The sequence below is a fragment of the Cyclobacterium xiamenense genome, from assembly GCF_900109255.1.
Classification (GTDB): domain Bacteria; phylum Bacteroidota; class Bacteroidia; order Cytophagales; family Cyclobacteriaceae; genus Cyclobacterium; species Cyclobacterium xiamenense.
On record NZ_FNZH01000010.1, the window covers coordinates 57,672 to 115,342 of the forward strand.

46 protein-coding genes (2 of these 46 cut by a window edge) are annotated in these 57,671 nt (G+C 48.5%); 13 read left to right on the forward strand and 33 right to left on the reverse strand.

Going from position 1 to position 57,671, the window contains the following annotated elements; genetic code table 11:
• The 3 genes in view from BMW71_RS20685 to BMW71_RS20695 are tightly spaced (at most 28 nt apart) and all read left to right on the forward strand, a layout consistent with a single transcriptional unit that may run on beyond the window.
• On the forward strand, positions 1-115 hold the 3' end of the coding sequence (locus BMW71_RS20685) for a BNR-4 repeat-containing protein (RefSeq protein ID WP_143057716.1). 1,940 nt of this gene lie to the left of the window's left edge; only the last 115 of its 2,055 coding nucleotides appear in the window; its start codon lies beyond the left edge, outside the window; the stop codon is at positions 113-115.
• Positions 116-143: 28 nt separating this feature from the next.
• Positions 144-1,544, forward strand: coding sequence for a neutral/alkaline non-lysosomal ceramidase N-terminal domain-containing protein (locus BMW71_RS20690; protein ID WP_092178293.1), 1,401 nt, complete (start codon positions 144-146; stop codon positions 1,542-1,544).
• Positions 1,545-1,564: 20 nt separating this feature from the next.
• Positions 1,565-2,269 (forward strand): 3-keto-disaccharide hydrolase, encoded by a 705-nt coding sequence (locus BMW71_RS20695; protein WP_092178295.1) that lies wholly within the window; start codon positions 1,565-1,567, stop codon positions 2,267-2,269.
• Positions 2,270-2,425: 156 nt separating this feature from the next.
• Here BMW71_RS20695 and BMW71_RS20700 read toward each other — a convergent pair whose 3' ends face one another.
• Complete coding sequence (locus BMW71_RS20700; protein ID WP_244891254.1) at positions 2,426-4,570, reverse strand: hypothetical protein; 2,145 nt, start codon at positions 4,568-4,570, stop codon at positions 2,426-2,428.
• A 204-nt stretch (positions 4,571-4,774) separates the two neighbouring features.
• On the opposite strand from BMW71_RS20700, the gene BMW71_RS20705 reads away from it, so the two are divergent.
• On the forward strand, positions 4,775-6,583 hold the full coding sequence (locus BMW71_RS20705; protein ID WP_092178297.1) for an SGNH/GDSL hydrolase family protein: 1,809 nt from the start codon (positions 4,775-4,777) through the stop codon (positions 6,581-6,583).
• Here the strand turns inward: BMW71_RS20705 and BMW71_RS20710 are convergent.
• The 4 genes from BMW71_RS20710 to BMW71_RS20725 all read right to left on the reverse strand — a co-directional run bounded on the left by BMW71_RS20710 (position 6,580) and on the right by BMW71_RS20725 (position 10,513).
• A complete protein-coding gene (locus tag BMW71_RS20710) occupies positions 6,580-7,638 on the reverse strand; it encodes a dihydrodipicolinate synthase family protein (RefSeq protein WP_092178299.1) in 1,059 nt (352 codons plus the stop codon). The two genes, BMW71_RS20705 and BMW71_RS20710, sit on opposite strands and share 4 nt — an antisense overlap.
• Positions 7,639-7,654: 16 nt before the next feature.
• Complete coding sequence (locus BMW71_RS20715; RefSeq protein ID WP_092178301.1) at positions 7,655-8,671, reverse strand: NAD-dependent epimerase/dehydratase family protein; 1,017 nt, start codon at positions 8,669-8,671, stop codon at positions 7,655-7,657.
• An 81-nt stretch (positions 8,672-8,752) separates the two neighbouring features.
• Positions 8,753-9,949: an Nramp family divalent metal transporter gene (locus BMW71_RS20720; RefSeq protein WP_092178303.1), complete on the reverse strand. Its 1,197-nt coding sequence runs from the start codon at positions 9,947-9,949 to the stop codon at positions 8,753-8,755.
• Between the two features lie 54 nt (positions 9,950-10,003).
• Complete coding sequence (locus tag BMW71_RS20725; RefSeq protein WP_092178305.1) at positions 10,004-10,513, reverse strand: large conductance mechanosensitive channel protein MscL; 510 nt, start codon at positions 10,511-10,513, stop codon at positions 10,004-10,006.
• A 311-nt stretch (positions 10,514-10,824) separates the two neighbouring features.
• Here BMW71_RS20725 and BMW71_RS20730 point away from each other — a divergent pair, with 311 nt between their 5' ends.
• Entirely contained in the window at positions 10,825-11,364 is a 540-nt protein-coding gene (locus BMW71_RS20730; protein ID WP_092178307.1) for a redoxin domain-containing protein, read from the forward strand.
• Between the two features lie 28 nt (positions 11,365-11,392).
• Here BMW71_RS20730 and BMW71_RS20735 read toward each other — a convergent pair whose 3' ends face one another.
• Positions 11,393-11,830: a bactofilin family protein gene (locus BMW71_RS20735; protein WP_177179721.1), complete on the reverse strand. Its 438-nt coding sequence runs from the start codon at positions 11,828-11,830 to the stop codon at positions 11,393-11,395.
• A 697-nt stretch (positions 11,831-12,527) separates the two neighbouring features.
• Between BMW71_RS20735 and BMW71_RS20740 the strand changes: the two genes are divergently transcribed.
• Positions 12,528-12,956, forward strand: coding sequence for a response regulator (locus BMW71_RS20740; protein ID WP_092178311.1), 429 nt, complete (start codon positions 12,528-12,530; stop codon positions 12,954-12,956).
• A gap of 136 nt (positions 12,957-13,092) precedes the next feature.
• Positions 13,093-16,656 (forward strand): chromosome segregation protein SMC, encoded by a 3,564-nt coding sequence (smc, locus tag BMW71_RS20745; RefSeq protein ID WP_092178313.1) that lies wholly within the window; start codon positions 13,093-13,095, stop codon positions 16,654-16,656.
• Between the two features lie 66 nt (positions 16,657-16,722).
• Here smc and BMW71_RS20750 read toward each other — a convergent pair whose 3' ends face one another.
• From BMW71_RS20750 to BMW71_RS20780, 7 genes are all read right to left on the reverse strand, one after another.
• Positions 16,723-17,211, reverse strand: a complete 489-nt coding sequence (locus BMW71_RS20750) for a DUF6691 family protein (protein ID WP_092178315.1) — start codon at positions 17,209-17,211, stop codon at positions 16,723-16,725.
• Positions 17,212-17,254: 43 nt separating this feature from the next.
• Complete coding sequence (locus BMW71_RS20755; protein ID WP_092178317.1) at positions 17,255-17,836, reverse strand: YeeE/YedE family protein; 582 nt, start codon at positions 17,834-17,836, stop codon at positions 17,255-17,257.
• Positions 17,837-17,860: 24 nt separating this feature from the next.
• Complete coding sequence (locus BMW71_RS20760; protein ID WP_092178319.1) at positions 17,861-19,258, reverse strand: hypothetical protein; 1,398 nt, start codon at positions 19,256-19,258, stop codon at positions 17,861-17,863.
• 106 nt (positions 19,259-19,364) lie between these two features.
• Positions 19,365-20,786, reverse strand: coding sequence for an MBL fold metallo-hydrolase (locus BMW71_RS20765; RefSeq protein WP_092178321.1), 1,422 nt, complete (start codon positions 20,784-20,786; stop codon positions 19,365-19,367).
• Positions 20,787-20,867: 81 nt separating this feature from the next.
• Positions 20,868-21,194, reverse strand: a complete 327-nt coding sequence (locus BMW71_RS20770) for a rhodanese-like domain-containing protein (protein WP_092178323.1) — start codon at positions 21,192-21,194, stop codon at positions 20,868-20,870.
• A 331-nt stretch (positions 21,195-21,525) separates the two neighbouring features.
• Complete coding sequence (locus BMW71_RS20775; RefSeq protein ID WP_143057717.1) at positions 21,526-22,452, reverse strand: tetratricopeptide repeat protein; 927 nt, start codon at positions 22,450-22,452, stop codon at positions 21,526-21,528.
• Entirely contained in the window at positions 22,442-23,527 is a 1,086-nt protein-coding gene (locus BMW71_RS20780) for an AI-2E family transporter (protein WP_092178327.1), read from the reverse strand. Before BMW71_RS20780 ends, BMW71_RS20775 begins: the two co-directional genes overlap by 11 nt.
• 79 nt (positions 23,528-23,606) lie before the next feature.
• On the opposite strand from BMW71_RS20780, the gene BMW71_RS20785 reads away from it, so the two are divergent.
• Positions 23,607-23,804, forward strand: a complete 198-nt coding sequence (locus BMW71_RS20785) for a CsbD family protein (protein WP_092178329.1) — start codon at positions 23,607-23,609, stop codon at positions 23,802-23,804.
• A gap of 163 nt (positions 23,805-23,967) precedes the next feature.
• On the opposite strand, the gene BMW71_RS20790 is transcribed toward BMW71_RS20785, so the two are convergent.
• A complete protein-coding gene (locus BMW71_RS20790) occupies positions 23,968-24,885 on the reverse strand; it encodes a mechanosensitive ion channel family protein (RefSeq protein ID WP_177179722.1) in 918 nt (305 codons plus the stop codon).
• A 295-nt stretch (positions 24,886-25,180) separates the two neighbouring features.
• On the opposite strand from BMW71_RS20790, the gene BMW71_RS23790 reads away from it, so the two are divergent.
• Positions 25,181-26,011, forward strand: coding sequence for a hypothetical protein (locus tag BMW71_RS23790; protein WP_177179723.1), 831 nt, complete (start codon positions 25,181-25,183; stop codon positions 26,009-26,011).
• Between the two features lie 83 nt (positions 26,012-26,094).
• Positions 26,095-28,833 carry a CHAT domain-containing protein gene (locus BMW71_RS20800; RefSeq protein ID WP_177179724.1) on the forward strand — a complete coding sequence of 913 codons (2,739 nt, stop codon included), beginning with the start codon at positions 26,095-26,097 and terminating at the stop codon, positions 28,831-28,833.
• Positions 28,834-28,842: 9 nt separating this feature from the next.
• On the opposite strand, the gene BMW71_RS20805 is transcribed toward BMW71_RS20800, so the two are convergent.
• The 3 genes from BMW71_RS20805 to BMW71_RS20815 form a co-directional block, all read right to left on the reverse strand.
• The gene (locus BMW71_RS20805; RefSeq protein WP_244891255.1) at positions 28,843-29,622 is read right to left on the reverse strand and encodes a hypothetical protein; all 780 of its coding nucleotides are present in this window, start codon (positions 29,620-29,622) and stop codon (positions 28,843-28,845) included.
• 98 nt (positions 29,623-29,720) lie between these two features.
• Positions 29,721-30,509 carry a hypothetical protein gene (locus BMW71_RS20810; RefSeq protein WP_092178337.1) on the reverse strand — a complete coding sequence of 263 codons (789 nt, stop codon included), beginning with the start codon at positions 30,507-30,509 and terminating at the stop codon, positions 29,721-29,723.
• The gene (locus tag BMW71_RS20815) at positions 30,490-31,110 is read right to left on the reverse strand and encodes an RNA polymerase sigma factor (protein WP_092178339.1); all 621 of its coding nucleotides are present in this window, start codon (positions 31,108-31,110) and stop codon (positions 30,490-30,492) included. Before BMW71_RS20815 ends, BMW71_RS20810 begins: the two co-directional genes overlap by 20 nt.
• A 458-nt stretch (positions 31,111-31,568) precedes the next feature.
• Between BMW71_RS20815 and BMW71_RS20820 the strand changes: the two genes are divergently transcribed.
• Entirely contained in the window at positions 31,569-32,627 is a 1,059-nt protein-coding gene (locus BMW71_RS20820; protein ID WP_092178437.1) for a LacI family DNA-binding transcriptional regulator, read from the forward strand.
• A gap of 286 nt (positions 32,628-32,913) precedes the next feature.
• Here the strand turns inward: BMW71_RS20820 and BMW71_RS20825 are convergent, their stop codons facing one another.
• The 11 genes from BMW71_RS20825 to BMW71_RS20875 all read right to left on the reverse strand — a co-directional run bounded on the left by BMW71_RS20825 (position 32,914) and on the right by BMW71_RS20875 (position 50,283).
• Complete coding sequence (locus tag BMW71_RS20825) at positions 32,914-33,153, reverse strand: hypothetical protein (protein WP_143057719.1); 240 nt, start codon at positions 33,151-33,153, stop codon at positions 32,914-32,916.
• A gap of 78 nt (positions 33,154-33,231) precedes the next feature.
• The gene (locus tag BMW71_RS20830; protein ID WP_092178343.1) at positions 33,232-34,533 is read right to left on the reverse strand and encodes an SMP-30/gluconolactonase/LRE family protein; all 1,302 of its coding nucleotides are present in this window, start codon (positions 34,531-34,533) and stop codon (positions 33,232-33,234) included.
• A 45-nt stretch (positions 34,534-34,578) separates the two neighbouring features.
• Positions 34,579-35,982, reverse strand: coding sequence for a neutral/alkaline non-lysosomal ceramidase N-terminal domain-containing protein (locus tag BMW71_RS20835; RefSeq protein ID WP_092178345.1), 1,404 nt, complete (start codon positions 35,980-35,982; stop codon positions 34,579-34,581).
• 72 nt (positions 35,983-36,054) lie between these two features.
• The gene (locus BMW71_RS20840; protein ID WP_092178347.1) at positions 36,055-36,840 is read right to left on the reverse strand and encodes an amidohydrolase family protein; all 786 of its coding nucleotides are present in this window, start codon (positions 36,838-36,840) and stop codon (positions 36,055-36,057) included.
• Positions 36,830-37,750: an amidohydrolase family protein gene (locus BMW71_RS20845; RefSeq protein ID WP_244891256.1), complete on the reverse strand. Its 921-nt coding sequence runs from the start codon at positions 37,748-37,750 to the stop codon at positions 36,830-36,832. The genes BMW71_RS20840 and BMW71_RS20845 overlap by 11 nt, the downstream gene beginning before the upstream one ends.
• A gap of 135 nt (positions 37,751-37,885) precedes the next feature.
• A complete protein-coding gene (locus BMW71_RS20850; RefSeq protein ID WP_218145616.1) occupies positions 37,886-39,217 on the reverse strand; it encodes a DegT/DnrJ/EryC1/StrS family aminotransferase in 1,332 nt (443 codons plus the stop codon).
• Positions 39,218-39,342: 125 nt separating this feature from the next.
• On the reverse strand, positions 39,343-42,009 hold the full coding sequence (locus BMW71_RS20855; protein ID WP_143057720.1) for a heparinase II/III family protein: 2,667 nt from the start codon (positions 42,007-42,009) through the stop codon (positions 39,343-39,345).
• A gap of 272 nt (positions 42,010-42,281) precedes the next feature.
• Positions 42,282-43,682 carry a neutral/alkaline non-lysosomal ceramidase N-terminal domain-containing protein gene (locus tag BMW71_RS20860; RefSeq protein ID WP_092178441.1) on the reverse strand — a complete coding sequence of 467 codons (1,401 nt, stop codon included), beginning with the start codon at positions 43,680-43,682 and terminating at the stop codon, positions 42,282-42,284.
• Positions 43,683-43,734: 52 nt separating this feature from the next.
• Positions 43,735-45,198, reverse strand: coding sequence for a neutral/alkaline non-lysosomal ceramidase N-terminal domain-containing protein (locus tag BMW71_RS20865; RefSeq protein WP_092178353.1), 1,464 nt, complete (start codon positions 45,196-45,198; stop codon positions 43,735-43,737).
• Positions 45,199-45,329: 131 nt separating this feature from the next.
• On the reverse strand, positions 45,330-47,099 hold the full coding sequence (locus BMW71_RS20870; RefSeq protein ID WP_092178355.1) for a RagB/SusD family nutrient uptake outer membrane protein: 1,770 nt from the start codon (positions 47,097-47,099) through the stop codon (positions 45,330-45,332).
• Positions 47,100-47,112: 13 nt separating this feature from the next.
• Entirely contained in the window at positions 47,113-50,283 is a 3,171-nt protein-coding gene (locus tag BMW71_RS20875) for a SusC/RagA family TonB-linked outer membrane protein (protein WP_244891257.1), read from the reverse strand.
• Between the two features lie 240 nt (positions 50,284-50,523).
• Between BMW71_RS20875 and BMW71_RS20880 the strand changes: the two genes are divergently transcribed.
• On the forward strand, positions 50,524-52,206 hold the full coding sequence (locus BMW71_RS20880; RefSeq protein ID WP_177179725.1) for a LamG domain-containing protein: 1,683 nt from the start codon (positions 50,524-50,526) through the stop codon (positions 52,204-52,206).
• 133 nt (positions 52,207-52,339) lie between these two features.
• Here BMW71_RS20880 and BMW71_RS20885 read toward each other — a convergent pair whose 3' ends face one another.
• Positions 52,340-53,638 (reverse strand): amidohydrolase, encoded by a 1,299-nt coding sequence (locus BMW71_RS20885; protein WP_092178359.1) that lies wholly within the window; start codon positions 53,636-53,638, stop codon positions 52,340-52,342.
• 147 nt (positions 53,639-53,785) lie between these two features.
• Between BMW71_RS20885 and BMW71_RS20890 the strand changes: the two genes are divergently transcribed.
• Positions 53,786-54,193 (forward strand): c-type cytochrome, encoded by a 408-nt coding sequence (locus tag BMW71_RS20890; protein ID WP_244891258.1) that lies wholly within the window; start codon positions 53,786-53,788, stop codon positions 54,191-54,193.
• Between the two features lie 70 nt (positions 54,194-54,263).
• Here BMW71_RS20890 and BMW71_RS20895 read toward each other — a convergent pair whose 3' ends face one another.
• From BMW71_RS20895 to BMW71_RS20910, 4 genes are all read right to left on the reverse strand, one after another.
• Positions 54,264-55,628: a hypothetical protein gene (locus BMW71_RS20895; protein ID WP_092178363.1), complete on the reverse strand. Its 1,365-nt coding sequence runs from the start codon at positions 55,626-55,628 to the stop codon at positions 54,264-54,266.
• A gap of 42 nt (positions 55,629-55,670) precedes the next feature.
• Entirely contained in the window at positions 55,671-56,756 is a 1,086-nt protein-coding gene (locus tag BMW71_RS20900; protein WP_092178365.1) for a dipeptidase, read from the reverse strand.
• Positions 56,753-57,142 (reverse strand): RidA family protein, encoded by a 390-nt coding sequence (locus tag BMW71_RS20905; RefSeq protein ID WP_092178367.1) that lies wholly within the window; start codon positions 57,140-57,142, stop codon positions 56,753-56,755. Before BMW71_RS20905 ends, BMW71_RS20900 begins: the two co-directional genes overlap by 4 nt.
• A gap of 255 nt (positions 57,143-57,397) precedes the next feature.
• Positions 57,398-57,671 carry the 3' portion of an SDR family oxidoreductase gene (locus BMW71_RS20910; RefSeq protein WP_092178369.1) on the reverse strand. Its footprint extends 503 nt past the window's final position, so the window shows 274 of its 777 coding nt (coding positions 504-777); its start codon lies off the right edge, out of view — the gene reads right to left on this strand; it ends in the stop codon at positions 57,398-57,400.

Sequence of the window (57,671 nt, forward strand, 5' to 3'; positions counted from 1 at the left end):
GCGAAAAGCCGGAAAAAGTAGGGTGTTTTATACCTCGCTGGGCTATCCTACCGACTTTACCCATCCCCAATTCCTACAGCTACTGAAAAATGCCATCCGCTGGACACTAGATTAATCAGGCTATTGCCACAAACCACCAACCCATGCACCCATCATTCGCTCTATCCATTACTCCCATCACGATTTTAGGCCTGCTTTTTTTCTTTGCCGGCGCTGTGTTTTCTTGCTACGGGCAAAACGGCCCGGTATGGAAAACCGGAACCGACAAGTTCCAAATCACCCCAAAAGATCCCTTGTGGATGGCTGGCTACGCCCACAGGGATCAACCCGCGCAGGGAACCTATAGCGAGCTTTGGATAAAAGTGCTTGCATTTGAAGATCCGGAGGGAAACCAGTCGGTGCTGCTGACCTCTGATCTGCTCGGCTTTCCAAAAAAGATGTCTGAAACGATCCGCACTGCCATATTTCAAAAATATGGCTTGAGTAAATCTCAGGTGATACTCAACAGTTCACACACCCACTCCGGACCGGTGCTCGCGGCCGCTCTGTTTGATATCTACCCACTGAATGCGCAGCAACGGGCTGAGGTGGAGACCTACAGCAAGCAATTGGAAGCGGATATTGTCGAAAGTGTTGGAAAAGCACTGCAACGCATGCAAGCCTCCCGGATTTACGCAGGCAACGGCACGGCTCGGTTTCAGGTAAACCGACGGAATAACAAGGAAAGCGATATTCACTTGCTGACCGAGCTTAAAGGCCCGATAGACCATGCGGTACCGGTGATCAAAGTTACCGATTTGCAGGACCGGGTGACGGTGGTTGCCTTTGGATATGCCTGCCACCCTACGGTATTAAGCAGCTATTTTTGGTCGGCGGATTTTCCGGGGTACGCGCAGGAGGAATTAGAAAAAAATCATCCGGGAGCCATGGCGCTGTTTTTTCAGGGTGCCGCCGGAGATCAAAATCCGCTCCCAAGGCGGACCTTACCCCTGGCAAAACAATACGGCAAGGAACTGGCAGCAGCAGTAGAGCGAGTGCTGGAAGAAGAAATGCAGCCCCTGGAACCGAAGCTACGCTACGCCTACCAGGAAGTTGATCTAGCCTTGAACGATCCCATGAGTCCAAAAACGTTAGAGAAAATGGCCTCCAACGAAAGTGGATACATGAAACAATGGGCCGAACGAATGCTCTTCGAACAAAGGCAGGGTATCCGTCCAGCTGCTACCTATCCCTTTCCCATCCAAATTTGGGCATTGGGAGACCAGCTGCTATTCTCCATGGGGGGAGAGGCTACCATCGGATACGCCAACCGACTGAAAGCCCGGTACGGTATCGCTGCCTTCGTGCTGTCTTACAGCAACGACGTGATGGCCTACATTCCCACGGAAACCATCCTCCGCGAAGGGGGCTACGAGGGCTATTCCTCCCAAATGGTCTATGGGCTGCACAATACCTGGAAACCCGGGCTGGAAGAACAGATTCTAGCCTCCTTTGACCAATTGGCACAACAAATCGATCCGACGATACGTCCAACTAATCCGTAAACCATAAAAAACACCATTCTATGCTACAACGAACCAAGATCCCCCTGCTATTGCTTCTACTCTGCCTGCTACTACCGGGAGTTTCCCGGACATTAGCCCAGGCTGACGGTTACGAGGTTTTATTTGACGGGAAATCCGTAGAAAAATGGCGGGGCAAACAATCGCTCAATTTTCCTAAAAAAGGGTGGAAAATAGCAGACGGCATGCTTTTTCTGGAGTCATCCGGTGGAGGAGATATTTTGACAAAAGAAAAATTCGGTGACTTTGAACTGATTTTTGAATTCAAACTCACCGAGGGCGCCAATAGTGGCATCAAATATTTTGTCGATACCCTGTATAAGGAAACGACGGGGAAAATGATGGTAAATGGTCCGGAATACCAGATCATCGACGATTACAACTACCCAGGCATCAAAGAAGATCCCAACGGGCTCAGTTCCACGGCCGCCGCCTACTTGTTTTACCCGCCGAAAAACAAAACCCTTCACCCCCACGGAGAATGGAATACGGGCAAAATTGTGGCAAAAGGCCAGAATGTATCGCACTGGCTAAATGGTAAAAAAGTGCTCAGCTACCAGCGGGGCAGCAAGGATTTTCTTGAAAAAAAGGACGAAAACAAGTTTAAAGACGATGCCCGATACGGGGAGCTGGAAGAAGGCCACATTCTACTGACCGATCATGGAGACAAGGTGTACTTCCGCAACATACAAATCAAGAAGTTATAAGCGAGGAATGCGTTTTCCAGGCGTTATTGCCGAGAAAGCTACCTTGGATGAAAAACCGCCGCGTCTTGCCCAAAAGTACGGGTGCTCGTCCTGCACCGCATACAGGTATCTCTGCCGAAAGGTGCGGGAAGGGTGAGCCTATACGGTCGATGGTCTCTATTTGTAATCCTCTAACATCAGTTCCAGCCGGCCTTCCATGTGCCGATGTATTTTGGAATCGCCGGTCAGGTCCCAGTAGCTCTGATCGGTCAGTACCAATACCTGCGTAGCAACGATCCAGCTTTGTGTCCAGCCGCTAAGGGTACCCCAGGCTCCCCATCCCACATCGGCATTGGAAGCCCAGTATTCCCAGCGGTTGTAATCGAAAGCGCGGAACCAGGCCCCGTCCAGGTCGGCAAAACGTTCGCTTTTCACCTGTATACGGGTCAGGAAATCTGATAACCTGCCCACGGCTTCCTGGTACCGAGGATTTCCAGTTGCGTGCGCAGCCTCGTTCAAACTGAAAAAAGCAAAGTTACTCGTATACAACATGTCGGCAATGGGGTCTCCGTTTTCGAAAATCAGCGGCGCCTCATGCAGTCCATAGGCCTCGTTTGATTTGGTGCGGCCGTACCTTCCTTTGTCGTTCCCACCCAATTCTTCCCGAATAGCTCCGCTTTCTACCTGATTTTCCAGCAATTTGCTCACCACCCGATCCAGCCAGGCCCGGTGTTCCGGACGGTCCTCGATACGAACCAGCCATGCCAGCGGCAAAATCATCCGGGCCCTTTCCTGTTGGATGCCATTGGTCCACAGCCAGTCCTCCGGATAAGCATCCATGGTAATTTTTATGGCTGTTTTTGCTTTCTCCAAGAGCGGTTCGTACCCGGTTTTGTCGTACAGCCAGAGATACAGGGCCCACATCCAGGATTCAAAATGCGGGGCAGGATTGATAAAGTCCCGGTTCCAGTAATGTTTCCAGCCTTGCCGTTGCAGGTCCCGGTTTTCAATACGGTTGCTGCGAAACCCATTCTCGCCAGAGGTTCGAAAATTTGCCAGGATGGCTTCGGTCATTTCCTGATTCCAGGTATCCCGTTCCATAAAGGCCATGGCACCCAGAATTCCCAAAACGGCCCGGGCGTTATCGTCTCCATAATAGACACGGGGGTGCGTATGCGACCATCCGATCAGGCCAAATGCCGCCGAGTCTGGCTGATTTCTGGGACCGTTGCGAAGGTTTTCCCGGAAAATAAAATCGACCAGGTTTTCGGCGGTAGAAAAATGATCCGGTTCATCCAGCAGACGACCGGCCGCCGCGAGGGCAAATGCCCCTTCCCCTTGCACATCCGCTCGGATCCAGTAGCGGTATTGTTGGCTGCCATCGTAGTAAATGGTGGAGGAATGTCCCTCTAAAAGTCCTTCACTGCCATCACCGACCGGAAAGTCGCGTGGAACCGGAGGCCCCACAGGGTTGGTACCATCGGCTTGATACCTTAACCAACGTTCTTTCCAATCTTCGTGAATGTAAAATTTCCCCTTGGCAAACCATGCCACTCCCCGGTCGACGCTGTTTTCCTTGTCCGCAAGGGTAACCGCCTCGCCTTCTCCAAAAGCGGGCTTCAGGTAACGGGGCCAGCCGGCGAAGGTTAAATCCCAGGTACCGGTAAGCTGCCCGATCAGGTGCGCCCAGACTTCCTGCCAGTGTGCTTGCGGTCCGTATCGGCCTTTGGCAAAGTCGGAGAGTTTGGTCAGCGCGATGTATCCGGCGTCTTTCTTCACCAACAGGGGATGAACAGGCAAGCCAGACAGCCCATAGGGTGCCGTATCCAGGCCGGCTACCTTCGCCAAAACCAACAGCGGATCGGACGCCTCCGCCGCAATTAGGTGGCAGTCATTGATGCCCAATATGCGCAGAGCGGGAAGCTTGGTGCCAAAATGATTTCCGGCCACCACGGCCCGTTCCAGTCGGTTATGCAATACCTTTCCCTCCCCGATGAGGCCGGGTACCCGCTGCGGAAACTCGATGTAGTAGCGGATATTTTTTTCGTCCATCACCCGATAAAAATCGCCGGGAACCGGCACCTTCTCTATCGGATAGGCGTCCGCCAGCACCAGCAGGGTGGAAGCTGCCGGAATTTCTTCCATGGCGGACTGGGTATCCCGGAAAAATTCAACCTGAAACCCTTCGGATGAAAGCCATAGCACCAAGTCATTTTCCGCTTTACCTACCACATAAACGGTTTTTCCCGTGACCGTTGCGCAGGCCAATCCGATTGCCAGCAGTGCCAGCATGCATCTCTTACCCATATAGTAAACGTTCATTTCTTTACTCGGGCAAGATACGCCATAACGGGCAAATCTGAAACCTATTTCAGAACGAATAAATTGTATTATTCCTTGAAAAACTACAAATTATAAAACATTGACCAACAATTGTTTAGCTACCAAAAAGAATTGTTGACGCAGGTATAGTGAAAAAGATTGAAAATTCTTAGATTTAAAAAAATATTCTTTAAATAACATAAAATGCATTTCAAAATAATTGTCGCGTGGATCTTTTTTTTTGCAGGCGGAAATGCAGCCTTTGCAAGCGCTAAACTGGCAAAAGATTCTATACAGCGGGAAACGACCGCAAAAGAAGCATCCTGGAGCATTCTCAACAAAGGTGCTGGAAGTAATAATTCCATGGACCTATTGGCTCGGCTAGACCGAGACGTGCTTAGCGAAAATCCAGACATGGTTTTTATCATGGTGGGCATGCACGACATGATCAACCTACATAAATTTTTGGATTATGGAACCTTCAGAAAATCCTACCAAAAGCTCATTACCCGACTCAAAAATGCCGGAATCGAGACCGTCTTACTTAACCTCACGCCGGTCGATACCAATGCCATTTCCAGCCGGTATGAACTTTCCTTTTTTGACGCCCCACCGCTTACGAAAATCCGAACAGCTAATGACATTATTGCCGATTTGGCCAGGCAAAACGGGTTACCCCTGATCGATCTTTACCAGAAGTTTATCGAACGGGAGTCTCCCAATCCGGGAAAAAGCTCACTCATCATGAATGTGGCTAATTCCGGAATACCGGATGGCGTCCATCCTACCAGCGCGGGCAACCGTCTCATCGCCGAACAGATTTTTAACTTCCTCGTCGCCACGGGAAAAATAGCCAACAAAAAATGCCTGGTTTTCTTTGGCGATAGCATTACTTTTGGTCAGGGCGTGGAAGGGAGTGGCACCAGCCAGGGACAGACCTTCCCAGCCTACCTAAAAAAAATGATTCAATGGGATGAATTGGCGCCCTATTTTTCCATTCCCTACGAGTACGAGGAGCTGGAAGGTGATTTTTCTGATCCCTTTGTTTTCAACGATGGCAGCTCCGTTGAGGACCTGGCCGACTGGAAGGAACGTAGAAAAGAAATTCGGGACAAATGGCATGGGATGATGGGGAAATGGCCCGCCATGATTACCAATCCCACCTTTGAAGTATTGGAAACCGAAAATACCGAAGACTATGTGCAACGGAAAGTTCGGTTCGAATGGGTCCCTGGACAGCTGACCGAAGGGTACCTGTTGCTTCCCTACGGAGCCAAAAACAACCCTGCAGTGGTCACGGTGTACTACGAACCCGAAACGGCTATCGGGAAGGGAAAACCAAACCGTGACTTCGCCGCACAGCTTGCAAAAAGGGGATTTGTTACCCTTTCTCTGGGAACCACGGAAACTACCGAAAACGAAACGTATTCCCTGTACTACCCGCACATCGACAGCGCCAGCGTGCAGCCATTGTCCCTTTTGGCCTACGCTGCGGGCAATGCCTGGCACCTGCTCGCACAGATGCCCGAGGTGGATGAAAAGCGAATCGGCATCACCGGGCATTCCTATGGAGGAAAGTGGGCCATGTTTGCCTCCTGCCTTTTTGAAAACTTCGCAGCGGCTGCCTGGTCCGATCCGGGGATAGTTTTTGAGGAAGACAAACCAAGCGTCAACTACTGGGAACCCTGGTACCTTGGATACCATCCCAAACCCTGGCGGGAACGGGGTCTTCCTACGGAAGAAAATCCTGCGAGGGGCTTGTATCCCAAACTTCTGGAAGCCGACATGAACCTGCACGAGTTGCACGTGCTGATGGCACCCAGACCATTTCTGGTGTCTGGTGGCTCGGAGGATCCGGAAAACCGATGGGTACCGCTGAATTACAGCTTGCGGGCGAATGGTTTTTATGAAACCGAAAACCGGGTAGGCATGAGCAACCGTCCCACGCATGGACCTACCCCTGAATCCAACGAAATAATCTATTCATTTTTTGAGTATTACCTCGTGCCCTAAGACGCGTGCATGAATCGATCCAGGTTTTCCCTGACAAAGCGGTCGTCGGTTAGCCAGGGATAATCCGCACACACACGGTTGATTTCCTCCATTTGTCCCGGAGAGAGTTGCTCCGCCGGGTTGAGACACCAGGTTCCCTGCAGCAAGCCTTGCCTGCGCAACACTTCATGTATGCCCGATATACAGCCCTTAAACTGGTGACTGGGATCAAAAATCGCTGCATTGGCGTCAGTAATTTGGACACCCTGAGTAAGTAGCGCTCCCATGCCGTTTCCGTCGTTTTTTAGGCAATCTTTAATTTTTTTCAACAAGTTTACCGCTTCGGACGTCCACACCGCCCAATGCCCGAGCAATCCGCCAACGATTCGTTTTGATACCTGCTGCCCATGTACCAAAAGCGTGAACGTGGTCAGTAGGTCCGCGACAATGTTGTCATCATTCCCGGTATAGAGCGCGATTTGCTCCGGACGTCCGGATGCACAAACGGCCCGAACCACGTCCAATGTCTGGTACCGGTTAAACGGCGCCATTTTTATGGCCTTTACATGGGGGATTTGCGCAAAATCCCTCCAAAAATCATAGCTCAGCAGCCTGCCACCGGCAGAGGGTTGCAGGTAGAAACCAAAAAGAGGAATAAGCTCTGCCACCTTTTCGGCTCGCTTGATTAATTCTTTTTCGGACCAATCTCCCAATCCTCCGGCACTGAGGAGGCCCATGTCGTAGCCCAGGTCTCGGGCCAGCGAAGCTTCCTGCAGCGCTTGCTCGGTTCCCCCCACGATGCCTGCTACTTTAAGAAAGGGCCGGTGTAGGGCGGCTTGCTCCACCTCTTCCATGGCCATTTTCAAAACCGGTCGTAACAAGCCGTATTTTTTATCGCGAATTTCAAATTGTGTGCTATGTACGCCGACAGCAATGCCTCCTGCTCCGGAAGCGATGTAGTAGCGGGTCAGTGCCCGTTGGTGTGGTTCGTCCAGTTTTCGCTGTGCGGTTAAGGCAAGGGGATGCGCAGGAATAACCGTCCCCTCCTGCAGGTGTTTTTCTAGCAATGCATTCATCTGATACCGTTGTTCATTAAAATTTTCCTTCTCGTTCCTGAAAATGGGTGGGTTTGTCCAGCGTTGGTCCGCCGCTTAGAATCCATTCGGCTGTCAATTCAATCATCTCAAGCAGGGAAACACGCGGGTATCCAAACATCCGGTGACTGCGGGAAGCGTTGCTGAGCAGTGCAAACGGCTCCGGCTCGTTCACAAATTGGGGGCGGGTATTCATCAATTCGCCAAATTTTTCGGCCACCTGTTGAATGCTAACGGTCTCCGGTCCGGTCACGTTTAGCAATTTGGGTGGACAGCTCGTATGTAGCAGGGACCGGATGGCGGCTTCGTTTGCATCTCCCTGCCAGATCACATTCATATGGCCCGTTCGCAGATCAATGGCTTTCCCTTCCTGCACCATTTTGCCAATTTCAAGAAGGTTGCCATACCGCATGTCGATCGCATAGTTCAACCGGTAAATGAGCATGGGTATCTGGTACCGATGGCTAAAGTACTGAAAAATCCGTTCCCGGCCCAAGCAAGATTGGGCATAATCTCCCAGTGGATCCGGTGGCGTATCTTCCGTCGCACCCCCGGAGGCACACGGCACAAAGGGGTAGACGTTACCGCTGGAAAAAACCACCATACGGGATTTTCGGAACTTTTCCGAGACCCTGCCGGGAAGGTACGCATTCATCGCCCAGGTGGTGGACGCGTCTGCAGAAGTGCCGAATTTTTTTCCTGCGAGGTAAATCAGGTTTTCGGCAAACGGCAGGTCCTGCAAGGCCGCATCATCCAGCAGGTCTGCCTGAATGCAACGCACGCCTTCGTTTTCCAGTTCGTTTTTCATACGTTGGTCCGAAAAGCGCGATACGCCAATTACCTCCTTTTGGATACCAGCCTCCTGAATGGCCCGGACCAAGAGTCTTGCCAAACTTGGACCCATTTTTCCGGCCACGCCCAGCAACAAAATATCTCCTTCGATCTTACCGATATCCTTCACCAATTCCGGGGAAGGCCTGCTTAGTTTTTCTTCGAGTTCTGCAATGGTTTTCATACATGTATCGTTTCCGTTAGTTTGACTGCACCCAGCGCTGTGGCAGCAAAGGGCCCACAATAGTGGTAAAATGAAGGAGATTTATTGAAGAAACAAAACGTAGGCGTTGCTAATCGCAAGCGTTAAAAGGACCAATAAACCCACCAACCCCAAGATCTGCGACCCAACTTTATTCTTCAAGCTTCCCATTATTTTTTTGTCGTTTCCAATCAGAAAGATTCCCAGGCCAATAAATGGAACCGCAAAAATGGTAATTCCCTGAGCAAATACGATCAGTTCGAGTGGCAATCTACCAAATATCAGTGCTACAGCGGCGCCGATTACCACAATCAACGTGATCAGGAGTTTCACCGGAATGCTATTGAGGTCCCTTCCCAGGGAAAGGGCATCTGCTAGCAAGGTACCCCCGATGGTGGCATTGCCCAATAAGGACGAAAAAGATGCTCCAAATAAGCCGATCATGAATACCATGAAGGAAAACTTCCCATACACCGGCTCCAATGCCATGCCCATATCTGCAGCCGAGGCCACGGTAATTCCTTGCGGATATAAAATGGTGGCTGCACTCAAAAGGATCAGGGAAGAAATCAGGCCCAAAATTACAATCCCCGTAAAGCTCTCTCGCAGCGCATCTCCCTTCTGGGATTTCTTCCAGCCCTTTTCCTGAACCAGGTACGATTGATAGAAAGCACCCGCTATGGAAAAACTCGACGCCACCAGCGCAATCACCAATATAAAGGATCCAGTAGGGATCGTTGGATCCAATCCGGAGTATACATCGGCAAAAGAAGGAGGCGCCAAAACCAGGGTAAACAGAAACGAGACCACCATGATGGTCACCATCAAAATCATGACCTTCTCCAGAATTCGGTAAAAGGACTTGAAAAAAAGTAACGAGATGGCTAGTAGTGAAATAAGTACGATCCAAACCGCATTGGAACTACCCAGTGATTCCGAAAGCGCCAGGCCCGCCCCTACTGTATTTCCTGCCTGAAAAGAGGCCGTTACAAAGAAAATTCCCAAGCCGGCAACCCAGGCGGCCAGATTGCCCCATTTCTGGCGGAATAATCCGATCAGCGAATCAGCAGAGGCCATGCCGATCCTGGCGCCCATTCCGGTAAATGTGATCATCAGCACCACCGCAACCACGATGACCCACAACAGCTCAAATCCGTATACCGCCCCCAATTTGGAAGTGATGGTCAGGCTGCCCGGTCCGAATACCAGGGCGGCAGTAATCAGGCCTGGCCCCAACGATTTTAACCATCGGGCTAACACGAGGCGAGGACCGGTTTTGCAGAAGTCAATAGGAGGAAAATCCGCATGGATGGATCAAAAATGTTTCCTGTTGAAAATTTCCGTCAAAATAACGGCATCCCGGGCTGAAGAGGTGTTTTTAAGTAACCTGGCGTATTTGCTGGTTCCGGGAAATTCCTCCGCCACATCTACGACTTCGCCAAGGATCTTTTTACCATCTTTCAGGTCTACCTGGTCATCCAACTTCACCAAAGGTTGTTTGATGTCCCTGTACGGGTTTTTGTAAGCGCCCTCCGCCTCTTGCTGTTGTGCGACGTATGTTGTTTCCCTTTGCTCCGCGACTTCGGTGGCAGAAGAAGCGGTATTTACTGGTTCAGGTTCGGATGTACCCTCCAAATCCCGTTCTCTTTGCCCCTGTTCGTTTCTGATTTCACGCAATAAGTCTTCAAAGCTGGTTTTTTTCTGGGGTGGGCCTTCGGGTTTTTCTGGGTTTGCCTCCGGGCTGCCCGGTTTCTTCTGTATGAACGAAGTATAGATGAAATAAATGACGATGGCAATGATGTAAAATATAGTACCTGAATCCATAGGTTTTCACTTTCTTCAAAGGTTGAATGTACAAAATATATTCGTTTCCCGGTACACTTTTTTAATGGGAAGCTCCTTTTATGAAGAAGCCACTTCGAAAGGTTCCCCGTATCAGGCTGATCTGCCAGGGAAGCGCTCAGCCGTGGGCAGCCCAATGGACCCGTTCAAACTCGTCATTAATGGGGTGATTCTATGATTTTAATCAGTGTTTGAAAGGAAAGTACTAATTTTAATAAATATAGTAATAGTTTTTTCGTATATTCCTACTACAAAAAAATACTACTGTAAGAAGTTATAAACCCTCCACTGCAATGAAAACAGAAAGTCAAACCCCATCCCGGCTTGAGATGAACCTTGCTTTTCCGGATCTCTTGGTCAAAACCCATCATGGAAACGTTCATCTCCGATCCCTCATACAGAACAAGCGCGTCATTATCGTCACCAATCCTTCTGAGATGATCCCTATTGCGGAGGAAAATCGGAAAGAATTGGTACAGTCACTAAAAAAAATTAAAAAACTGAATTTTCACCTCATCGGATTCAATAGAAATACGTTCGACGAGCATCTACGCGCTATCAACTGGATCAATTCCTATTTGACTGACGATTTGGTCTTCCCAGTGTTCTACCAACCTAAAAACGATGTGAAAACCTGTCTTGAAAGGGATTTAGGTAAGGAAATAACGCTACGGAACCCGGTTTACTTCCTTGACAAAACCGGATGCACCCGGGTAGTTCTGGAAGGCTTTCGGGCCACAAACGATACGTTGGACCGTATTGTTGAGCAAGCCTCCCGACTGGTGCTGTCCGAACAGCCATTGCAACTTGGTCAATCGCTAAGGGACAATTAATCCCTTGGCGATCGAGCACCTGGCTGAATCAGTTTTCCATACTGATTTTAGCCAGTTCGGGCTGCTGCAATACCTGCTCTTTCCGTTTGTGAAGATCCAATTTTTTCGTCTTGGACGGAATCGCTTCCGTTTCCGGAGTTTCTTTGTATTTTTTGATGCAGGCCTCTATTTCTGCTCCGGATTCGATTTTGATTTTGTTCGTTAGTACCGTACCGTGGACAACTCCTGTTTCCCCAATAACGGTGATGTCCGTGGCGATGACCTCTCCGACCACTTCTCCCATAATCGATACCTGGCTTCCTTTCACATTACCGATAACCTGCCCGGTTTTGCCAATAATGATGCGTTTGGTCGTTGTCAGGTTTCCCTGGATAATTCCCTCTACCCGCACGTCGTTGTTGGAATCTATGTCACCATTCATCCTGAATCCGGGAGCAAAAAAAGAAGTTGTACTTGGCTCAGCCATGGACTGGCTTGATTTTTTTTCTGAGGTCCACATGGTTTAATTTTTTAATTTGATAAACAGTAAATCCGAAATCCATCGAGATACAGGTTTAAATATTACAAGTATCTCTTTCAATTGTATAAACATAGAGATAAAAAAAACATGGTGCAACAAAAATTTTTACAAAGCATTTAAAAGTAATTAAAGTAATTATTTCCGTATATATTACCGTTAATTAAATTATCGGCACAATTTACGATTATTAATTTTTTAATTATAACGCGTCGAATTTGATCCATTAATTTAATTTAGCATTTTTTAATGATTTTATTTTACCAAATCAATAGTTCAAGATTGAAAGACAAATTCGGTCGAACCAACGGCATTTAACTAGAATTCAACTGCTTTTTGGAGCTTCGAATTCAGAAAGATAGCGTGGTAGATTCCGCCTTGGATCAACTCTATTTAATCCCATTTGAACGACAAAAAACGATGGATTTACCGACCTGATCCCAATTTATTGGATAAGAAGGAATAGGTTTTTTACTACTAAATATTCCAAATATTTTATTAAATAAGTATCGGGTTAGTTTTATGAATCTGTACCTTATTTTTTTAATTACCGTTTTGATTATCTTGATTTAAGTGATAAATTCGAATGACAGAGATTTAACGGACATTCCGATAAATTTCCAGGTCAACTAAACTAAGCTAGGGAATGAAACAAAAACTTGAAACGATCATCGTGGATGACGATATTTTGACCTTGCATTACATCAAAAAGATTGTCAAGACCTCTCCCATAGGTGGGCCCATCCACACATCAGAAAACGGCAAACTTGCCTTCGATGTACTGGAGAGTAGAAATGCGGATTTTGATAGCATTTTGGTTTTTCTGGACATCAACATGCCTGTAATGGATGGATGGTCTTTTTTGGAAATGCTTCAGGAGAAGGACTACAAAGACAAAATACAAGTAGTCATGGTGACCTCTTCTACCGACCCGGCAGACAAGGCAAAGTCAAACAAATATCCGCAAGTGATTGGGTATCTGGAAAAGCCGGTTTATCCACAAGTGTTTACAGAGATATACGACTTATTTGATAAAAACATTGTCCTGACAAAAAATAAAAGAAACCTCAATTAATGGATTAATCTCCTGTCACTACAGGTCCAGCCAGTCTACCGAAGGGAAGACTGGCTTTTTTGATGCATAACAAACCCGGTCTTCCTTGCTATTTGGTTCGTTTGGGTTAAATTTGTTTGGCATAAACTCTAGCTACATGCAGCTTTCCAAATTAGAAATCAGGGGATTCAAAAGTTTCGGTGACAAGGTACTGATTCATTTCGACAAGGGCATTACCGGGATCGTAGGGCCCAATGGCTGCGGTAAATCCAATGTGGTAGATGCGATCCGCTGGGTATTGGGGGAGCAGAAAACGCGCATGCTCCGCTCAGACAAAATGGAAAATGTCATTTTTAACGGGACAAAAAACCGGAAACCGCTAAACATGGCAGAGGTCTCCCTTACTTTTGAAAATACAAAAAACCTTCTTCCAACCGAATATACCCATGTGACCATTACCCGGAGGTACTACCGATCCGGGGATAGCGAGTACCTGTTAAATGGGATCACGTGTAGGCTAAAGGACATCACCAACCTGTTTATGGATACAGGTATCAATTCGAACAGTTATGCCATCATCGAGTTGAAGATGATCGACGAGCTTCTCAATGACAAGAACAATTCCCGGAGGGAATTATTCGAAGAGGCAGCCGGCATATCCAAATTCAAAACCCGTAAAAAAGAAACGCTTCGCAAACTGGAAGACACTGATGCCGACCTGGACCGGGTGGAAGATTTACTGTATGAAATAGATAAAAACCTGAAGTCACTGGAGAAACAGGCCCGGCAGGCGGCGCGTTACTTTGAAATAAAAAAAGCATATAAGGCCTCCAGTATTGCACTGGCTAAGAAAGGCGTTTTGCAGCACCGCGATAACCTAATCGGACTGAACCGGAAACTCGAAGAGGAGAGCGATCATAAAATTCAGTTGAATGCGGCCATGGGCGCCAAAGAAGCCGCTCTCGAACGTTTGAAAGCTGACATGGTCAACAAAGAGAAATTGTTAGCAAGTAGGCAAAAAACGTTAAATGAGCACGTGCTGAAAATTCGGCAATTTGAAAGTGATAAAAAAATTAAAAACGAACGGCTGCGCTTCCTTCAGGACAAATCCCAGGAATTACGGGCACAAATCGACGAAGATAAAAAGAGTAACGAACGGGCTGGCTTCAGCATACGCTCCCTGGAACAGGAAAAGACAATTGCCGAAAAACTAATTGCCGAGAAGGAGCAACTGGTACAGGAGCTGAAAACAGTGTACGAGGACAAAAAGACCCAACATGGCGCTGCGCAGAAAAAGCAAAAGCAGTTGCAAACGACGTATGCCAGCAAACGAGACGCCGTCTACCAGCTTTCTAAAAGCCAGGAGATCAAACAAATTCAAGTATCTACCCTAAAACAGGAACTGGAAAAGACCGCTACGGATGACAGCAGTCAGGTGGAGAGTCTGGCCGGGTTTAAGGAAAAATTGGAACAAATCCAGGAACGTCTGGAGGTAGAAAAACGAGAGCTACTTCGCCTGAAGGCAGAAGAAGCCGACCACCAACAAAAACTAGAGCAGGCCACGCACACCCTGGAATTGATCCGGGAAGAGTTGACGCAGGTTAACCGGAAGCTGGATGCTAAAAACAACGAATTCCAGCTTACCAAATCACTGGTAGACAACCTGGAAGGATATCCGGAGGCCATCAAGTTTCTGAAAAAAAATAGCAAATGGGGGAAAAATACCCCCTTGCTCTCGGATGTATTGACCACCGACGAAAAATACCGGGTAACCATCGAAAACTTCCTGGAAAACTACATGAATTATTATGTGGTGGACAGCGAAAAAGAGGCGATCGATGCCGTTAAACTCTTGAGTGACGCGGGTAAGGGCAAGGCACATTTTTTTGTATTGGATCGGTTCGAGAAATTTCGCCCTACCCAGAATAAACTGTTTTCGGACGCGGTACCTGCCACCGAAATCATCGAATACGACAGCAAATATGCGCGACTGGTAGGCTACTTGCTAGACGATGTCTACATTTTCAAGGGAGACATCCACCAGGTACCCAAAACACAGGAGGCTATCTTTATCACCGAAAGCGGGAAGTTTATCGACCGGCGGTTTACCATTTCGGGCGGATCGGTCGGGCTCTTCGAAGGAAAAAGGATCGGTCGGGCTAAAAATCTCGAAAAACTGGAAAAAGAGATCAAGTTCCACCAAAAAACCATCACGGAGATAAAAGCCAATCTGGACAGAAAATCTGCCGACCTTTCGGCGCTGAAAGCCATCACCTTCAAAACGAAACTGGAAGAACAGCAGTCCGTGGTCAACGAGCTAAACCAGGAGCTCGTCTCTGTTCGTACAAAGAAAGAACAACTGGCAGAAATGCTGACGTCGAATGCCGACAAGAAGGAGGATATCCAGGAAAAAATCCAGCAGCTGACAGAAGAACTGGACGCAATAGGCCCACTTTTGGGCACAGAAAAGGAGGCATTCGCATCCTTGGAGGCGGACATTCGCGAGGTTAACGAGCAGTTGCAGGAGGCATCCGATGAGCTTTCCCGCCGGTCTTCGGAATACAACGAGCAAAACATACAATTCCACCAACAGCTGAATAAGTTGCAGAGCATTGAGCAGGAAATTGGGTTCAAGCAAAGTACCTTCGAGAATAGCCGTGAGCGCATCGAAAAAGCACAGCGGGAACTTACCCAGACGGATCTGGAAATAAAATCCCTGATTGACAATAACGAAATAAAGGATGAAGAACTGATCGAGCTCTACACCGAGAAAGAGCAGATTGAGTTGGGGGTCAGTGAGGCAGAGAAGGGCTATTATGCGCTTCGGGGAGAAATCGACCAGGCCGAAAAAGCCATCCGCGAAATCCAGCAAAAAAAAGAGCAGGTAGACGCCCTGATCATGGAATTCAGACAGGCGGCCAATGAAATCAACCTCAAATTAAATGGATTGAAGGAACGCCTCAGTGTAGAATTCGAACTCGATTTGGATCAGCTAATTCAGGAAGACCCCGAAGAATCGGAAGCTTTTGCTACCAAAGACGAAGCCAGTCTTCGGGAAGAGGTACAACAAGCAAAAAACAAGCTGGAAAAAATGGGCCCCATTAACCCCATGGCAATGGAAGCATTTGACGAGATCAAAAAGCGGCATGAATTCATTACCGAACAGAAAGAAGATTTGCTAAAAGCAAAAGAATCGCTCATTACGACCATTAACGAAATTGATCAGGTAGCGAAAGAAACCTTCCTGGATGCTTTTGAAAAAATTAAGGGGAATTTTATCAAGGTATTTCGTTCGCTCTTCACAGAAGAGGATGACTGTGACCTAAAACTAACCGATCCGGACATGCCCTTGGAAAGCAGCATCGAAATCATCGCCAAGCCTAAAGGAAAACGGCCCTTATCCATCAACCAACTATCCGGAGGAGAGAAAACACTTACCGCCACCTCCCTGCTCTTTTCCATTTACCTGCTAAAACCAGCCCCCTTTTGCATATTTGATGAGGTAGATGCACCCCTGGACGATGCCAATATCGATAAGTTTAACCAGATCATTCAGACCTTTTCCAACGAATCCCAATTTATCATCGTTACCCACAACAAACGCACCATGGCAAGTACGGATATCATCTACGGTATAACCATGATCGAAGCCGGTGTGTCGCGGGTGGTACCCGTAGACTTGAGGGAATTGGTGGAGGAGGAAGGCGGGGAAACCCCCTAAAAAAAAGCCGGACCAGCGTACGTATGTACTTCCGGTCCGGCCTGCTTACCTGCAAGTGGATTGTTTCTAATTGGGTAGCTTGTCGGCGAATTTTCCGTACACCCAGGTACCGGCAATGGCACTAAGCAGGGTTACGACAATTACCGAGTAGCCAAATCCTATCTGGGCAAACAAGGGCCCTGGACAGGCACCGGTAAGTGCCCAACCCAGGCCAAAAATAAAACCTCCAATAACCTGTCCCTTCCGAAATTCCTTATTGGCAATTTTTATGGGTTCTCCAGCCAGGGTCTTTATTCCCAACCGCTTGATTACCTGTATGGATAGTACCCCCACCAGGATAGCCGAGCCAATTACCCCGTACATGAAGAAGGATTGCAGCCGAAACATCTCTTGAATCCGAAACCAGGAGATTACCTCTGCCTTTACAAATACAATTCCGAATAAAATGCCCACAATCAGGTATTTCAACAGCTTCCAGCCTGATTCCTGGTCCTTCCGCATGTTCGGTGCTTCGCATTCTACGGGGTTGCTTTCAATTATCTCTTTAACTTTCATTGTCTGTTTTGTTTGAAATGATGTCTTTTGTTACCCTGCGCTATTAAAACCCGACCCATTGCATGATATAGGGCAAAATCAGGTGGGTCATTGCAAACCCGCCAAGCATGAAGAACATGGTCGCTACCATGGAAGGCCATTGTAGGTTACTTATCCCCATTATGGCATGCCCGGAAGTACATCCACCGGCGTACCGGGTTCCGAATCCTACCAGAAATCCCCCTATAACAAAGAAGAAAAGACCCTTCAACGTAAATAAATTACTCCAGGAAAAGATATCTGCCGGTAAAAGGCTTCTAAAATCTGTGATCCCCAATTGGGCCAAATCCTGCTGGGTGCTCTCCGCTACCACAATTGCCTCCGGATTGGACAGGAAAAGCGAAGCTATTCCTCCTCCCAAAAACACCCCCAAAACGAACACCAGGTTCCAGTTTTCCTTTTTCCAATCGTACTGGAAAAAAGGAATTTTTGCCGGAATACAGGCTGCGCATGCATGCCGCAGGGAAGAAGATATCCCAAAGGACTTATTCCCAATAATCAATAAAACCGGTACGGTAAGTCCTATCAAAGGGCCCGCCACATACCAAGGCCAGGGCTGCTTGATCCATTCAATCATTTGTTCCATTTTTCTATCGTTTTTTCCTTTTTGTTAAAATCTATAATCTAGAATTACATTAATGTTCCATAAGTCCACCCGATTAATTCTACTAGCTTCTGCTACACGTTCCGGGGCAGTCGCTGTCTTGTTTACCAGCAGAAATTTTACGTCCATTCCCTCCAGGTATCCTTTAAGGGGAAAATCCAGCCCCGCTGAGACATGAAAGTAAGAGGGAACGCCGTATTTATTCATTCGGTAGTCGTTTGTCTCCGGTGCGGCTACCCTGCTTAGGCCCAAATTCCCACGAAAAGGTTTATCTTCTGGAAACCAATCGTATTTTAACGCCAAGGCTGTCAAACCTCCATTTCCTTCAAATCGTTCGCGCGGAAGACTGGCATAAAACTGCTCTCGCCCCCATTCTCTGGGAAACAAGAACCTTCCACTCGCTGCGATTCGCAATACGTTTACCGACACTCCCTGCTGCCTGTCGGAAATACCCAGTTTCATGCCGAAGCCGTGGCTACGTTCTCCTGGGAGCATGTAGGCTTTTGCCGGATCACCATTCCCTCCCGCTTCGAGAGCGGTTTGGTAAAACCCCTGCAGGCCCAGGTCAAGGTTCAGTTTACCCCGCGGAAGGGTCTTATCCCATTGCGCAAATTGCAACCCAAACACATTTTCTGCGAAATAACTCCAGAGTTTCAGGCGTCCTAGCTTTTCACTGCTGTTTGAAATACCCAGCAAACCAATACCCTTTGATTCGATATTCCCCCTGTATTTCGATGCTTCCCCCCACACGTTTCTACCAAACGGATATACACCAAAGGATTCTCCGACGCCGTACCAATCCACGGTACCTCTCATGGTAACGTGATCAAACCAGGCCAGGGTATACTTCCAGTTGCCCGGGTTATACCGCAGCGTTAATCCGCTAAAGATGTTCGGTCGCATTCGGTTGTCCTGCTCGTTAAGCAAAGGAGTCGTTATTTTCTGCCGTCCGAAGGTGAAACGTATATCTCCATTCAGATAACTCAGGTACAAGTCTTCGAGCCGGTCCAGATCCTTGGTGTTTTCAAAATCGTTCATGTCATACAACAGAATTTCGTACCGGTTTAGATTCCCGGTGAGGGGATCCGCTAACTGCAAATTTTGCGCATACATCTGAAAGACGAAGAAACCACTGAACCCTACATGAAATCCTTTAAAGGACGGACTGTAATAGCCCATACCGGCACCCAATGCCCAGGTAGAATAGTCTGTTAAATCCCCCTTGTTGATCGTTTGCATGTAAACGCTCCGCACATGAAAGTCAAATTCCCCACTTTTTACGAAGGAGGCCAGATTCCGCTTTTCGGAATCCCTTGCAACGGTATCCGTTACTTCCTGCCCACGGGCAGCATTTCCGAACAAAAGGAACGTCGCTGCCACAAAACCAACTGTAAACCAATTCATTTTTTTTCAGATTTTTTGTGACCCTTGTCACCTTTGGTGGCTTCCTACGAAAATGGCAGGGACCAGGTCCCTGCCATCACAACCAAAACATCAACCAAAAATGGGCTTACAATAAGGTGGTTGGGCAAACGTAGTCGCTGACCGGAAATTTTCCAGATGCCTTGATCGCGTCAAAACCGCCTTGAATATCCACCAGATTGTCGTAGCCTCTCGCCTTCAACACCGAATTAAAGATCATGGAGCGATACCCTCCTGCACAATGCACATAGTACGTTTGGTCCTTTTTGATCATCGCCATGTTTTCATTGATGTAGTCGAGTGGTACATTACCGGCACCTATTACATGTTCACTTTGGTGCTCGCTGGCTTTCCTCACATCCAGCACATTCAGGACTGGATTTGCTGATTTCAACTCGGCCAACTCCTCCACAGAAACCACCGGAATACGATCGGTGTCGTTTCCTGCTTCCTGCCAGGCTGCGAAACCGCCTTTGAGGTAACCCAGTGCATGATCGTATCCCACACGAGCCAATCGCGTGATCACCTCTTCTTCTCTTCCTTCGTCTGCTACCACCAGAATTTCTTGCTTCACATCCGGTATCAGGGTACCTACCCATACGGCAAAACTTCCGTCGATTCCGATATTTATCGAATTCGGAATAAATCCCTTCGCAAAAACCTCGGGGGCACGGGTATCCAGTACTACCGCACCCGTTTCATTGGCAGCCGCTTCAAACGCCGCTGGTGACAAAGCCTGCTGTCCCCTATCCAGTACCTCATCAATGCTATCATACCCCTGGATATTCATCAACACGTTCTGCGGAAAATAGGCCGGAGGAGGCGTCAACCCCGTAAGAACTTCTTTGATGAAGGCTTCCTTGCTCATCTCCTGCAAGGCATAATTCGTTTTCTTTTGGTTTCCAAGGGTATCGCTCGTCTCCTTACTCATGTTTTTCCCACAAGCACTTCCCGCCCCGTGCGCAGGGTAAACGATCAGATGGTCGGCCAATGGCATGATCTTTTCACGCAGGGAATCGTATAAATGAGCCGCAAGTTTTTCCTGGGTAAGGTCCTTGATCACCTTTTGTGCAAGGTCCGGTCTTCCTACATCGCCGATAAAGAGGGTATCACCTGTAAATAGCGCTACTTCTTTACCTGCTTCATCGGAAAGCAAGAAAACCGAGCTCTCCATGGTGTGGCCGGGTGTGTGAATCACTCGGATGGTGGCCCCTCCTACGCGAAATTCCTGATTGTCTTTGGCTACGATTGCGTCAAAACCCATTGGCATCTCGGTAGGACCGAAAACGATTTTGGCACCTGTTTTTGCCGATAAGTCCTGATGACCGGAAACAAAATCCGCATGAAAATGCGTCTCAAAGATGTATTTAATGGTAGCCCCATTTCGCTCTGCTTTCTCTATATAAGGCTGTACTTCCCGAAGCGGATCTACGATGGCTGCTTCACCATTGGATTCGATGTAATAGGCCCCTTGGGCAAGACAACCGGTATAAATTTGTTCTACTTTCATGGCATTTATAGATTAATGATGGATTATTCAAAGGTACGGGTGGTGCCCCAAGTACTGTAGGACTTCGGTCACATAGGTGATTTAATAGGGCCAGGAAACAATGCCTCCCGCGAGGTTGTACACGTTTTCGAAACCCAATCCGGCCATGGTAGCACACGCATGGCCACTTCGGTTACCACTCCGGCAATACAGGTAGTATGCTTTGTCCTTTGGGAGATTTTGCACCTGTTTTTTGAAGTCGGGAGACATCATGTCCAGATTTCTGGCTCCAGCCAGTTTTCCGCCGTGAAATTCACCTGCGGTCCGAACATCAATTACTACTGCATTTTTTTGTTTCATTCCTTGATAAAATTCTTCGGCACTGAGATCGCTGTACGCTTTTGCTTTTTTATGGAATAAGTTAAACATCTTCTTCTTTTGTTAAATTACCTAACAAAAGTAGGGAAAGGGAAAGGGAGAAAAAGTAATTTTTGTCACATTGAAGCGAGGCGCAATCCAACTGAAACCGGAAATTGTTTCTAGCCTACCAACCACCTGCCTCACCCACGGTAGGGGGCGGGCACGTTGTGTTGGTTCGTCCTAGGTATGGGTGAATGGTTCGGTTTCCATTCAGGCAAAAGGCCTGCCTCTTGCAGGGAATCCGCCAGCCGCTTTACAAAAAAAAGCTTCCAGGAGCCATATATGGCGCCGTACCAAAAAAGGCCTATCCGAATAGCCCGTGGGGACCGAAAGCGGATCGCTATTCGCCGGAAGGCAGGTACTCCTCCACCAAAGGCATCGACGGATCTTTCTCCGACACTTCGCCAAGAAATCGTTCTGCCAGTTCCATCTCTCCTTTTTTATAGTAGTAAATACCTTTATTGCGCAGCGCATACAGGTTGCGGCTGTTTTGCTTTAGGCTGAAATTGATGTCCTTCAAACCTTCCTCCAGATCACCCAGGTAAAGGCGGTATAAACCCCTGTTGTTGTAATAAAACGCCTGATCTTTTTCCAGCGATATGGCCTCCTCCACGCTATCCAACGCCTTTTGGTAGGCACCCTGCTCAAAATGAATCAGCGACTGCAGGTTGTAAATCATGCTGTGGCCCGGGTCCAGTCCCTTCGCCCGGGTTAAATCCTCGGTCGCCTTATCCCATTCGCCCAGGTGGTAATTTACGGTGGCCAGGTTGATATAAAGCTCCACGTTTTCTGGATTCAGCACGCGTGCCTGCTCGAACGCCTGTTTTGCTTCCTGATACCGCTTCAAGGCCGTAAGGCTAAGACCGCTTACAAAATGGGCTTGGGCATCTGCTTTGTTCTGCGCTACCAACGCATTGCTGCTTTCTAAGGCTTTGTAGTTTTCTCCAAAATCCAGATAAGCCATGACGCGTTGAAGCTGGGCGTCTCGGTAGGTTTCATCCAGTTCGATCGCCTTATCAAAATCAGCTATGGCTTCTGCATAGCGCAGCTGCCCGTGCTTGGCCAGTCCCCGATTATAATACGCTTCCTTAAAAAAAGGATCGATGGCCAGGGCCTCATCGTAATAGGAAATAGCCCCCTTGATGTTCCCTTCCGCCATTTCATTGTTTCCTTTCAATAAGAACCTCCCCTTTTTGTCCGCCTCGGAGGCACAGGAGAGGGAAAGCATGGTGACTACCGCCAGAAAAAATGGCCAGTTAACGTTCATTTTTTTCACTTTTGAATACCGGTTTGATCTCTTCTTCTCCAAACAAATACGCAAAGGGTTTGGTGCTATTTTTCAATTCAAAAATCCGTTTTAAAATCGCAAGCGTCGGAATAATGAGAATCATCCCAATGACTCCCCAGATCGCCCCACCTATCAGCAAGCCTAAAAACGTTACCAAGGCATTCAAATTGACATTTCCTCCGACGATTTTCGGTGTAAGTAAATTACTTTCGATCAGCTGAATAACGGTAAACGTCATCACCACCATTAAGGGATAAATCAACCCGTCCATGGTCAGAAAAGCAAAAATAAAGGGAAGTATTGCGCCCAGAAATGGCCCCAGGTAAGGGATAATATTTAACAAGGCTGCAAAAAGCCCAAAAAAAACAGCGTGCTCGACCCCGATGCTGTATAACGCCACTGTATTGAGAACTGCTAAAATCCCCATCACCTTCACCATGCCGATGATGTAATATTGCACTACTTTTCGCAAGTCCCTTATCGTTGATTTGACCTGCTCTTCTTCCTCTGATACAAAAAATTTGGCTATAAAATTTGCCAGGTGGTCCCGGTAGATAAGCATAAAAAATATAAAAACCGGCAATAGCACCACTCCCGAAAGCGAACCGATCGTCGAAAGTAAAAAATTAGAAACGGTTTCACTGTTTGATTCCAGTAACTCGTACAATTGAGTCTTATCGACACCGTTTTCAATGCCCAAATTGGCGCCAAAAACATCCGTTGCCATTTGGTCCAGATCGGCGAGGTATTGATTCAATCGCCCCGAAACATCCTCAAAATCCCTTGAAAAACTCCTGACCTGCAAGATTACCAGTAAGATCAATCCAACCAGTACGGCAAGTGAAGTCAACAATGCCACTACTGCTGCCAATGGACGGGGAAATCGCTTGGTTTCCATCCAATTACAGGCCGGAATTAAAAGCATGGCAATGTATCCGCCAAGCATGATCGGAATCAGTAAGCTTCTGCCGATGATCAGAATGTAAATGATTACGATCAATAAAAGCAATATGGTAAGCGCTTTTAAGTGGCCCGGCAGTTTTATTTTTGTCATAGAGCAAGAGGTTTGGAACAGTTATTGTACTAATCGTATACAAATTAGAAAATAATTTTTCATTAAAACCAATAGTCACATGTCAAATCAATTGAAACTTAAAGGAAATTGGAACGAGCTAAAGGGCAAACTTAAGGCCAAATATGGAGAGCTCACCGACGACGACCTCACGTACGCCGAAGGTCAGGAGGACCAATTAATCGGTAAACTCCAGCAAAAAACGGGTGTAGCAAAAGAAGAGCTGAAGGAAATGATCTTCGCGGAAGAAGATAAATAAACCACTGATTTCTACAATCGTAGGTTAAAGACGGGTCCACCATCAATTGGGGACCCGTTTTTTTTTGCTTGATCCTTTGTGGTCGTAATCACTTCTCCCTTTTACAAGACATGTGCGGCGAGTCAACGGATCCCACTGCGGGTTACCGACCGCATCGTTTGAATCAGTCCGATTTATTGCGAAAGGAAACCTGGGCATTGGTCAATTGTTCGGAGAATTTTTCTCCTCCCTTGATGCCAAAATCCAGCGTACGAATGGGGAAAGGGATGGTAATCCCGTGTTCATCGAACGCTTTTTTGATATTCTTAATCGCCTGATTTTTTGCAACAATATAGGCCCGGTTTTCACGGGTGTATTCCAGCCAAATATTGACCGAGAAATCTATGGAACTATCGCCAAACCCCTTCCAAAAAAGGGAAACATCCTCCCCCTCTATTTTTCCGGGCACATCACTGACGGCCTCCAAGGCTACTCTCTCTACCAGCTCCAAATCCTCTCCATAGCTTACCCCACAATCTATCCGTATTCTTCTTCTACCTGCTTCCGTATAATTAATGAAATTTTCTTGAAAAAGAAATCGGTTTGGAACGTACACCATCGGACCATCAAATGTTTTTACCTTGGTCACCCGCAAGTTTACGTCCACCACATTACCCATGATGCCGTCGTGGGTTTCGATCACATCCCCGATGGCATAGGGCTGCTGAAACGTAATGTAAATACCGGACATAAAATTGGCCGCCGTGTCCTGAAAGGCAAATCCCAGAGCCAGGCCAAGTATCCCAAGTCCGGCAAGAATGGACGTGACTGTACCGGTAAGGTTTAAGATAGACAGTGCCAGCATTAGTCCTCCTACCATTATTCCAAGGAAGATCAGGCGGCTCAAAAAACGGCTAATCGTTTCATCCAGATGTACATTGATCAGCTGCTTCTTAGAAAAACGCTCGACGAAACGGGCGAAGAAAAGAAAAACCATAAAAACTAAAATAGCCAGGACAAGATTCGGTAAATAGGCTACCAAAGCAGTGAGCCATTTTTCCAGCTTATCCAGTACTGTTTCAAGTAATTTGGGGGTATTCATTGCATCCATCTGTTTTAGGTGTAGCTTTTCGTTCAAAAAAATATAGCCTAACCAAAAAAAGGCAGCTTCTCATCCATTGTATTTGACTCACACAAAAGAAATGGCTACAATTATTACACCAAAATGATCTTTTTTATGAGATTTCTGGTTACATGATTCGATTCCGATGCGACATACAAGAAAATTACCCATGGTTTCTCACAGCTATTTCGTCTATTTTCTTTTGCTCCTTTGCTTAATCTGGATATCTTGTGATCCCGAGCAGACAGAGGCCGATCTTCGAAACGGTCCTGCTATGGAAGATTGTACGGGCTTCGCCTATCCGGATACGCTTTTCTTTATTACAGAAACCGGGGATAATTTTGTCAATCCGGTAGGTATGGAAGGATCGGGGACTTTTTCGGTGTTTCCAGAAGGGTTGGTCATTGATCCCCAAACCGGCACCATCGATATCAATGCCAGCGAAACCGGATTGAAATACCAGGTTAGCTTTAGCCAGGGTGAAACTACCTGTGAGTTTTTTGTAAGCATAGGCGGTATCAATTACCTGGATGGTATCTATGTGGTGGACCAGGGCGCTGCGACGGTAGTACCTGTTTTTAATGGAACTCCTTCTGCGCTGCCCGTATGTGAGGATGAAAACGATGATGACGATGACGATGACGATGACGATGATGATAGTGATGACGATGATAGCGATGACGACGAGTGTGCGTTTGACGAAGTGGGTCCCGGCGGAGAACGCCTGGCGGATCAAGGGCTGATCGTAGAGAATCAAACCGGGATAATTGACCTCCAACAAAGCCTTGAAAATAATTTCTTTGGAGTCCAACCAGTAAACGGCACCGAAAAAGACGTTACCCTCTACTACCGGCTCAGCGATGGCAGCATGCGCGCGTTGAATTCGTTGGGAATAAAATTCTTTTATTTCGAAACCATGGACGATGTGCCCCAGGATCTCATCAACGAAATCCAGGAAAAACAAGGGCAAATCCTATCAGCCAAACCTTCTGCATCAACCATGCGTTTTAACTTTAGCACACCCAGAACAACCCGCCGATTTTCGCCCGAAACACGAAGACCTAGGCCGCCTTACCTGGTCGTTGTTTCGCGCCTCGCGCGGTAATTGCGGCGACAAATGGCTTTATGGATAAAACCCGGTGCATACACTATCTATCATTTTTTTTCCTGCTTCTACCTGTTGCAGGAATGGGACAGGAAAGCGATTGGTTGGAGAAATACGAGGCAGCTGTTGCCTATTTTTATGCCGAAGTCCCGGACGCAAAAACCGACAGTAGCGCCATGCACCTGTTCCAGGGAATCATTGAAGCCCAGGCAGACGGGATGGTACCAGACACCGTTTTGCTAGACGCTTACGAAAAGCTAGGCACGCTTTTCCTAATCCAAAACGCGCCGGAAAAAAGCATACAAACCCTTAAAAAGGGAATTCTAACTGCCAGGAAAAACAACCTATTGGACTCGTTGCTCTTCCATTCCTATTTGTTTATGGGGGAAAACTTCTTTTTAATGAATCAGGCGGATAGCAGTATTTTTTACCTGAACCGCGCGGAAGCAGCCTTACGCACCAAAGCCGATAAAAACGAAACGGGGAGGCTCTACAACTCTCTAGGCGTTATCTACTACGAATCGGGTAATTACACCCAGGCTGTCAATTACTTCTCCAAGGCAAAGTCAGCCCTGCTGGAGGACCGGTCTCTGGATAATTCTACCGCCACAGAATACGCCTTATTTAGCCTGCTCAGCAACGAAGCAGCCGCATGGACCAACCTAAACGCCTTTACCAAAGCGGCCGATCTATACACGCAGGCATTGGAGCTAACCATTGACAGGGATGAAATCATGCGCAAGCTGGCCGCACTATATGTAGAAAAAAATGCGCCGGACACCGCACTTTATTACCTGCAACAGACCGAGCAACAAGCGGCCGCCGGTAATCGACTCCACCAGAATATCCTGGCTGATATTTACTTGTTGACAAATCAGCCCGATAAAGTGATCGATTTGCTGCAAGATGCGGCAACAAAAGAAATGAACCCCGGAACGAACACGCCAACTGCGAACAATTACCGAAACGGGGAATCATTCCAATTACTGGGAAAAGCATGGCATCAAAAAAAACAGTACAAGAAAGCGCTTCAATCATTCCACCTTGCCCTCCTAAGTTTTGATGAAAGCTTCCAGCAAACGGATGTGTTTCAGAACCCTACGCCGGGAAATGTAAACTGGGGAATGACCGACCTCTTTGAGACCCTTTTACTCAAAGCAGAGACCGCGGGTTTATTGGCAAAGGAAACCCAGGAAGTTTCGCTGCATCGGCTGTCCTTTCACACCTACCAAACGGCTTTCGATTTGGTGTTTTACATGAATAATTTGTACGACAATGAAGAAGCACGGATATTTTTGGGCGAGGCCGTACGCAAAGGCTACGAATCGGCAGTAGCTGCCGCCATAGACCGTTACAAACAAACCAACGATCCCAATGATTTAATTCAAGGCTTCAGCTGGGCAGAAGAAAGCAAAGCCACCGCACTGGAGCTCGCACGTAACGAGGCCCGAATAAAAGAAAAGGCCGGCATTCCACCCGAACTTCTTCAACAAGAAAAGAACCTAAAATTTCAGCTGACCCGTGCCAATAGGCAGTTGATGGAAAACTATTCTCCCAAACGGGCCGAAGAACTCGAGGCCGCCGTACGAGATAGCAAGCTGGCGCTAAGTCGGCTGTACGCTTCCTATAACGATTTTACCGTGTATTTTTCCGAAAAGATAGCTGCCGAGCGCATTGAATTTTCCGTGCTTCAGTCCCACGTGAATTCGAACAATCTAGCCGTTCTTTCCTACTTCTTCGCGGCGGACGATATTTTTTGTTTTACCCTGACTCCGCAGGGATTGAAACTAGCCGAGAGCAGCGAAAAAGCGACCGTCACCTCGACCATCCGAACACTCCAATCCTCTGTACTCAATTCCAGAGGAAATAGCCGAAAAGACCTGGAATCGGCAGCTACCAAAGCGTTCCAACAAGTGATTGCCGCAGCTTACAGGGAGATCGAAGACTACCGCGATTGGATCATCCTGCCGGATCAGATTCTCGTTCACGTTCCTTTTGACATGATGCTGGATCCGGCAGGACAATTTCTGGTCGAAAACCATGCCCTCTCGTACCTCTATTCTGGCAAATTCCTTCACGAGGATTCAGAAAAACCGGCCGGAGGTCAAACCTTGGGCTTTGCTCCCTTCACCGGTCAGGATTCCATGCCCCATCCTGCTTTCGAACCACTACCCTATTCCGGATCCGAAATTGATGTCCTGGCGGGTCTGGCTTTCACCGGCCAATCTGCTACCAAAACGGAATTTCTAAAACATTCCGAAAGCGCTTCGCTGATCCATCTGGCTACCCACGCGTTTTCCTCATCCAAACCCGGCACGGATCCCTTCATCGTTTTTTCGCCCGCTGAAACCGACCACCTGCTGTATGCAGAAGAATTGTATCAATTAAACCTTCAAAACACGTCATTGGTATTTCTAAGCGCCTGCCAAACGCACACCGGCACCTTGATCGCCAGCGAAGGCTTGATTAGTTTGTCCCGGGCCTTTTCGTACGCCGGATGTTCCAACCTCGTTAGCAGTATCTGGAAAGCCAATGACAAAACTACCGCTTATATTAGCCAGGAGTTTTATCGTTGGGTGGATCGGGGATACAGCTTTCCAGTTGCGCTGCAGCGGGCCAAAAATGCCCTGAGAAATGATCCCGAAATGGCTCAATTTCATCATCCGTACTATTGGGCTAATTTGGTATTTATTGGTAACCGCACCGAACCGTCTCCCGCATGGATCCGGTTTTGGTACCTTTCGCTTTTGCCGGCTCCTATCATCCTCGCTTGGTGGTTGTCGAAAAAAAGCCCGGGAAAACCCGGACTTTTTAACAGGTAACCAAGCAAATCAATCAATCTCAATTTCAATTTCCGCGTCTACCGCGATCTTATCGCTTATTCTTCTATAAATAGAGACGTTACTTGTTCGACTGATGACCATTACGCCCGTTTCATCCAAATCGGCATCGTCCAGTTCCGCGCCACTGATCGTGGAAAACCAACGGGAAGGAATAAGCTCGAAGAGAATAAGTGGATTATTAACCCGATCGACCCGAAAACCACCATTTTCTGCCTCAATTTCCACTTCAAAATCGATTTCGTCACCAAAATATTCATACCTAAATGGAACTTCCTCATTGTCACCATTTGTGTAGGTGCCGTTTAATTGAATGGAAGGCTCGTTTTGATAGTCAATCAGATCTATTTCCATTTCAATTTCCTTATAAATGCCTTCCGGAATCTGAATAAAGAAATCCGCATCGCTGTCAAATTGGTCAAATGTAACCTTTTTGATTTCGTCAAACTTGATTTCGTATTCCCACTCGTCTCCATCCTCGTCGTCATCGTCATCGAAGGACCCGGCAGCAGGCAAACCTTCCGTATCGAAATCTCCTTCCAGCTCCAATTCAAGTTCCCGGATCTGAATAAATCCATCTGTAAATTGTAGCCCGGTCGCAGTCGTTCTGGCATTGGCGGCCGTAGCCGAATTGCCCTGCAATTTAAAAAGCATCCCCATGGTTCCGTCCCCAGTTCCCGGTACCATATCCTCATCGGGAGTGCAACTGGTTGTGACGAAAAACAGCGTTAAAACGATTGCCGAAATCAGGTTTTTTTGTTTGTGCATCATTTGTTTATGTTGTTTAGTTTCCCTTTGGTTGCAGCTAAGTAGAAAGATGTAACCATCCCGGAAGAAAAAAATCTAAAAAATTTTGTAGCATTCAACTACTAGCGTAGTGTTTGCAAGCGAACACTCAATACTTCCGCCCAGGAAAAGCTGGAGTGGTATTTGTGCTGATCGTCATCATTTATTTTTTTGATTTGCCTTAGTGCGTCTTCATATGCCTCCTGTTTCAAATACGCAAGTGCCATGTAAAAGTCTGCTTCGTCTTGAAAATTATCGGTCTCGTTACGGGCATTCTCTGCTTCCAACGTTTGTAGGTAACGCAACGCCTCCGACGGCTGATTTAGTTCCAAAGCGGCCGCACCCAATAGCAAAAGTTCCATCGAGCTATATGCTTCCGGTTCACTCCCCTCGATTGCCTGAAACATGTTCTTAAAATCTCCTTTCAAATAAAGCGATTCGAGCAAATTTTCCTGCTCGGCAACTCCCCGGTCCGCCGTGATTTCATAGGAAAGGTAGTTTGCTTCGAAAAGTTGATTGCCGTCATTTTGCAGCAGGAAAAACCCATAACCCAGGGTACCCAACAAGGCTACACTGGCTGCGATCCTCCCCCAAAAATGCAAGGGACGTACCTTGTTTTCGAGTTTGGGAGTGGAAATGGACGTAAAATCCTTGTTTTCAATGCGCTGTTTCAAAAAATCGTGCTGAATCTCCTTGATAGACGTTTCATATCCGTTGGATTTTATGGCACGGAGCGTGTAGCGATACAGGTTCACCCGATCGCGAAGCGACGGGTCACGTTCCAGTTCCTTCTCGAACAACTCTTTTTCGTCGGACGTGAGGTTTCCGTCCAGGTATTCTACCAAATAAGGATCATCGTATTTCTTTTCCATTTTCCAATGCGTTTTTTACCAGTTGGTAAAGTTGGGGATTGCCTTCGATGCGATCAATTAATTGTTTCATGCACTTGTATTTTGTATTCCTTGCCACTTGCTCGTTTGTATACCCCTCCGCTTCGCTGATCTCTTTCATCGACATGCTTTCGTAATAAAATAAGTGCAACAAACGCTTACACTTGCTCCCAAGGCGTTCAAAGAGGGACAAAACCAATTGGTAGCCTTCCATTTCCTCCATCGTTTTACTGATATCCTTCACTTCCCTTTCCTGTTCACTCGTATACGCCCGGTCCCGGTTAGCCCTACTCTTTTGTTTTCTTAGCGTGGTCAGCCAGATGTTGCGGTTGATACCATACAATACCGAATTGATACTGGAATCTCCCCGAAATTTTCCGGTTTGCACCATGTTGAGAAATACCAACATGGTCTCCTGTATGGTATCTGCGGCATCCGCTGCTGTTCCGCTATTCTGAACGATGTAATTCTCCATAACGGCGTAATAACCTTGATATAGCTGCAGAATGGCTTCGTTTACCTGATTGGATCCAGCAAGTGCGTCAAGTAGTTCCTGGTCCGTCCAAACCGTACCTTTTTTCATAAGTATCCGTTTCTTAGTGGTACCAAATGTAACCAATGTAACCAAATTTGAGAAAAAAATTAGGTTGCCCGTGGCATCGGGATTCCATTGGGTAAAAAAACGCCCTTTTTACCGCGCATAACCCCTCCGCGCACGCCATTCCAATCCTGTTTTCCAGACCATTCCCCTTTGAAACCATGGCAAGACCTTGCGTACGTATGGCAGTAAAAAAAATGGACTATAAAAATAATATACCGAACTTCTGACAATGCCTGCATGGACTGTAGTGGTAAAAATCTGAACATCGAACCACCCGTCCTCGATTGAAATAGGGAAACGGGATAAGACCCACCGATAAAATCGATCAAATCCTCAAACGGAAGACTTTAAATATATTTTCCTAAATTAGCCAAGTTACACTAAATTTTACTATTAGACCGCTAAAACAGCCAGTTACTTTATTGGGTTATACCTTAGGAATGAAAAAATATCAAAAGTTATCCGGCGTTAAAGAGATTGCCAGATTAGCAGATGTGTCTATAGGTACCGTCGACCGGGTCATCCATAACCGAACGGGTGTATCCGCAAAGACCAAATCGAAAATAGAGAACATCATCAAGCAGCTTAACTACCAGCCTAATATCTTAGCCAGCCGACTGGCTTCAGGAAAGGTTTATCGGCTTGCTGTACTGATCCCGAGAGGATCCGAAAGAACCGACTTCTGGGATACCCCCCTCAAGGGCATCAAACGGGCGGAGGAAGAAATCAGGCAATACGGTATCTCTGTAGCCACCTTTTTCTTTGACCTGAATGACAAAAGCACCTTTATCGCGTCGACCGAAAAAATTAGGCAGCAAAAACGCTTCGACGGGGTCCTGATGGCCCCCTCCTTCGTCAAAGAATCCATTTCATTCACACGGTACTGCCAGGAGCATTCCATACCGTTTGTCTTTATCGATAGCAATATTGAGGTAAATGGGAGCCTTTCTTACATAGGTCCTCCCCTTTTTCAAAGCGGATTCCTGGGAGCTCGCCTCTGTACCTTTGGTATGAAAAACACGAAAAAGATTTTGTTTATCACCATTTCCAAGGAAAAGAACCGGTACAATTACTCCAAAATCGAAGAAGGATTTAAAAACTATTTTTTCGAAAATGACGTAGACCACCAACTGATCAAACTGACGATCACAGACACGGAAAAAAAATCTGTGTTTCGGAACCTCGAAAAGGCTTTCGTGAAGCATCCGGATATTGAGGTCATTTTTGTAACCAATTCCCGGGTGTTTTCGGTAGCGCAGTTTCTGGAATCAAAAAAACACAAAAAGATTCATCTCGTTGGTTATGATTTTTCCAAAGAAAACCAAAATTACCTAAAAAACGGATTGATCGATTTCCTCATATGCCACAAGCCGGAGGAACAGGGATACCGGGGACTTATGAGTCTGTACCATCACCTGGCCCTTAACCTTCCGGTGGATCAAGTGTATTTCATGCCTATCGATATTGTCACCAAGGAAAACCAGGATTTCTATCGGTAACGGAGTAATGCTCCTAGCTGTCCATGACCGGTAGATATAGCACCCCAGTTTTTTTTGAATCCATTTACCTGTCACCGATCCATTCCTGCCGAGTGATTTCATAAGCCGCAGGTAGCAATAAAAATGTACACGTACCTGTATCGATAGACACGAATGTATGGCTTCACCTGCTTGAAAGATCAGTGGCAGAATCGGACCAAATGGCCATTCCCACCGGAACCTGAATACGGCAGGGCTTATCGGGTCTTTCAGCAAACGCGTTGCGTGTCGGAACACATTTTTCTAATCATGCGCCGGCGTAAATGATCAGTAACAAACCGGTAATAAAGCAGGCAAACAAGGCCGAAAGCCATACATTAATTTTCGTAGAGGCTCCTTCAAATTCTTTCCCAATAAAAACTCCCCAAAGGGCTGCCCTATCAAACAAGACCCGGGTTCCCGCTGCATCGAAGGTAGGGATATACGCATGCAGGTCAACCGAATAATCCCAAAAATTTGCGAAGGTACCGCCATGCCTTCCTTCCACCGGCATATCGGCTTTGGGGCCCTTCCCCGGCATATTGGCCCTGACCTCGGCATCGCCTGTAGCTGTATTTCTCCCGGGTTACCCCTGCAACGGATCTTTAATTTTAATCAAGTCCTGAATGATTGTCCCCGCTTGATCAAACCTCGCCAGGGTATAAATATAACCATCCTTTCCGATGGCGATGGAATTGACATAAGTCGGGATGGCTCCATCTGCGTACAGAATCGGTCCGTGATCGATGTACTGCCGATCCGGTATCCGAAACGTGACCAAATGAAGGTTTTCGAGACCCTTCGCTGCGCCCTTTGAAATTGATTCAACACCTTCGACCCGTTTTCCATTTTTATAGATGGGTCCTCCGGTCAGGTAGTAAATGGTGTCGTTGTCGATGCAGTGGTCGAAACCCAGGTAACCGTAACTGAACTGGTCAAACATTCCGCTTTTTCGGGAAGGTTCGGAGACGATCCGTTCCACAAGCTCCACGGTTTTTTTTCTGGGATCAAAGCGGAACAGGTAGCCGGAATTTCCATGCACACCATAGGCAACTTGCTCGGACTCGTGCCAGAAAATCTTTCGCCAGTTATACGCCATACTACCCGGTCGGGTCGGATCGTATTGCCCAAAATAATCCAAACGCAGGTGTACTTCCTCCTGCAGCAGTTTTTTCTGCTCGGGATCGTATCGAAAGATAGCTCCATCTGCGGTGGAAAAATAAACGCTGCCGCATCGGGGATCTACAAACAAAGAACGGCATAGGGTCCTGAAATCCTTCCCGGGAGTTCCCGCTTCTCCAAGGAAGGAAACCGGCCCCAGGTCCTGCAGGGTCTTCGCTTCGGTATCGTAGTGGAAGAAACGCCCCGTAGGCCAGGTGATGCCATAAATCTGAGCGCGGTCCAGATCCATGGTCATGGACAAGATTCCTTCGCCCCCAGGTAACACTAGCAAATCCTCCACCTCCCGGCTGGCCAGATCGTAGGACAAAAGATGTCCTCCGGGATAGGTGGAAACGCCATTTGGCGGATTCTCCGGCATCCGCTCGATACCGTCGACCAGTTCATAAAAACCGACATGCGTACCGAAATACAGCTTCCCTTGTCTCTCGTAAAACGAAACATGGCTTTTTCCCTGGGGAACGGCGTTCTTGGAGCCTTCGCCGCATAGTTCAGTCAAGTCTCCGATATACACGATTCGATCCTCGCACGGCTTGTATTCATAGAATCGGCCTCCTGTTTCCAGGGATTCGGAGGAAAGAATGTAGTAAATACTGCCATCGCTTGCACTGGAAATGGCATTGTAGGTGTCGTGCGCCAGTTTAAAACCAGAAAAGTATTTTTTTGCCTCCAACTGTTGGCCCGTATTTTTTGTCGTGTCAATTGCCATTTTTAATGCGTCCTATCCATGAAAAAAGAGGTTTAAATTAAGGGTCTAATTGGGTAACAGACCGGATTGCACCTTTGGAACGCCAACCTGCTCTGCTAGGCGAAGAAATTCATGCAGAATCTCAATTTCAAGGGTAGCCGCCCAGGTACTCGGCATCCCGTAGACCATTTGGGAAGAAGCCCCCTCGTAGCCTCCTTCCCGAAGGATGGTAGTGGAGGGGATGTAGCCCATTACATCATTTGAGTAGCCCATGACCACCAGGTCCTGCCCAAAAACCTTTTTAAGCTCCAGCGCATAGGCCACTACGGTTTCCCCTCCCAAGGTCATGATCGGCTGATCTCCCAGGGTCCACACCTGAACGGGAAAAGGATACGCAGTCAAAACCGGCAGTCCTTGCTCGCGCTCATCCTTCATGCGGGTCGCCCACCGCTTCTGATAACCCGAAGCGGTGGAAATAAATGCCGTCAGCGTTTCCATGCTTGGCGGAGTGGACAGGGCCAAATCGATCTCCGAATACGCCGTTTGGATACGTGCCTCCAGGGGTCGCATCCCCTCGCTCAACACCCGTTCCACGGCGGCAGCCAGGCTTTTTCCGTATTGTTTCGCGAGAAAAACCGTCCTTCGCGGGAGGGGATTTTGGTCGGCCCCTGCTCCCTGGAAAAATAGGGCCACGGCGCCCGGATAATTTTTTTCCAGTTCCAACTGGGCAAAACCCGGATAATCGCCAGAAATCGCATAGCCGCTTAACACCGTCGGATGACAGGCATAACCAAATGCAATGGCCAGGATCTCTCCCGCCACATTGGCTACCTTGATTACCGGTACCGCATAGTCGTTAGGTCCCCGCAACTCGGTTTGCTGCAGCAAGCTGTTTTCTGCGTTGTTTCTCCGGTTTACCTGAAACCGGGTAACGCCATTTTCGACGAACAAATGCGCCGGTTGAAGCGAATCCAGCGCTTCCTCCACCAACCGCAACGTCTCGGTAACCAGCTCCTCAGAATACGTGCTTACCCGTATCTTTTGTGCTTCGTCCAGGGGATAAATATCGGAGAGGGAATTTTCCAGTACCGGACCGGAGTGGGTATGGGAACTGTTGATAATGATCTGGGATTTTTCAAGCCCGTATCGTTCTTTCAACCCAGATCGGATGCGATCCGATAGGCCTTTTGGCATGCCAAGCAGGTCCGATGTGATCAGCACTACTTGCTTACCGGAAGCATCTTCCAAGGCGAGTGCCTTGATCCAAATGGGATGAAGCATGCCTTCCGATGGATGATCCCTTCCGCCATAACCAGCCAGCCATATCGGATCCTTCGGCGTGATGTCTATTTTGGACACACCGGCCTTCCATTGCATGGAATCCAGGTCTTTTCCTACAAGGGCATGTGCGGTCTTCATACCGAGTAACGCCATGGAGAATATCAATACTAAAGATGTTATTGTTTTCATGAGTTGATTTGGTTTAATCTACTTTCCTTTATTTCGATGCCTGACTGAAGCGGTGCATTAGATTCCATTTTTTTAAAGCCTCATAAACCTCATAATATTACCTGACATTAGATCCTGCCGGATCGCAGGACTTGCCTCTTCTTCCCGGAGAGCAGCAATCCTTAAGGCCCCGGTTCTGTAATCCAGAATGGGCGAATGGCTGCCAAAGCCGAATTTATCTTTTCCAAAGGTGCTCATCAATCCTCCCAGATCGACTATATTCCTCCCGGAGGTATCCATGAAAACGTTAGCCCTCTTGATCAAGGACAAGCCTTCCTGTTCCATGGCGGTACTATTGGCAATATTTAAAATCATAAATTGGCCATCCGGAACCGCTTTGATGATGGGCAAAATATCCTTCAATGTCCATTCGTCGGTGATGTCCAACCAGGAACTCGGCCGGCTGTCCACCATTCGCAAAGTGAGACCGACAGGCACCCCCCTATCGCGCGCTCTTTTAACCAACTCGACACAATGAGGATTGGTCAATTCATACCGGTGGTATTTGGGAAATAGTCGAATTCCTTTCATTCCTAATTTCGAAAGACTTTCTTCCATATCTCTTCTCCAACCCGAATAAATCGGATTGATGACGGCGAAAGGAAGTAATCTTTCCTTCCACCGGCCGTTCGAACGGATCTCAGCATGCAGTTCCTGGTTGGCAGCTTGTGTGTTTTTATAAAAAACACCATTCATGTTGGTCACCAGGGAAATGTCCACCCCAAACTTTTCCATTCGTTCAACGGCGGATTTACAGGAATTATTCGTTACCTGACGAAAGGGCCAATGACCCACGTATGCGTTGCTGTCAATCCACATTTTTTCCTGATTTTTTTAAAATCGAGTTATAATTATCAAAAAATATCTTTTTTCGCTGATTTTCATTTAATTCAGCTGCCAAAACATGGCCTACACCTTGATAAAAACTGTTATCGCATCCAAATAATAAGCGGTCTTCACCCAACTGCTCCAATGCAAAAGGAATGATGTCTGCCTCATTGTTGCTACCAGAAAGGTCCACGTATACATTGCTATACGGTTTTACAGCCTTGCAAGCATCCAACCAATCTCCTCCCCCTCCTAAATGAGCTAGTTGAAACATGGCTTCGGGAAACCGTTTCGCAGCGATAACAAAATCCTCGGGGGTAGAAACATTTTTAGGCTCTCTGGCATCTAAAACTACCCGTGATCTGCCGATTCCCATATGCATCAAAATGATCATCTTTAAATCAATGAACTTCTCAATTATGGGGTAAAATAAAGGGTCGCTTAATTTAACGTGATTGTATAGCTTCAATCCCACCATCCCATGATCCATACACCGATCGATTTCATGCATCGATTCTTGCAGGTAGGTCGGATTCAGCGTGGCCTGTCCAATGAAACGATCAGGAAATTTTGACACCGCATCTAGTATCAGGTTGTTGCATCGAACGAATTCTTCCGGCAATCCCTTGCTTCCCGGAGACATGGGTCTGGAAATAACCAGCTTTTCGATTCCTAGTCGATCTGCAAAATCAATCTGAATTTCAGGGCTGTCGGGGGTAAAGTATACATGTGCATGGGAGTCAATTTTTCGGTACTTTAGCACTTCATCCATCAAATCCGTGGCTTCATCCAGGGTCTCGCCTGTACCTGAAAAATCAATCAAATTACTACCTAAGGCAAGGCCGGAAGCAGTGGCCGCGGCGTGGGAAAAGAATTTTCTTCGGGTAATATTTTTAGACATAACCGTTTTTATTTAACGCAAGAAAAGAGTTCAATCCTCCTGGACAGTTGTTTTGAAAAGCAAAGCCAGACATTGTCTTTCGATTCATTATCCTCTTACGTGCCAAACGAAAACTTCCTTTCAGGCAATAGTCATTCACTTCTTATCACCCTTTTCGGGGGATCCGGATTTAGCCAATTCTCCGGCGTGGTTTCTTATTTTTACCAGAGCCTGCGCGATTTGCTCCATATCATTTTTGGTTCCGAGTAACATGGATTGCGTAAACCATACTGCCTGCTCGCAAAGTAAATCGTTCTGGGGACAACTAGTGGTTTCAACCCATTCCTGCATGGCTTTTTCACCATATAGCTTCAAATAGTGCCTGTTTTTTGCCAAGCGCTGCACGTAATCTTCTTTATTCATACTTCGATACCCGCCGGAACAGGGAACACCTTCCGCAGCCAGCGCTTGCAAAAACCTCGATCGCGGCATGTCAGCAAATTCACGCTTGTCGTAACGGAACATGTAGAGATGATAGGCACTTTCGGTTACACCCGGATACATTTTTGCTGGATAAATCCCGGGTATTTCACGTAACAACTCCGTAAGATACGTTGCGTTAAGCGAACGTGTCCTGGCCTGACTCGACAACATGTCCATTTGTGTCGTCAATAAATTACCCTGAAACTCTGTCATCCTCAGATTCGACCCCCTTGTGGATCGATAGGTACTTGAATCCGAATCGGTTCCGCGGCTCTGATTTTGGAAATTAAACGCGTTCCTTGCGAACGCATCATCATTGGATAGAACCGCCCCGCCTTCTCCTGAATTTAGGTTTTTACTCGATTGAAAACTGAATGCGCCGGCCATTCCAATCGTCCCCACTTTTTGTCCCTTCCACTCAGCCAAATGTGCCTGACAAGCATCCTCGATGACTGGAATATCGTGTCTGCCTGCAATTTCCATGACCGTGTCCATATCCGCCGGAGATCCTCCAATGTGGACGGGCATAATAAGTCTTGTATTTCGAGATATTGCCTGCTCGATTTTAGTGGCGTCAATTTGAAAACTCTCTAAATCGGTGTCTACAAATCGTGGTAACGCGTAATTCAACACAACAACGTTATAGGTGGCAATGAATGTGTATACCGGAATGATTACTTCATCCCCTGGACCAATATCCAACACTCCCAAAGAAGTGTACAGGGCGTTTGTCCCGCTGGAAACCCCTAAGCAGTGTTTGGCACCAGTCAATTCCTTGAATTTATTTTCAAAAGTAGCCACCGAATTTCCACTTAATCTACCCCATTTTTTGCTTCGCAAAACGTCAACCAGCCCCTGCTCATCACTCCTTCCAGCAACAGGCCAACTCGGAAACTGACCCGGGTGTGCCTTGGGCCCGCCCAAGAGAGCCGGCTTCTTATTTTCACTTGGGAGATACGCAAAAGCAGGTCCTCCGAGGGTAACTCCGGCACTAGCCAAAGTCATGGCGCTTAGAAATTTTCTTCGGTCTAGGTGGCAATTCATAGTTTCTATCGGTTTTAGTATCCTTTTGACGAAAATAGTCCATTGTGTTCCTCTCAACGTGACCAAATCTCCGGTTTACCCTGCACTTAGTCAATGGATTCCATCCAGACCAGTTGATCATTTCGAACCGATGCGGCGGCAAAATGGCCAGTGAGGACTTGAATCCCCTTCGCCGTCTCAAATGCTAATGTACCGGAATCATCACAGGACATGATATAATCCCTGCCCTCAAGGGTATCGATGGCGATGATGCCCGATCCTTCCAGGCAGGTTACATTTTTTACGAAGGGTAGGTTTCCTTCAAAGCCCTCAAAAACTGACATAAACGTCTTGAGGCCTTTCCCTTTTGTCCTTCGGACAATATAGGGGATGGTCGCACCAATATCTACATTCTTCCAGTCCCGCTGTCCCCAACCGGTGGCGAGGAATACCCTCTCTCCGAGCTGCCCCACCGACCAGGCCGCGGCCGTTAAATCGGCCCCAGCTTTCCATTTGGTAACCCATACGTGATTTCCCTCTGCGGTTTTCACCGCTGAAAAGTCGTAAATGGAGGATTCTTTCCAAGAACTCGTCGGTATGCCATTTATTGCGTGAATCTCTCCTGTAGCATGAAACACGTAATCCTGAATTTCCCCACCCGCTACCCGGAAAAAATCTACCGCATAGTTATGACCGTTTCCGTGATCTACCAATACAGAAGTACGCTTGTAGGTGCTTGCTTCGACATATGCCGAGGAAGCCATCTCCATTATCTTTATTTTTTCAAAGGCGTTGTAATGCACTAGTTTACCTCCCCTACCCGCTTTGATCTGGTCTTTTTCGTTCAGGACTACTGTGTTATGTGCCAGGGTCCGTATGTTTTGAGATTTCTTGGGATGGTCCCATAAATACCCGAGGTCCGAGAGCAATTCTTTTCCCTTTTTCCAGTAGTAAAGGTTTAGGCTGTCTTGTTCATGGTGAATTCCCCAATGGCTTGCACTTAGCAGCAGTAAACTTTCTCTGCCGTCCTTCCCGGACCGCAAATGCCCTATCCGAAGGTGAGGAGGGCACCAATCCGGTAAATTCAACGCGTCATCGGCCCTTCGCTCAAGACCAGGGATACGGTAGTAAAGGGAAAAAGAAGAAGATCCGTTGGGTTTGGTAAGATCATACGGCAAGGTGAGAACAGGATCTACCGTAGTGGGATTGAACGAATTGTTAAATAAAGGCGATCCGCTATGGAGAGAGAGCGTTGGTGTACACAATGCTTTCAAAAGGGATCGGTAGGAAGCCTTCTCCGGGTAGTTGGCTACCATTAGCTCTACATAAGCCACGTCAAGTCCTGTGGTGGTAAATGAATCAGCATAGGGCGGGTAAGCTAAATCCCCCTGCAAGCCATTGAAAAAAGCCTCCCAAACACGGTGATAGTTGGTGTCACGATAAAGGTTTAGATCATCCATGCGCGTTCCTTCATTATCCCTGAAACCTGCTGGATCCGAATAGCCAAGGGAAGCCTGGGCCATATCCCAAATCCCCCCCAAGGTCATCAGGCCGTAGAAAGGCGATTCGCTAGTGGCACCGTCAGGTAAAAACCATTCATCTACCGTCTTTTTGAATCCCTCCAATCCAAACCTGAACAAGCCCGGATGTCCCAAACACCTTCCCACCAAAGCCACCGCAGTCCGGTTGCTTACCGATTTGTTATTCAATCCTTTGTCTCCGACCAACAGAAGCGTACTTTCCAGTAATAAATCCCTTTCAATAGCTATTTTTTCAGCGGTGGAATACACAGGGCTACCATCCGGATAGCCTGCGTTGCAGGTAAGATCATAGGCAGCGACTGTTTTTCGTATAAAATCTGATTCCAAACCTACACCGCTCGCCCTTCCGGCACTCCAATATCCGGTCCAAAGACTGTGGTCAGGCTTATTCGGGGGAGGACACAATTCAGGCGTCGGCAGATTATTGATGGTCATGGCCGCTATCTTCGGATTGATGTCTGCATATTCACCGTATCCTACATGAACCAGCCAATTCGGATAGCAATGCGCAAGGCGAAGCAAGATTCTACGACAAGCCAACGCATATTCCAGATTTCCAAGGAGCTGAAAACCCTCCGCCAGCGTCTTGCTAAACCCTGCTATCCATTGAACCTTCCGGGATCGTATATTCGCACTGAAAGCAGGTCTGCCTTCTTTATACCCAAAAACCGGAAACGGTTCTCCCCCGTAGAATTTGATCGTTTGTGGTTTGCCCCAGTTGGTATTTAAGACAATGTTCTCGGGATATTGACTGTTTGGAAAAATCTCGCCACATTCGGTACAGGTTATCTGTTGGGGCAAGGCCACATCCCAATGCCACAAACCATGGGGATGGACCGGCATTCCTTTCTCTCTGCATGAAGGACAAGGCGTCCACAGTGGGTCCCCCGGTGTGGTCTCTTCGATCATCATTTCCAAAAAATCATCCGTAATCAGTCCTACGTGATTCTCTATAACATCCTGAATCCTTGTACCGTGTGCCTTCGCCCAATCATACTTTCGGATGTTTTCCTTTGCATTGGCGACATTTTGCTCCTTAATGGTCAGACAGGGGTGTTGAACCGAAGTCCTGTATTTCTTCCAGTCGGACCAATCTAAAAGAGGATCGGCAGGGGAGGAATGCGGTATCCTGGACATTCGCTCAGAAAACAGTGGCTCGCCAAGATACATCCCCATGCTCCATACCGAAGCCTGCTTTAAAAATTCTCGTCGATTTTTGGGCACTTTTGTCATGGGATACAACTAATTCATTTAACCGATCATCCGATCCCTGTCGGACTACTACTCAATCCCGATCACTACAGGGTTAATTTCAGTGAAATAAGCGGTATTACTGGTTATTTTCATGCAAAGCAAATCCAAAAGCCTGTTGGGTAGCTATGCCTTGGTAAACTCCTTTTACCCAGAATCTCCTGAATGAGATAGCGGCCATCGGTTGATTGGAACGACCAAAAACAAATCGAACCGGCAAGGATCGAATTCCCCACCCATAGCCGGGTGGACACCTATTGAATCAAAGGATACTCCTTCGCCTTTATCCCGATGTTTACTGCCAACTTTACTGCCTCCGACAGGATCCGTTCTTCAATATCGAAGGCCCAGGGAGTGGTAAAGATGGGCGAGCGCGTCCCCTCGTAGCCCCCTTCCTTTAACACGGTCTTGGTAGGGATATAGGCCATGACATCGTTGGAATACCCCATAACAAAGGTATCCGGGCCAAACAACTGTTTCAATGCCAGGGCGTATCCGACCAACAATTCCCCGCCAAAAGAGAAAAGGGCCTGGTCTCCCAATTTCCAAACCTGGACCGGATAGGGATAGGACGTGATCAACGATTCGCCCTTATCCAGTTTGGCGATTAAGACTTTCGCATTTTGCTTCAGGTATTCGGGATACCCGGAGCTTTCACTCGTAATGTCTAGCAATTCCTCCCGGCTGGGGGAAGGTTTGGCAAACGTCAGCTCAATTTCAGTATAAGCCGTGGCCAATTCACTTTCCAATGGTCTCATTTCTTCCTGTAGCACCCGATCAACTGCAGCAGCCAATTCCTTACCGTATTGGTGGGCCAGGGGAACCGTCCGTCGGGGCAGGGGGTTCTGGTCGGCACCTGCGCCCTGAAAGAAGAGCGCGGTGGTTCCAGGATACTGCTTTTCCAATTCCATCTGGGCAAAGCCGGCATAATCTCCTGAAATGTAATAGTCCGCCAATACAGTCGGATGACAGGCATAACCGAAAACCAGGCCCACCATTTCATCCTTCTGGTTCGCTATTTTCAATACCGGTACGGCGTAGTCATTGGGGCCATTCAATTCCGCCTGATGTAGCAGGCTGGCCTCCTTATTATTTCTCCGATTTACCTGAAAACGGGTCACACCGTTTTCAGCGTACAGGTGAACCGGTTCCAGCGATTGTAGGGTCTGGCCTACCAAGGCAACGATTTTTTCCTCCAGATCTTCCGCATACCTTTTGATTTTATCCAATTGAACCGGATCCAGTTGGAATTGATACCTGGCGTAATCGGTTTCGGGTCCGGTATGGGTATGGGAACTATTCAGGATCACCTGTTGCCTGGACAATCCGTACTCCCCCATTAGCCGATCACGTATTCTACCGGACAGTTCCTGCCGTATACCTACTAGGTCGGTGGTGACAAGTACCGCCAGATTTCCGGAACGATCTTCCAATACCAGGGCTTTTGCCCAGATATCGTGCCGTATACCTTCCGAAGGGTGGTCCCGGGCAGCATATCCCGCCATCCACATGGATTCCTGCGGTGTAATGGACACGGAAGACACCGCGGCCTTCCAACCGGAAGGGGACTGCTGTGAAAAAGCAGGCTGGCAGATCCCGAAAAATCCGAGTGCCCAGATAAAGTAAAGGGTTAAGCGATCAGTCGTTGATTTCATAGTGCTGGGTTTTTCGTTGGTTTTCGAATGCATTCGCTGCAAAGGATCGGCCTCAACCGGTATCCTGTGTTTGCTTCACAGTTTTCGCGACGGCTCCGGCAATCCGGTCTTCGATATCTCCGCTCCATCTCCAAGCCGGGTGGCCGTATTCATCGAGATGCGGACCGCCCTCGTAGCCCCCTTCCTCCCATACACGTCTGGAGGGGATGTAGGCGGCCATGTAATTGGCATACCCGCACACCCAAGTCCGTTGGGGAAACTCCTGCTTAAACCGGAGTGAATAATCCACCACCGCCTCTCCTCCCATTCCGATAAACAGCAACTCTTTTCCCATCTTCCAGGCTTGCACCGGAAAGGGATAGCGATTGGAAAACTTTTCTCCGGCTTCAATTTTTTTTATCATTCGGTTCGCCCATCGCGCCTGCAAGGGGCGACTACCGCTGGCTATGGGTTTCAATTTCTCCAAATCAACCAGTTCCTCGTAGGCCAAATCCACGTAGCTAAAGGCGGGCGATAGGACGGGCGAAATGGACTGCATGTTCGTTCGCAGGACTTCTTCCACGGCAGTGGACAGCATTTCTCCGTATTTTTTGCATAGCTCCACCTTTCTTCGCGGTAGCGGATTCTGATCCCCTCCACATGCATTGAAAAACATGGCGGCGGTGCCTGGGTAGTTTTCTTCCAAATTGATTTGGGCAAATCCGGGGTAGTCGCCACACCAGGTAGTAAAATCCAGGGTGGTAGGGTGGCATGCATAGCCGAACAAAACAGCCAAGTAGTGTCCTCCCGGTGCTTTTGCTGCCAAAACCGGCACGTAATGGTCTACCGCTCCTTTCAGTGGGAGGCCTTTGGCGAGCATTTCCGGAACTTCCGCCTCCTTATTGTCTCTCCTATTTACCGCAAAGCTACAGGTTCCTTCTCCATGTAGTAGCGCGCAATCCTGCCAGTTGGCCAGGGCTTCCGCTACTGCAGCCACCACTTTCTTTTCCATCCAGGCGGTGTATTCGATCACCTGCGCACGCTGCTTTTCATCGCTGGGATAATAATCCACCAAATCATCTTCCAGACAAGGCCCGCAATGGTTGTGGGAAAAGGCTAGCATGAACTCCGAACGGGCCAATCCAAATTCTTGCTGTACCACTCGGAACAGCCTTTCGTAAATGGTTTTAGACATACCCATATGGTCGGTGGTAACCAGAACCACACGCCGGCCAACTGCGTCTTTTAACGCGATCACCTTTGCCCAAAGATCGTGTATTTTTCCGTCGGCCACTCGTTTTCTGCCATAGCCAGCCAGCCAAACACCGTTGGTAGGGGTAATGACCGCCTTCCCGATGCCTATTTGCCATCCGGCATCATGGGATGTGTTTGATTTACCCGAAAGTCCAAAAGCATTTTCCCCTCGGTTCCAGGCCGTTTTTTCGCTTGGAAAAACGCGAACCGATGCCAGTCCAAATGCGCTTGTTGAAAGGGATTGGATAAATTTTCTTCGGTCGATGGTCCGGTTTTTTTTCATGTTTGCTTGATGAACTGGTCTGGGTTGACAGCAGGCATTCGCTGCGGCCAGACCCGATGAATCCCCCACTACCTGCCGATCGAACCGACGCGTTTGCAGTGGGGGATATCCATTCGGATGCCTGGTTTTTTCTACTCAATCACTTCCAGCGGAGGCACATTATTGGCAGCACCCGTATATCCCAGGTTCTGGTTGATTCTTCCCAGGGTATTGGAATTGACCATGTCGTCGTCGATGGGCCACTGAAAATGGTACGGCATGATTCGGGGCCGCTGACCCAGGAGGATGATTTCATCGGTACGGTCATAGAAGTTATTCAAGGTTCTTACTCGATCGTAATACCAGTTCTTTTCGTGGAGGCTTTCCAGGCTGTATCCACCCTCGTTTCTGGCAGCCATGATGTAAGACACCCGGTTCAATTCGTTTTGCCGGGGCTCTTCGGCAAATAACTCCCGGGCCCTTTCGTCAAATATGAAATCGATGGTCACCTCACTGGCGCCGATTGCGGGAGCATTGGCCCGTTGCCGGACCGTATTGATATCCGTGGCGGCACTGGCCAAATCGCCTTTCCAATAATACGCTTCGGCTCTCAGGAGATAAGTCTCTGCCAGTCGAAAGATGTACCAGTCCCCGTTACTTCCCATGGGAATGCTGGTTTGATCTGGCGCGTTCGGGGAATAGGTTTTGTAAAAAGGAGACGGGTACACCCTGGCCCAATATTCGGAAGGAATATCCATGTTTTCGGGGTCGAATGGTTCCATGTATTGAGAGGAAGCAGGATTGTTGTAATACAGTTCCTCTCGGTCAAACCAGTTAATATCGGCCCTTCGCAAATCGGGGGTGGTGGTATAATCAAAACCGGCCTCTTCCCAAATCTCGTAACTGTGCCAATCACTTAAGGCCACATCCGGATTGCCCCTTCCTAGCGAATCGTACAGGGGGCCCCGATCAATGGTTCCCCGGTTGCCGTCTTTGTCTTTACCGATCGAGGAATGCCACCAGGAACAGTTGTACACCCGCATGGTAAACAAGCCGGGGGTCCGTGCCGTTGGTGGTGCTTCCCACCTGTCTACGAAAGCCAAAATCGTCTCGGTATTTTGCCCGCTATTCTTATTCGCATGTCGGTGAAGATCCCAGATTACGTTTTTAGAAGGGTCATCTGCCTCCACGCCAAATCGGTCGGTCATCAGGGCATAGGGGCCATTGATAACCCTGTCTGCCGAAGCGATGGCCTTGTCGAATTCCATATTGGCCAGGTAAATCTTGGTAAGCAAGTGATCGCCCGCTCCCTTGGTCGGTATCCCTGGTGCAGCCGAAACCGGCAAATGCTGCACCGCAAACTCCATGTCTGACTGAATCTGATCCAGAATTGCCCACCTACTGTGGGTCTGAAAATCAAGCCGGACTCCCCGCACCTCTTCTTTTAAGAAGGGCAAATCCCCATAGTTTCCGATCAACCGGTAGTACCAGTAGGAACGGTGCCAATAGGCTTCTGCGAGGACTTCGTTTCGATCCTCCGGATCGGCCCATTCCAGATCATCAATCCGTGTGATGGCCACATTGGCATTCTTCACCATTTCAAAGATATCGTTGATCTGGGTGACGAACTGTTGGTACCGGTCGGAATTGGGTGTAAGGGCTGTAAAGTCCATTTGTAGCCAGGGAACACCGGCTTCAGACGCCGCCCATTGGTGGGCCATGAAGTTTTTTTGTGCGGTTTGTTCCCGGGTAAGGTCCTTGCGCATCGTTACCAAAAGCGCTTCAAAACCAGCCCGGTCTACGAATACGTTTTCGGTGGTAAAAAAGGACAGGGGCTGGGGCTCGAGAAAATCCTCGTTACAAGCTGTGGTCGTAAAAAACAGCAGCGTTAATATAAGGTATGCATTGATATATCGTTTCATCTCTTCGGCAATTTTACAGTGATAAATTAAATCCAACGGTGACTATTTGTGGCATGGGCAATAGTCCGGACTCAGGATCCCAGCCCGGCCAACTGGAAAAAGTAGCCAGGTTTCGGACCGACCCAAAGATGCGTAAATTTTGCATGCCGTATCGCTGTGAAATTGGGGTGGGTAAATTGTAGGATAGCGAAACGTCCTGAATCCGCACGAAGGAAGAGGATTTGTACGGCATCACGCCGCCACCAAAGGGAGAATCGTTCACGCTCAACCGCGGATAATCGTTGGTGCGGTTGTCAGGCGTCCAATACGGGTAATTGGCGGTACTCCTTCTGTCAAAGGTAGACCATCCGGCTACAGAGGGTGAAAACGGCCGCATATGCCCGAGGTCTGCCCGGATAAAAACCGAAGCGGTGAAATTTCGGAGAAAGGTGATGTCATTCCGGAAGCCAATCCGGTGCCTTGGTTGGCTGAATCCAATGAATTTTTTATCCTGCAGCGCTTCGTACACGCCATTTCCATCCACATCCTCTGCTTTGATGTCTCCGGGGCTAAGGTTATACTCGGCAGCTTGCTGGGCCTCTTCTGTCTGCCAGGTGCCCAAAATATTGTAGTCCCAGACCACATCGATGGGCTGACCGATAAACCATTCGTTTTCAAAATCCGGAATTTCCCCGACGATGGATTGTCCCTGAAGGGTATACTCTCCGGTATCCCCGAAAAGCGAGATGATTTCGTTTCGGTTCATGGAATAGTTGACATTGGTCCTCCAGCTGAAATTAGGCCGGTTGACGGCTACCGCTCCCACCGTGGCTTCAAAGCCCCTATTGGCCAGCTCGCCAATATTGGTGGTCACGTTTTCAAAACCTGTAACCCGTGGAAGCGAACGGTCCACCAGGAGATTCACCGTGCTCATGTCGTAATAATCCAGCGTCAGGTTGATGCGGTTAGCTAAAATACCGATGTCAAAGCCCAGGTTGTAGGATTCGGTTTCTTCCCAGGAGAGTCCCGGATTGGAAAGGGTCGACGTGAAAATCCCCATTTGCACCTGCGAGCCGTTGAAATATTGGTTGCTGCCCATTTGGGCAAACGCAGAATACGGACCTATGTCCCGGTTTCCGTTGACACCCCAGGACAGGCGCATCTTAAGCTGATCGATCAGACTGGAATTGTAAAATGCCTCGTCGGAAATTTGCCAGGCGAAGGCGAGGGCCGGAAATATGGCCCGGGGATTCTCCCGTCCAAATGCACTGAAACCGTCTCTGCGCAGGGAGCCCGTGAATAGGTATTTTCCCATGAGGGTGTAATTGATCCGACCCATTAAGCCGTCACCGGTATAGGTGATGTCATCTGTTCCTATGGTGGGGTCTCCGCCAAATTGCATCCCGTGGTAGCCCAAAACCGAGCTGGGGAGGAAGGTTTGGTTGGCCATACTGGAACTGTATATCCTGTTTTTCTCCAGGTTGTACAGGAAGGTAACATCGAAACTGTGGATACCGAATTCCCTGTTCCATTTCAACAGGTTGTCCACCATCCACTCGTATGTATTGGATTCAAAGCGGGTTGCCCTGCCTCCGGCAAAGGTTTGCCCACCTGTAATGGTCTCTGGAGACCAATAATTGTAATCCCTTACGCTTTCAAGCCTTGGTTGGTAGGAAGACCGGAAAGTGATCCCAAACGGAAGCTTGAACTCGGTATAGAGTGCGGAAAAAAAGCTGTTCCGCTTGTGGAAACGATCCTGACCCAGGTAATTGATCAATGGATTTTGTCCACCAATATAGCCATGAGGAAACCACTTGACGGATCCATCTTCTTCGTACATTTGTGCATAGGGACCGGTTTGGTACATGCCCGTGAGATTGGCTTGCACCACACTTTCGTCCCGGGAAGAAAACTGGGAATTCAGCCCCACCTTCATCCAATCGGTCAGCTCAAAATCCAGGTTTACCCGGGAGCGTATCGTGGAAAACTTGTCCCCCACAATGATGCCTTCGTTATCCAGGTACCCGAGGGACCAGTAGTATTTCACTTTATCCGTTCCTCCACCTACACTAAGGTCGTATTCCTGCCGCAAGCCGGGCTTCATTACTTCGTCTCGCCAATTGATGGTTTCCCCTGCCAGGTATGCCTCTACCTCGTCTGGGAAGAAATTCAACCGCGATAGCCACTCTCTGGTGTCATCCGGGTTTGGATTGTTGTTGGAGGCCCGCCACTGCTCGAGCGTAACACCCTCGGGCAATTCTTCGGGACTGAACCAAAAATAATCAGGCTGGGCCTGCCCCAGTGTCCGGAAATAGTCTCTCCTGAAATCCAGGTAACCCTGCGGACCACGGACGGCGAACGCATCACTGGTCGGTCCTGCGACTCCCAACTTCGTGGTGAAATTAATCGTTGGTTTGCCAGCGGTGCCCCGCGTGGTGGTCACCAAAATTACCCCGGATGCCGCCCGTGCCCCGAAAACGGCTGCGGAACTGGCATCTTTGAGTATATCCACGGATTCAATATCGTTGGGATTGATGTCCCGGAGGCTTCCGTTGAAAATCACCCCATCCAAAACAACCAAGGGTTCCGTCCCTGCGCTCAGTGAGGTAGGGCCCCGTACTTCCAGGGAACTACCGCCTGCAGCTGAGGTCCCCTGATTGGCATTGAATCCCGCAACGGTTCCCGCCAACATGTCCGTAAGCTGTACGTTACTTTGATTTTTAAAGCTCTCCGGGTCTACACGTACCACCGAGCCGGTAAGGTCGCTTTTCTTCACCGTACCGTACCCGACTACCACCACTTCCTCCAACTGGGTCTGGTCTGCAACCAGGTCCACATTGACGGTGGTTCGATTACCTACCCGTATTTCCTGGGTCAAATACCCCACAAAAGAATACACCAATTCGGCATCTTCATTCGGCACACGGATGGAATAGGAACCATCGATGTCGGTAACGGTACCAGTGGACGTCCCCTTGATCAAAATGTTGACGCCCGGTAAGCTTTCCCGGGAAGAATTATCAAAAACCTGCCCGGTGATCTGCGTCCCCTGCTGGGCGCTGGCAAAATTGCCCGAAAACCAACAAAAAATCGTTGCAATCAGGGAAAGTGTTAAAATTTTTGGAGGAATGAAGAATTTCCTCTTTTTACTGGAGTCTGGCAACCGTTTCGCCCGATTGCCCAGCATTGCGTAATGTTGTTTCATGATGTAGTGTGTTAAAGGATGAACAAAAAGTTACTTTAGGTTTAAGGCTATTCGTTACGTGTACGTTACCTTAAAAATAAAATTTTATTCAACAAGATCAAAATGTTTTACATCTATTATTTGGTGAAAAATTGCAGTAGTAAGTTTCAAGGAAATCTCCCTCGTAAAATTTTCGCAGGATACGGGATTCTTGGTTATATTGGTACCTCCAGATGGAAACCTAGCCTGGAAAACGTAGCGATGAATCGACATATTTACCAAATCTCACCCTTTCTGTTACTTCTTTTCTTGACCTGGGCCTGCAGCGAGCGAGATTCCCGTTCGTTAACTAACGGGCAATTCGCCCACTGGAAATTTGCCGGTGATGCCCGGGACCATTCGGGGGCCAATCGGCATGCCCTTGTTCGCGGCGAAATGAATTTTAATGCCCAGGGGCCAACCGGGCAATCGGGTACCGCTGTGGAATTTACTGGCAAAAAGGCATGGCTGGAACTTGCCTCGGATGAAGCGCCCCGACTAGGGACCGGAGATTTTTCCATTTCGGTTTGGATAAATCTGCGAAAAAATGATCGGGACGTATCGGGCGATCTCCTGAGCCAATTTGATTCCGTTAACCAAACGGGCTTTCACCTGAGTACGAAGACGCAGGCGGTCACCACCAGTCTTGCCAATTTCAGTCAGGTTCACTTTGGGATAAATGCCAATCAGGCTTCCGATTGGAAGGACTACGGCAGCCCGGACAGTACCCTGGGGGCATTTTCATTGACAAGCTTTGAAGGCTCGCTCTATGCAGGCCTGTCCCACCCGGAAAAAGATAAGTCCGGAAACGTATTCCGCCTGGATTCCCTCAATCGGTGGATAGACTGCGGCTCACCTGATGGGTCCAACAGCGTCATGGCCCTGGCTATCTTTAACGACGAACTGTACGCCGGTACCGGAAAATACCGGTTCGCGGGGTCCTCCCTTCCCGAGTCCGAAAACCTGACCAAAGGAGGTAGAATCATGCGGTATGCAAAAAACGGGCAATGGATCCCTGCGGGCGAATTGCCCGATACGGAGGCCATCGGCGGTCTGGTTGTATATAAAGGTGACCTGTATGCAAGTTCGCTGTACCAGCCCGCCGGTTTTTTTAGGCTGGAGGAAGGTACCACCTGGGTAGACTGCGGCACCCCAGACGGAAAACGTGTCGTGGCTTTGGCTGTATACGATGGCTACATTTACGCAAGCAGTTACGATAGCGGAAACGTATACCGCTACGACGGGCAGTCGTGGACCGATTGTGGCCAACTCGGAGACAACACACAGACCTATTCGTTTGTGGTGTACCACGGGAAATTGTATGTGGGCACCTGGCCCAGCGGAAGGGTATACCGCTTTGATGGCCTCAACAACTGGGCGGATGTGGGCCGGCTGGGAACCGAACTGGAAGTAATGGGCATGTTGGTACACAATGGCACCTTGCTGGCAGGCACGCTTCCGCTCGCTGAGGTGTATGCCTATGCCGGGGATACCACCTGGAAAAAGCTAACCCGTCTCGATCATACGCCCAACGTGCGGTACCGCAGGGCCTGGACCATGGCCGAAAACCAGGGTACCTTGTACTGCAGCACACTTCCCTCGGGAAAAATATTCGGTTTTGAACTAGGCAAAAATGTCCTGAGTCCAAGCCCCCTATCGGGCGGTTGGCACCACCTGGCAGCGGTAAAATCAAAAAACAAGCTCGCTCTTTTCCTGGACGGCGGGCTAGTTGCCAGCTCGGAAATTGACCCTACCGACGTGTATGACCTGGATGCCGACGTACCTTTAAAGATCGGCTTTGGTGCAAACAATTATTTTAACGGAAAGATGGCCAGTCTGCGCCTGTACCAACGGGCACTGAATCCCCAGGAAATTGTTTTTTTAGCCGATCCCGACAACCTGTAAGCACCCTTTTGCACCCTGGGAATGGCGGCAATGACCGAACAAGGGTGGCTTTCAGCAGCGCCACCTCGTCGCTCCGGGTCCGATGATATTCCATTGCCCGGTATGAATCCAAGTGTACTGCCCTTCCGATCAATCAATTCATTTCCAGGTAATCCACCGCCAACTGGCTCAAGACTTTGACACCTAATACAAAACCACTCTCGTCCAGGTAAAAATCGGGAGTATGGTGAGAAGGAGCGGTCTCCGGATCGCCATCGGCCGGCATGCCGCCCAGAAAAATAAATAAGCCTGGTTTTTCTTTCTGAAAGAAGCTGAAGTCTTCTGCCCCGGTGACCGGATCGTGTAGCCAGACATTTTCACTTCCTGCCACTTTCTCCAGTGTCGGCCGCATCTTTTCCGTAAGTTCCGGGTCGTTGTGTGTCACCGGGTACATCTTTTTTATGGAGACCTCTGCCGCTGCTCCCGCACTTTCCGCTATATTTCCCGCTATTTCCCGAATTCGCCGGTGAATCAACGATTGCTGGGGCTCGCTGTAGGTACGAATGGTGCCGATCATTTCCACTTCCTCCGGAATGATGTTGTGTCGGACCCCACCATGGATCGCACCGATGGTGACAATCGCCGGAATCTCGATAATCTTAACGTTTCGGCTAACAATGGTTTGCAAGCCCATGACAATCTGGGAGGAAGTCACAATTGGATCTACGGAGGACCAGGGATAAGCCCCGTGCGCCTGTCGGCCTTTTACACGTATTTCCAGGTTGTCTACTGCCGCCATTGCGGGACCGGGCTTGTATTTTATAACCCCAACAGGGGTTTGGGAATTGATATGCAGCCCAAATACCGCTGCCACATCCTCCATCACGCCTTCTTCCACCATTTGCTTCGCTCCCCAGGTGCTGGCCGTTTTGTCCTCCAATCCCTCTTCTGCCGGTTGAAAAATAAATTTAACCGTCCCTTTCAAATCCTTTTTCATGGAAGCCAGTACCTCAGCTGCCCCCATCAGAATGGCCACGTGCGAGTCGTGCCCACAGGCATGCATGACGCCAGTCTCCTGCCCATTATAGGTCGTTCGCACCTGCGAGCGAAAAGGCAACTCATTTCGTTCCGTGACGGGTAAGGCATCCATGTCTGCCCGCAAAGCGACGGTAGGTCCGGGTTTCCCTCCTTTCAATATGCCCACCACGCCTGTGACAGCGACACCTTCCGTTACCTCCATTCCCAGGCTCCGCAGGTGATCCGCGACAATACCGGCGGTGCGTGTCTCTTTGTTACCGAGCTCCGGATGGGCATGAAAGTCCCTTCGCCAGGACAGTACCTTGTCTTCCACCTCTGCTGCCCGGTCCACGATTTGGGAATCCAGATTACCCTGAGCGAAGGCAGTCATTACCCCCAAATAAACGCTGAAACTAAGTACGATGTATTTTTTCATGGTCTTTCCTTTGAATTCAAATGTAAAAAGTTTTGGCCGTTCCCTTCGATTTCTGGCTGTCTTTTTTCCCTAATAAAATACGGATAAATTTATCTTTTTTTAGTAGTTTTGGGCATGCATTTGCTTTCAGTCCTTTTAGGTAAACTATTGCTTTGGCTGCTAGTAGTTGGTTGGCTTGTTGCCTGCGGCAGAAAAGAACCAGCCGCCACTTCGAACACGGTGGATCGAAGAAAGGAATACATCCGGAAAATCCCGGGTGAAAACGAACCCGTTCCGGAAGAGGTCGTGTCCAGAGGTGAAGTCCTAATCGCCTATTCGGACTGTTACGATTGTCACCGGGAAGAAAAGAAATCAAAAGGGCCGGCTTTTTCGGACATTGCAGAGCGGTACCCGATTCAACCGGCATACCGCGACCTATTGGCGAGAAAAATTATTAGCGGCGGCTTTGGTTCCTGGGGAAATCCCGTCATGAGTCCCCATCCGGATGTGAGCATGGAAGATGCCCAAACCATGGTGTACTACATTCTTTCCTTGAAATACCGTCCGGTACACTAGCGGTTGTCCTGGTCCTGCTGGAGACGAAGGTCGTTTCGATTTTTTTATCGAAAGCCGCTCTTTTTTCAACCTATCTATCTGAAATCCAGTTTATTAGTTTCATCCGAAGTACCTCTTCGGCCTCGCCGTCCAGGTTACTGATCCGGCAACGCCAGGTTTCATAGCCTCCCCGTTCCAATTCGCGTGCCGGCGGCAGGTAGCCCAGATTGCCGTTTGCCAACCCGATGGTAAAATAGGGCCGGCCACCTTTCGCCCGCTTAATCTGCAGCCCTGTTTCAGCAAATACCTCCCCTGCCAGGGCTCCGATCCTGCCCGAGCCAATCGAGAAGAGTTGGACCGGGCAGGTTGCCACTTTAGCGAACTGCGCCAAAAGAACCTGCTCCCTCGCATATAAAAACGGCAGCCCTTCCGGGTTTGGAATCAGCCGTTCAAAATCGGCCGCTGCCACCAGTTCCTTTGCCTGTTGGATTGCAGCGTTATCAGGCAATCGGCGGTTTACTGGGACTGCTTCGTACCGATAGCTGAGCTCCGGATCGGATTCCCATCGCAAGGTGTCAATCTGAGCGCGCACCTTGGCTGCCAGTGCTTCCCCGATGTACCTGCTTTTGGAAAAGTGCGTTTCCGGGTATTGTTTTTCGTTACGGAAGTCCCATATATTGACGTCTCCACTGGTACCATTGGAAAGCATGCCCACAAAAGATTCGTCTGCTCCCAGCTGCTGCCGAAGGGCTTCGCTGAATGCACCGAAATAATCGGCGGTGATGGTACCGTTATCCCAGTCTCCCACGTAATGCAGGGAGTAATTGGCCAAAAGACCGATCCAATCTCCCTGGATTCCCTGTACGGCCAGGAACCCGAGTTCCGGATCCGGCTCGGCAACGGGCCCGATTACCTGCTTTTCAGCCCCAAATGGGTTGGTTTTGACGGCATCCCTCCCTCCGGTAACCGGATTGCCTGGGTAGTAATCCTCCTGCATCCAAAACCGCCGGCACAGTACGTGTTCGGGAGCATGTGCCGAGCCGAAAGCCAGCCGGGCTGCTTTTTTGCGCTCAGATGCTAATTCTACGGCCCCGGCGATCCTAGACGGCAGTAGCCGCCGATAGCTCCTATCTGCGGGTACCAAATGCACTTCCTCTACCGAACCGGCTGCATGGGTGTGGGTGCTGCTAACCAGTATTGCACCCGGAGGTATACCCAGCTGCTGCTGGATCAGCGCTTTGGCTTCATCAATCAGTTCCTGGCCCATCACGCAAATGTCCACCACCACGAAAACAAGCACCTCCCGGGCTGTTTCCAGCCAGAGTGCTTTGGCATACAGCGGATCGTGAATGGACTGGGCATAATGCGTGACAAAATCACCGTTGATAATGGTCCCCAACGGAGGAGTGATTTCCAAACGGGCTGCGCCGGCGACTAGTTGGGAAGATGCGTTCATAGATAATTGGGTTTAGCAGATCAGCTGGCGATGGCTTGCGGCTTATTCCGGAAGGGCTTCTCCTAAAAACCGAAGCCAATTGCCATGAAATAGGTTGTCTATGTCCTGGGAACGATAGCCTCTTTTGTCCAGAATTTCCTCGTATTTCTGCAAATCAGCGATAGAATTGAGATCCCAGGGAGACTGCTCGGTACCGAAAATCCCATCCAGATCGCTACCGATACCCACGTGCAGGCTATTACCGGCCAATTGGCAAATATGGTCCCAGTGATCCACCAGTTTTTCGAGACGGATATCCAGCTGCCAGGGATCCGAGACGGTATCGATAAAGCGAATGTCCAGGGCCCAGCAGTCCAACATGCCTCCAATGACCGCCCCTCTGCTGATCAGTTTTTTTAGCTGGGCATCGGTAAGTTGCCGTTGGTTCGGGACAAATTTCCGTACGTTGTGGTGACTCGCCCAGATGGGGCCGGCGTAGGCATCCATGGCCTGTTCAAAGCCTGTATCGGTCAAATGCGTCACGTCGAGTATCAGGCGATACCGTTCCATGGCCTGCAGGAGTTCCTTTCCGAGTGCAGTGAGCGGACCTTCGGTTTTGGTACCTGGCGCATACCTACCCGGACCAAAATGGGAAAGTCCAAGCGCCCGCAGTCCATAGGCATACGCTTTCTCGAGATAAGACACGCTGACCAACGAATCTGCTCCTTCCAGGTTGAGCAGGTAGCCGATGGGTTTGTCTTCGTCAGGAAGCGACTCATCCTGCCACAAGGCGACCAATTGGTGCAACTCCGATCGATTGGTAATCTGCTTCATTTCCCCCAAGAGCTCCATTTCCCGGTACCAGGCCAGTTGTGCCTGTGTCATGGCCCAGGCTTGCTGGGGAGATTTCCAGCCCGGCAGCGGAGAATCGGGAGGGGAATACCGGGCCAATTGGGTGGCTACTACCAGCCCGATTCTGCCTTTTCGCAATTCGGGTAGACAGACGGTTCCCCTTCCCCGGTCTGGCTTATCGGACATGTGCATCTCTGCTTTCCTGATTTCGGACAAGGGTAAGCGCAAATCCCGGTTCCATTCGATGGCGTTCATGGCCAGGTCCAAATGGGCATCCACGATGAATCGTTTTTTCATGAGGCCTCGGGTATGCTGGCAATGCAGTCAATTTCTACCTTTAGCCCTTCTGCCAGCACCGACTGTACCGTGATGCGCGCTGGCTTGATTGCGTTAAAATAGCTGGCATAGACCGTATTGTAACGATCAAAATCGCGAATATCGGCCAGATGTACCGTGCACTTTACGATCCGATCCATGCTTCCACCGGCGGCTTCCACAATTGCTTTGATGTTATCCAGCGTTTGCCGGGTCTCTTCCTCAATGGTACCCAATTTAAAGGTAGATGTTTCAAAATCTACCGAAGCCTGACCGGAGACATACAGCATACCACCCGTGAGGATGGCATCCGAATAGGCGCCGGTGTCAAAGTTTTCTGCTCTTTTTGGATGGTTAATCTTTTTCATCAATTTTTCTTTTTAGTACGTAGTTTGCTTTTATTAACTTGGTCCAGCTGCCGTTAACGAGCAAGTTTTGAGCGGTGATGTAACGGGGGACGGACGGAAAAAAACAAAAAGCTTTGTTCGAAAGATCGGCGCAACGAAAATTACCGACGCGCTAACGCAAGCCCTCCACCACCGGGCCCAGTTAGCTGGCACCACCAATAAATCCAATTTGCTTGCCAGCTATAAAACATTGCTTTTTTCACATGCTTCCGGTTATCAGGCATTCAAGCCTCCATCCATCAGAATATTTTCCCCGTTAATGTAGGCCCCTGCGTCCGAAGCCAGAAGTACTGCCAGGCCCTTTATATCGTCGTTGGCAGCCATGCGTCCCAGAGGAACTTTCTTGCAATAATTCCGCACGAATGCCGCCGGTTGATGGTTGAATAGCCCGCCCGGCGAAATACAATTGAATCGAATGTGTTTTCCGGTATGCATTTTGGCCAGGAATCGTGTCAGGTTGATCAGTCCGGCGTTGTGGAAAAAATAGTCC

Bases quoted from the DNA above. Each gene is read 5' to 3' on its own strand.
- BMW71_RS20700 (WP_244891254.1), bottom strand. From the start codon at position 4,570: ATGAACGTTTACTATATGGGTAAGAGATGCATGCTGGCACTGCTGGCA.
- BMW71_RS20710 (WP_092178299.1), bottom strand. From the start codon at position 7,638: ATGAATGCATTGCTAGAAAAACACCTGCAGGAGGGGACGGTTATTCCT.
- BMW71_RS20750 (WP_092178315.1), bottom strand. From the start codon at position 17,211: ATGAAAGTTAAAGAGATAATTGAAAGCAACCCCGTAGAATGCGAAGCA.
- BMW71_RS20725 (WP_092178305.1), bottom strand. From the start codon at position 10,513: ATGGATTCAGGTACTATATTTTACATCATTGCCATCGTCATTTATTTC.
- BMW71_RS20875 (WP_244891257.1), bottom strand. From the start codon at position 50,283: ATGAAACAACATTACGCAATGCTGGGCAATCGGGCGAAACGGTTGCCA.
- BMW71_RS20735 (WP_177179721.1), bottom strand. From the start codon at position 11,830: ATGGCTGAGCCAAGTACAACTTCTTTTTTTGCTCCCGGATTCAGGATG.
- BMW71_RS20805 (WP_244891255.1), bottom strand. From the start codon at position 29,622: ATGATGCACAAACAAAAAAACCTGATTTCGGCAATCGTTTTAACGCTG.
- BMW71_RS20905 (WP_092178367.1), bottom strand. From the start codon at position 57,142: ATGAAAAAGATTAACCATCCAAAAAGAGCAGAAAACTTTGACACCGGC.
- BMW71_RS20840 (WP_092178347.1), bottom strand. From the start codon at position 36,840: ATGTGGATTGACAGCAACGCATACGTGGGTCATTGGCCCTTTCGTCAG.
- BMW71_RS20850 (WP_218145616.1), bottom strand. From the start codon at position 39,217: ATGACTTTGGCTAGTGCCGGAGTTACCCTCGGAGGACCTGCTTTTGCG.
- BMW71_RS20695 (WP_092178295.1), top strand. From the start codon at position 1,565: ATGCTACAACGAACCAAGATCCCCCTGCTATTGCTTCTACTCTGCCTG.
- BMW71_RS20895 (WP_092178363.1), bottom strand. From the start codon at position 55,628: ATGAACGCATCTTCCCAACTAGTCGCCGGCGCAGCCCGTTTGGAAATC.
- BMW71_RS20785 (WP_092178329.1), top strand. From the start codon at position 23,607: ATGTCAAATCAATTGAAACTTAAAGGAAATTGGAACGAGCTAAAGGGC.
- BMW71_RS20765 (WP_092178321.1), bottom strand. From the start codon at position 20,786: ATGAAAGTAGAACAAATTTATACCGGTTGTCTTGCCCAAGGGGCCTAT.
- BMW71_RS20755 (WP_092178317.1), bottom strand. From the start codon at position 17,836: ATGGAACAAATGATTGAATGGATCAAGCAGCCCTGGCCTTGGTATGTG.
- BMW71_RS20900 (WP_092178365.1), bottom strand. From the start codon at position 56,756: ATGAAAAAACGATTCATCGTGGATGCCCATTTGGACCTGGCCATGAAC.
- BMW71_RS20790 (WP_177179722.1), bottom strand. From the start codon at position 24,885: ATGAATACCCCCAAATTACTTGAAACAGTACTGGATAAGCTGGAAAAA.
- BMW71_RS20880 (WP_177179725.1), top strand. From the start codon at position 50,524: ATGAATCGACATATTTACCAAATCTCACCCTTTCTGTTACTTCTTTTC.
- BMW71_RS20815 (WP_092178339.1), bottom strand. From the start codon at position 31,110: ATGAAAAAAGGTACGGTTTGGACGGACCAGGAACTACTTGACGCACTT.
- BMW71_RS20845 (WP_244891256.1), bottom strand. From the start codon at position 37,750: ATGTCTAAAAATATTACCCGAAGAAAATTCTTTTCCCACGCCGCGGCC.
- BMW71_RS20860 (WP_092178441.1), bottom strand. From the start codon at position 43,682: ATGAAATCAACGACTGATCGCTTAACCCTTTACTTTATCTGGGCACTC.
- BMW71_RS20835 (WP_092178345.1), bottom strand. From the start codon at position 35,982: ATGAAAACAATAACATCTTTAGTATTGATATTCTCCATGGCGTTACTC.
- smc (WP_092178313.1), top strand. From the start codon at position 13,093: ATGCAGCTTTCCAAATTAGAAATCAGGGGATTCAAAAGTTTCGGTGAC.
- BMW71_RS20740 (WP_092178311.1), top strand. From the start codon at position 12,528: ATGAAACAAAAACTTGAAACGATCATCGTGGATGACGATATTTTGACC.
- BMW71_RS20730 (WP_092178307.1), top strand. From the start codon at position 10,825: ATGAAAACAGAAAGTCAAACCCCATCCCGGCTTGAGATGAACCTTGCT.
- BMW71_RS20780 (WP_092178327.1), bottom strand. From the start codon at position 23,527: ATGACAAAAATAAAACTGCCGGGCCACTTAAAAGCGCTTACCATATTG.
- BMW71_RS20830 (WP_092178343.1), bottom strand. From the start codon at position 34,533: ATGGCAATTGACACGACAAAAAATACGGGCCAACAGTTGGAGGCAAAA.
- BMW71_RS20690 (WP_092178293.1), top strand. From the start codon at position 144: ATGCACCCATCATTCGCTCTATCCATTACTCCCATCACGATTTTAGGC.
- BMW71_RS23790 (WP_177179723.1), top strand. From the start codon at position 25,181: ATGGAAGATTGTACGGGCTTCGCCTATCCGGATACGCTTTTCTTTATT.
- BMW71_RS20870 (WP_092178355.1), bottom strand. From the start codon at position 47,099: ATGAAACGATATATCAATGCATACCTTATATTAACGCTGCTGTTTTTT.
- BMW71_RS20705 (WP_092178297.1), top strand. From the start codon at position 4,775: ATGCATTTCAAAATAATTGTCGCGTGGATCTTTTTTTTTGCAGGCGGA.
- BMW71_RS20810 (WP_092178337.1), bottom strand. From the start codon at position 30,509: ATGGAAAAGAAATACGATGATCCTTATTTGGTAGAATACCTGGACGGA.
- BMW71_RS20820 (WP_092178437.1), top strand. From the start codon at position 31,569: ATGAAAAAATATCAAAAGTTATCCGGCGTTAAAGAGATTGCCAGATTA.
- BMW71_RS20865 (WP_092178353.1), bottom strand. From the start codon at position 45,198: ATGAAAAAAAACCGGACCATCGACCGAAGAAAATTTATCCAATCCCTT.
- BMW71_RS20885 (WP_092178359.1), bottom strand. From the start codon at position 53,638: ATGAAAAAATACATCGTACTTAGTTTCAGCGTTTATTTGGGGGTAATG.
- BMW71_RS20760 (WP_092178319.1), bottom strand. From the start codon at position 19,258: ATGAATTGGTTTACAGTTGGTTTTGTGGCAGCGACGTTCCTTTTGTTC.
- BMW71_RS20775 (WP_143057717.1), bottom strand. From the start codon at position 22,452: ATGAACGTTAACTGGCCATTTTTTCTGGCGGTAGTCACCATGCTTTCC.
- BMW71_RS20800 (WP_177179724.1), top strand. From the start codon at position 26,095: ATGGGACAGGAAAGCGATTGGTTGGAGAAATACGAGGCAGCTGTTGCC.
- BMW71_RS20715 (WP_092178301.1), bottom strand. From the start codon at position 8,671: ATGAAAACCATTGCAGAACTCGAAGAAAAACTAAGCAGGCCTTCCCCG.
- BMW71_RS20770 (WP_092178323.1), bottom strand. From the start codon at position 21,194: ATGTTTAACTTATTCCATAAAAAAGCAAAAGCGTACAGCGATCTCAGT.
- BMW71_RS20855 (WP_143057720.1), bottom strand. From the start codon at position 42,009: ATGACAAAAGTGCCCAAAAATCGACGAGAATTTTTAAAGCAGGCTTCG.